The organism is Elusimicrobiaceae bacterium, assembly GCA_017528825.1.
GTDB lineage: Bacteria > Elusimicrobiota > Elusimicrobia > Elusimicrobiales > Elusimicrobiaceae > Avelusimicrobium.
This window is the reverse complement of the sequence record JAFXOI010000005.1, coordinates 56,311-110,516: the sequence shown is the minus strand read 5'-3', so window position 1 is coordinate 110,516 and position 54,206 is coordinate 56,311. Positions and strand designations below refer to the sequence as shown.

The following is a 54,206-nucleotide window of genomic DNA, read 5'->3' as shown; positions in this document are numbered from 1 at the left end:
TATGAATAATGCAGATTTAACCTTTGCTTTAGTAACACCTAATAATACGGCCGACCCCAATGTCATCCGGGTTACGAATAGTAAGTTGCCTAATGTACGACTGGCTAGTTATTTAGATGATAACCCGAAATTTGCCGGGCAACTGCATTGTGAAGCATTAAAAAATGATGAAAGGGCAAACCGTTTATGCGGCAAGCTCTTAATGGGGCAAGAATTAACGGAGCAAGACGGATATGTCGGCTATTTATTAGACCAAGAGATTACCAAAGATATTTGCGGAAATGCCTCACGTTCGTGGTCCAGCAGTAAAACAAAATGCTATAAAGACACAGCTACTCGTTGTAGTGAGTTAGGAATGGGTGTTATAACGGGATTAAGCGATCAGTGTGGATATAACGGTGGAAAACATACTATTGGTGCCGAAGGAATGTGTTATGCCCTTAATGCAAACAGTGGTTGTGCCAATTCTACCATTAGCGAGGGAGGGGTTTGTAAAACCGAAGGAGGACATTATTCTTGTCCTAATCTTTATGTAGAAAAAGGAGGAATGTGTATTGCTAAAGGTGGATTTGGCTGTCCACAAAGTACTTTTAACGGGGGTATTTGTGTTGGAAATGCAGATTATGCTTGTAGTAGCGGAACTTTTACCAATCATAGTATTTGTTATGCAAATAACGCGAACTCGTTTTGTGACATAAATCACGCGCAGTTTAAATCTAGTTATGATGATACATCTTGCTGTTGCGGGGCTTATTGCGGAAATGCGCCCGTCTGTCCCGCCGGCAAATGTGCAGAGGCGTTAGAGAAAATCAACGCGAGCGGATATTTGTAATTATTTCTCAAATAATTTTTCAAAGAAACTTTTTTTGCCACCGGTTTCTTTGGCCAACTCTTCGAGCAGTTCTTTTTGGCGGGCAGTCGGTTTTTTAGGAACTTCTATTTTTACCGCAATGAGTAAATCACCAAAGCCTTTCTTGCCCAGTTTTGGCATACCGCACCCTTGCATTTTTAATACTTCCCCAAATTGGGTACCTTTGGGAATAGTGACTTCTATTTCTTTGCCTTCAATGGTAGGTACTTTGATACTGCCTCCCAAAACGGCTTGCGGATAAGTAATCGTTGCACTTAAAAGTAAATTGTCACCTTCACGCTCAAAGATTTTATGATTTTTTACATGCATTTCTACATATAAGTCACCATAACCGCCGCCATTTTGGCCGATATCTCCGCCATTGGTAACGCGTAAGGTGACCCCGCTGCGCACACCAGACGGAATTTTAACGGTAATTTTCTCTTTGACCCGCTCTTCACCGGTACCGCGACATTTTTTGCAGGGTTTTTCCACTACTTGGCCCTTGCCACCGCAGTCCGGACAGGTTTGGCGCATACTAAAAAATCCTTGTTGGTACACTACGCTGCCCGTTCCGTTGCAAGAACGACAGGTTTTGACTTGGCTCCCTTCTTCTGCGCCGGTTCCGCCGCAGGCACTACAGCGGTCCAACCGTGTATACGAAACTTCTTTCTCTAAACCGCTATAGGCTTGTTCTAAAGTCAAATCCACATCTACTTTCAAATCTTCCCCACGGCGCACCCGCGGTTTACCGCCGCGCGCCCCAAAACCGCCCCCAAAAATATCTCCAAAAACAGAGCCGAAAATATCTCCTACATCAGCAAAGCCGGAGGCATTAAATCCGCCAAAACCGCCCGCTCCGTTTAAGCCGTCATGTCCGTATTGGTCGTACACCTGTTTTTTCTGCGGGTCCGACAAGACAGAAAAAGCCTCATTTACTTTCTTAAATTGTTCTTCCGCATTTTTATCGCCGGGATTACGATCGGGGTGACATTTCATCGCGGCCCGACGAAAAGCCGATTTGATTTCCGTTTCCGTGGCCGTGCGAGAAATGCCTAATATTTCATAATAATCTTCTTTCATGGATAATCCTACACTCTCAATTTCTTATATTTTATTAAATTTCCTACTTAGCATGCTGAGGCTTTATTGACGGGCTTTTTTGATATGAGTGTTGACCAGTTCCTTAAAAATACGTCCGCGTTCTTCGTAACTCTTAAATTGATCAAAGGAAGCGCAAGCCGGCGAAAGCAACACGATGTCCCCTTTTTCAGCGGTTTGAAACAAATAATCCACTACTGTTTTCAAATCGCCCCCTCGAACAATAGGTACATCTGTTTTTAGTTCCTGCTCTATTTTGTCCATACTCTCGCCGATTGTCAAAATACCTTTGCAATGGTCATGTACATACGGAGCTAACACGGAATAAGAGGCACCTTTGTCACGCCCTCCTAAAATCAGCCAAATGTTTTTGGTCTTTTCAAAGGATTTCAGTGCAATCACGGTAGAGTCTAAATTGGTAGCTTTGGAATCATTAATATAAATAACCCCGCGGTGGTAAGCAAAAGGCTCAATCCGATGTTCCATGGGCTCAAAACGATCAAAAGCCTTCTGAATCACATCGGGTCCTACGCCCACCGCCAACGCACATAAGGCGGCCGCCATCGCATTTTCCACATTATGAATTCCTTTTAACTTCGGCGGGCGCAACCGATAGCCCATGCTAAAAATTATTTCATCGCCGTCATAAAAAACATCTGTTTTCAGGGCATGATTGGGTTGCGCCGAAAACGCCCCTAACTGCGCTTTAATTTGGCGAGCCAAAGCGGCGCAAAACGGATCAGCACCGTTCAAAATGGCAATATCCGAACGACGTTGGTTGGAAAACAACCGTGCTTTGGCCTTCATATAATTAATCATACCGCCGTGATGATCTAAATGATCCGGCGTGATATTGAGTAAACACGCCACATTAGGGCGGAAAAAAGTGCTATCTTCCAGTTGATAACTCGACACTTCCAACACTAAAAAATCGCCTTTTTTGATTTCGTTGGAAACACTGGAAACCGGTTTGCCGATATTGCCCGTCACAAACACCTGCCGTTGCGGCTGTTTTTGAGCACAATACTCTTTCAAAATTTCCCCCAGCAAACTGGTGGTCGTAGTTTTTCCGTTCGTACCGCTAACCGCCAGCACCTCTATCCCCGCGGGCATAAAAGATAAAGCTACTTCTAATTCAGAAAACACCGGAATTTTGCGTTTTTTTGCCTCTTTTAGCACAGGACTTTTAGGAAAAATACCCGGACTTTTAACAATAAAACCGCACGTAAACACTTGGGAAGTATGTCCGCCGGTTTCCACGGATATATGGGCCGGAAAATCCGGAATATGGGTCGGTTGGTGTTCTTCGCTGATAAGCACCTTAAATCCATGGTCGGCCAGCAACTTTGCCACATACCGTCCGCTGCGGCCCAAGCCTAATACACACGCTTTTTTTCCTTTAAATTTTTCCGGTTTGAACATGTCGTTTCTCCAAAGCTTCTCGCACGGTTTGCTGATCTGAAAAAGGCAGTACGGTATGACCGATTTTCTGGGTTTGCTCATGCCCCTTGCCCGCAATAATGACAATATCATCTTTTTTGGCAGCGGCTATGGCTTGAAAGATAGCCGCTCGGCGGTCCGGTTCTATCACATAATTAGAAAAGCCTTCCATGCCTTTTTCAATATCTGCGAAAATTTGTTTAGGATCTTCCGTACGGGGATTATCGTTGGTTAAGAAAACATAATCACTATTGACGCATGCGGTATGCCCCATCAAAGGGCGTTTGGTGCGGTCTCTGTCGCCTCCACAACCGAAAACCGTTAAAATACGTCCCTTCTTAAAATGTTTGACCGTCTCAAAGGCGCGTTGCAAAGACTCATCCGTATATGCAAAATCTACAAATACAAAGAAATCTTGCCCCGCATCAATGCGCTCCATACGCCCCGGCACACCGGGCAAATTAGCCAGCCCCGCCAGCGCGGTCTGCTCCGGTACGCCATTGGCAACACCAATGCACAAAGCGGCTAAAGCATTGTACACATTATGGCGCCCTAATAAATTAATTTTTCCGGTCAGTCCTTTTACCTTAAAAGTAGTGCCGTGCAAACTTTCTACAATCTCTGTGGCCTGATAATCTGCCGGATTTTCCATTCCATACGTCAACACACGCACCCGACCGCGTAACATATCTACCAGTTGTCTGCCATAGGCATCATCGATATTGACAATAGCGGTTTTAGCAGGCTTGTGATTATCGGCAGAAAGCAATTCTTCGAATAATTTTTTCTTAGCGGAAAAATAGTTTTCAAAAGTGTGATGAAAATCTAAATGGTCCCGTTGCAAATTCGTAAAAACGGCTGTATCAAAGTGAATGTGCTTGACGCGTTGCTGTTCCAGAGAATGAGAAGACACTTCCATCACCAAGGCATCTGTTTTCTGTTGTTTCATTTGCCAAAGCAACGCAAAGAGCGGGAAAGCAAGCGGGGTCGTGTTAGGAGCATCCATCACAACATGGCCATTGATGCGGTAATTGACCGTACCTAATACGGATACTTTTTTACCGGCGTGTTCCAATACTGCTTCCGTCAAATAGGAAATACTTGTTTTTCCTTTCGTGCCGGTTATACCGATAACATTTAACTGATCGGAAGGCCGGCCATAAAATTCATAAGCAGCGTCGGCCATATCGGCATCTATTTGATCAGATAGATAAAACGGAACAGAAATTTTTTGGCTAAGCGGTTGCGCCGAAACAATTAAAGCCGCGCCCTTTTTAATAGCGTCTTCAATAAAAGCATTACCGTCATGATGCACGCCTTTGAGTGCCCAAAAAGCAAACCCCGGCTTTACATCAGCAGAGTTAAACGTGAGTCCGGTAAGCGTGATATTTTTTTCAGCGGCATAGGCCAAGACACGGGAAATCATGCATATATGATAGCAAATTGCCCCGGGGTAGCACAGTTGCTTTACGAGCGTAATTTTTCGGCCAAGGATGCCGCTAAGCGGACTAAATGCTGGCGGATTTGCGGTTGTTTCTTCTCTAAGAAAGGCAACAGCTCGTGCCGAATCCAATTGCGTGTATAGGCAGAATCTTGATTGGTTTGGTCCACCACAAAAGGGAGTTTGTTCTCTCTTAAATACTCTTCCACTTCGCCACGGGTAATGCAAAACAGCGGACGCACAATTTCTACCTGTTTACTTAAAGGACGGCGGACGGGAATGCCGCTCAAGCCTTCCGGTTTCGTACCGCGTAATAAATTGAGCAGTACCGTTTCGGCTTGATCATCGGCATGATGTCCTAAAGCCACTTTGCTGGCGCCGGTTTGCTTAGCCGCGGCGGCAAAGGCTTCATAACGGGCTTTGCGAGCCGCATGTTCGATACTTAAATCTTGTTTTTTAGCTAGAGCCCGCACGGCTTTCTTTTTGAGCAAAAACGGGATATCCCATTGCTTGCATAAACTGCGGCAGAAGCGCGCATCGGCATCGGCTTGTTTGCCGCGTAGTCCGTGATGTACATGTACGGCAACTACCTCAAAATGTTTTTTGCCGGCTAAATGATGCAAGAAATGTAACAAGCATACCGAATCCGGTCCGCCGGAAAATCCGACCAATACCGTTTCCCCCCGCTTAAAGAACGGGGTCGCAAAAGCCAGCATATTTTTCCAAGTTGAAGCTTCAAATGTTTTTTTTGCCATATAAAAAAGTATAATAAAAATAGCGGAAGGAACTCAAAATGAAAAAACGTATTTTAATTATTGAAGACGAAACAACTATCGTTCAATTATTGACGTTAGTGTTAGCCCGCGAAGGGTATGAGGTACACGCTTGCCAGAGCGGCCGCGATGCTATCGCAAAAATGAAACAGAACCGGCCCCAACTGGTCATGTTAGATGTGATGTTGCCAGGTATGGACGGACGCGCTGTGGCTTCTATCATGGAACAAGATGCGGATTTAGCCTCCATCCCGGTTATTGTGATGTCGGCTCTTGTAGAATCGGAACGTATGTTTAAGGCGTTCCCGCAAGTAAAAGCCTTCTTCACAAAACCGTTTGTGCTCAAAGACTTAATTATCAAGGTGAAAGAAACTTTGGGAGATTAGTTTTTCAAACCAAATAAACCCCCCGCGTAAAAGCGGGGGTTTTTTATGTTAGATTTGACTGGAAAGTTGCCACTGGGCATATTGAGCAAAAAACGCTTCTAAAACTTCTTGCAATACCCACTCGGGGTCAATCTCTCTGCCCAACATTTTTTTGACACTGGTAGCCGTGTCTTTTAAGGCCGGCGTTAAAGGATTGTTTACATTAATACCTACGCCTACCAGCAACCATTGTGTACGATGTGCTTGCGTAGAAGATTCAATTAAAATGCCGCAAATCTTTTTCCATTTTTTTGTGTTGGCTTCCCACACCAGTACATCGTTAGGATGTTTGATTTTAGTTTTGAAACCAAACATTTTTTGCAAGGTCTCACAAACGGCCTGCGCTGCGCGCACACTTAATGTGCCGGTGTGACACACTTCTTTTTGCGGACGTAACAAAAGCGTAAAATAGACCCCGCCGCGCTTAGCATTCCATGCGCGCTCGTACTGGCCGCGGCCATGGGTTTGTTCATAGGCCAGCACCAACGTGCGGTCTTGTGCACCTTGTTCGGCCAACTCGCGCGCCAAGTTTTGCGTACTGTCCAAAACTTCTACGCTGACTAATTGGTTTACGGTGCCTAATGCCAAATCGATTTCTTGCATAGTTATATTTTACCAATTAAGCCTTTTCTGCCGCAAAAATCCTCTCGCGGTCTTTTTCTCATTTTACGTCATTTTGCGATATCGTTGCGGGATATAGTTGCCGTGCAGCCGTGCGCGGGATTGCAAAACGCTATTATGATTTTTCAAATTCATAATTAATTTGCGGGATATAGTTGCCCACCAGGCGTGGCAGGGCCACGTCCAGGGCAAGAGACCGCAAAGTAATGGGAATTTGGAAAATTGTATATCCTAAAAAGCAAGACGGAACAAATTGTTAATTTGTTCCGTCTGCGTAAAACGTCAGTAGCATCGGCCGTTAAAGCCGTTCACTTAATACTGCACTTTGTCTTCTTTTTTCGTCCATTCTTCAAACGGCTCTTCCGCGTCATCTAGTTGCACGCACACGGTGGGAATATGGCGTTTTTCATTGGGTAGCACAATTTCTTTATAAATAAACTCATCATCAAAGCCATGCTTGGCCGCCGTATAGCGATCTGCCGCAAAAAACAAAGCTTTTGGACGCGCCCAATAAATGGCTCCCAAACACATCGGGCAAGGCTCGCAGGACGAATAAATAATACAGTCTTTAATTTCAAAATGATTTAATTTTTCGCACGCTTTTCTAATAGCATCCACTTCGGCATGGCGTGTGGGGTCCTTACTGCTGAGCACCTGATTTTGCCCGCAGGCAATAATCTGTCCGTCCTTTACAATGACCGCACCAAACGGCCCACCGCGCCCCGTAGTCACGTTTTCACGCGCCAATTTGACGGCTTCCTGCAAAAATTTTTTATGCATTTGTTTTTCTTGTTCGTTCATAGTTAGCTCCAACGGGTTATCTTGTTCTTACATTATATTACAATTTTATTGTTGCAGTGCTATTTCGCTCATTTTCTATTATTTTCTCTTTGTACACAATAAACCGCTCGTTTCCGGCCGTCAAAAAAGTCTTTTTGCCGGTTGTAATTTGATAAGACACATTATCTTTTTGGCCACTATATCCTTTGTTGATCCATAACTGCTGATTGCGGTTTTGCAACCGCCCCCACTGAGTTTTCACGGATATATTCTGGATCGAAAATTCCTCTTCCGGCCACGTATTTTCAAAAGGAATTACCACCTGTCCCACCGGTAGCAAGGTTTGCAACTGCTCGATATTCTGTTTTTGTTTGTCATTGTTTTCACACAATAACCATGCATCTATTTTTCGTCCGCCCGATTTACGCACCGCGCGCGCTAATTTATCAGCCTTGATACCTGCACCGATTAATATCCTCGTTCCGTTAGAGGCACGAAACAGAATGGCATTATTGTTCCATTCATTAAGTAGCCATATCGTAGGCGGATTAAAAAATAATCCTTGCACGATAGGGGCCAGCACCGCCACCAAAAGCAAAGGTTTATAGACCCGCCGTATAAACTTTTTCTGTGGCAAATGAAATAGCAAAAACAAAACCGCATAGTAAGAAATAATCCAGCCTGTTTTCCAAGCTGCCGCAGGTACAGATGCCATCGGCCACGAAGCAAAAAATTGCACCAACCATTCAAAACTAGTTAACAGCCAGCCGACAATCGCATGCAAAATAAATCCTATATGCAGACAACAGAGTAAATAAAAGGCAAAACTTACCGCCATCAATAAAGAAGCAAGCGGCACGAGTATCATATTGGAAATAAGTCCTACGAAAGACACTTTATAAAATACATTGGTAAACACCGGTAATAAAACGAGTTGCGTACTCAAAGTAGCCAAGAAAATCTGTACAAAAAACTTTATCCAGCGCGGCCAACGGTAGGGCAACTCATAAATGTTTAGACAAACAATAATGGCCAATGTGGCCAAAAAGGACATTTGAAAACCCGTCTCAAAAATGGCCGCCGGATTGCATAATAAAATAACCAAACAAGATACGATAAGCCCTTGAAATACACCGCTATTACGATGTAATAAATAACCGATTACCGCACATAAAGTCATAAAGTAAGCTCGAGTAAGCGGGGCATCTGCTCCGGCTATTAATGTGTACAGACCCGCCACTATCAGGGCGCACAATACCGTCTTACGCCGGCCCAAGCCAAACAAAGAGCAAAATGCAAACACTACTAATGTCACAAAACCTACATTGCCACCGGAAGCAACTAATAAGTGGATCGCTCCGCTATCTTGAAAATCCGTGTAAAGTTGTTCGTCTATTTCGCCTTTTTCCCCCAACAAAACTCCGCCGGCAATGGCTGCTAAATCTCTGTCAAAATGTGCTTCAAATGTATGTAAAATATCACTTCTTACCGCAGACACTGCGCTAAAAAACCAACCCGGTTCTCGAAGTTTTTTGACGGAAGACACCTTCATCTCCGTAAAGACATGTTGGGTAGCTAAATAATGTCCCCAATCAAAATTGCCCAACAAATCGATCGAATAAGGTTTCTGTAATTTGCCGGTTAACAACACGGTTTCGTGCCATGCAGGAACGGCTGTCTCAAAGCGGGCATATACGCGTCCGCCGGCCTTTTTTCCATTTACGGAAGAAACTCGTATCACTACATTTTGACTTTTCTTTTTAACGGCAGGAAAACCAATAACTTCACCGCTTACAACAACCGGCTCGGAAGTGATGTGATGATAAATATCTCGTGCACCGGGATGCGGGGTATAAAAACAAAATAACCCCACAATATAGAAGAGAAGCAACAACAAAAGAGGTCTTTTGTAGTAGCTGGGATGCATACATTAAATCTTGGTACGGCCTTTTAAGGAATAACCAAGCGTCATTTCGTCCATATAGTCTATATCGCCGCCCAAAGGAACACCGTACCCAATTCGTGTAACCCGCTCCACCATGCCGCGCAACAAATCCGCCAAATACAAGGCAGTTGTTTCTCCTTCGGCATCCGGATCGGTCGCTAAAATTACTTCTTGGATGGGAGGATCGGCTTGTTCCACGCGGGCTAACAGTTCTTTGACTTTAATCTGTTCCGCACCGCGGCCTTCCATAGGGGAAATCGCCCCGTGCAATACGTGATAGACACCTTGAAATACGCCTGTTTTTTCAATGGATTGAATATCTTGCGGATCTTCCACAATACATACCGCCGTATGGTCACGGTCCGGGTCGGAACAGATCGGACAAATATCTGTTTCACTATAAGCATGACAAATACGGCACAATTTTACTCCCTGTTTCAAATCCGAAATAGCGGCGGCCAGTTCTTCCACTTCTCCTTGCGGGGCCCGCAACAAATACATAGAAAAACGCTCTGCCTGACGGGGTCCCACCCCGGGCAGACGACGTAATGCACGCACTAATCGGTCTAAACTTTGCATATTATGCCAATACTTCTCCGCCAATAATATCTAAAATATCCTTGAGTTCCTCGGGGGTTTTCTCATCGGAAATCGCTTCTACCTCTGCCGAAAAATCTGCCTTCACAAAAGGCTCTTCCGCAGTAATAGTATCGGCCGAAGCGGTTGGCGCGGCGGCCTGATTTGCCGCACGGGTTTGTTTTTTCGCAGTTGTGTCAGCCGCCGGAACGGTTTGCTCCGCCACCGTAATGCTGAAACGAATGTTTCGCCCGCTTAATTTATAGGCCATTTTTTCCAACTCCGGCAATTTGGTCGAAGCCGGCACTTTATAAAATTCTTTTCCTTTACCGAAGTGAATTGTCCATTGATCCGGGCCGAAATGAACCGAACAATTTGTCAATGCGTCATAAACAAACACACTAGGTTTGAACGCCTGCACCAAGTTTTCCCACAAAGAGCGGTCGTCGGTACAGTTAACCGGTGCTGCGACGCTTTGAGGAGCTGTTTTGACGGAAGTTGCTTTCCGATTTTCAGCCATAACTGTTTCTTTCTGAATAGGTTTATTTGCTACGGCCTGAACGCGAGGTTCGGTCGGTTTAGAAATCTGCGCAGATTTCGCAGCGGATTTAGTCGGCGTAGAAGACGGAGGCAAAGCGCTCCCCCCCTCACCGCGCTCCAAGGCTTCCAAACGGCGGATAAATCCTTCCACATCAAAGCAACTCTCCATCACCGTGAACAATCCTACCTCGGCACTGACCAGCGCATTATCGGAAAATTTTACTTCTTCGGCCAGCTTGTTAATTTTACGGGACAAACCCGCCAACAACCCCGGCGAAGCAATCGCTGTAATTTTCTCAGCACCTTCAAATGGAACGGCTCCTTGGTTTAAGGCAAAATAAAACAAATCACCCAATGCATTTTTGATATCTTTCAGAAATGAATTTGCATCAAATCCTTCCGCCTGTAAACTTTCAAAAACGCTATGCAAAGAGGCAGTATCTTTTTGCACCAAAGCCATCAGCGCCTGTGATAACAAATCTTGCGGAGTAAGCCCCAACATTTCTCCAACCAATTTTTCATCAATTTTACCGTCGGAATATGCAATTGCGCGGTCCAGTAGAGTCAGCCCATCACGCAAAGCACCGCCAGCATTTTTGGCTAGTAACCGCGCGGCTTTTTCCGTTAAGTCCAATCCTTCCGCTTCTGCTAAATCCATCAGATGATTGGAAATTTCTTCTGTCGTAATAGGGCGAAAACGAAAGGTCTGACAACGCGATACAATCGTGGCCGGAACTTTATGTTTCTCCGTAGTAGCTAAGATAAACACTACATGAGCGGGCGGTTCTTCAATGGTTTTAAGCAAGGCATTAAAAGAACTGTCTGAGAGCATGTGTACTTCGTCTAAGATAAATACTTTATAACGATCTCGGGACGCCGCCAAAGCCACCGTATCAATAATGGCTTCGCGCACTTTTTCTACTTGAGTATTAGAGGCCGCGTCTAGTTCTAAGACATCTAAATCGGCGCTTTGTGCAATTTCCCGGCATTGCGGACATTCACCACACGGTACTGCCGTAGGTTTATCTTGTCCGTGTCCGGTACAATTTAAGGCTTTTGCCAAAATACGTGCAGTCGTAGTTTTGCCGCAACCGCGCGGTCCGTAGAATAAGTAAGCATGACCGATACGGCCCAGCTTCAACGCATTTTGTAATGTTTTAGAAATACTTTCTTGGCCTACCATATCCTCAAATTTTTGAGGTCGATATTTATTGGCCAAACTAACATAAGGGGTATTTTCACTCATAGTTTCCCTCTCATAAATTGACGCGCCTGCCGTTGGCTACGCTTAAAATCTAAACTAAACACACCGGACCCTAAAAAAATTAATACACCTAAAGGCGCACACAATAACAAACACCATGCGGCAAACACCGCATTATAATCTCCGGCAAAAAATATGATAGCACAAACCACCGCCAAGGGCAACGCAAGGCACGCACAAGCGCGCGTATGCCAACCCAGCAGTAGAAAAAGTCCTATTATTAGTTCTGAGGCACACAATCCAAAAGATATCCATACCGCCAGCGGGATTGCAAAAGAAACCGTATTGACCAGAAACTCCCGCCAATACAATAAACTTCCAAGCGCCATATACATCAATGCCAATCCCGTAAAAAACCGGCACACAAACAAGGCTTTTGAAAAGGCTTTCTCATCGATTTTGCAGCGCAACTGCGGAGTAAATTCTTTTGAATTTGATTTCATATATTACTCACTAAAAAGTAGTACTGGCAGACATGGAAAAATAAGTTCTTCGATTTTGTTCCTTATTTTGTTCAAAAATTTCCACACCACCGCTAAATATACTTGGCCCCCAATGCAAGGCAAGCCCTCCCGCTACCGATACCGTATAATCGCTATGGTCCATGTACTTATACCGGGCATACACAACATAAGGGGTAATCCAATTGGAACGGTAGGTAATTCGCGCAGAAGCAACATCCCGCACAAATCCCTGCACGATAGCCGTCATGAACGGAATTTCGGTCCAATTTGAGGCAATGCCGGTTGGAGGCCTATGATTATATTTTATCACTTTGTCATAGCGTGCTTGAATGAAAAATTTACCCAGTTCGCTTCCTACTTCTGTTATTACTACCGGGGCCTGCGTACGAAAATGGCCTTGATAAGAGCGGCCGTCCGCATAAGCGGTAATGTCATACAACCGTTCTTCAAAACCTACCTGCAAGTATGGATTTTTCAACCAACCGCAGTGATAACACAAAAAAGTTTTCAGCTGGCCATGATATCCTTGCCCTTCAAAACCCATACGCCGAGGGATATAATATCCTCCCAACGAAGCAATCACATAATCCGACAGGGCATACTCCACATCTAAAGCCGCTTTTGCGGCTGCTCCGGTAACATCTTCTTCCTTGTCACTGGTGCGATAATATCCGCCGGAAGGGATCAGTGTAAAATCATTGTCCAAATCCCATACAAACTGCCCGCGCATAGCAGCATAACCACGTTCACCGTTTACACTTGAAAAACTAAGCTGCCCGTAGCATAACGCACACGGGCAGATCAGTAAAACTATGTGAAACAAGGCAGTTAAAAAACGCATTTATTTAGCTTTTTTCGCTTTTTTGTCTTCATCTTGTAAGAATTTGACGTAATTGCTGGCTTTGCGTTTTTTCCAAGCGCCTTTGTGATATCCGTATCCGATGATAAGCGGGATGAGCGTAGTGCATTCGCCATACACCATTTGCTCTAACGCGGTGGATACTTTACCCCAAGAAGAGGCTTCTTTTAAGGTAGAACCGGACAAGGCACCGTCACGCACATCGGCTACCGTGATTTGCACGGCGTATTTGTGCATCGGGATATCCGCTCCCAAAATTTCGGCCGCTACGACCGTATCTTGGGCGAAGTTTTTCGGCACGCCGCCGGACCACATCATGAGTCCGGTTTCTTTGGCTTTAATTTTGATTTTGGTAAGTTCCAAAAAGTCCTTGGCACTGTCGATGGATACATGGGCACCCGGATGTTGCGTCTGGTGGGCTACAAAACCAAATCCGGCAGAGCAATCGCTAAATGCCGGTACAAATACAGGCACGCCGTATTTGTAAGCATTATAGACGATAGAATCTTTGCCTTTTTTGTTCTTTTCCAACCATTTACCCATTTCCCAAATAAATTCGCGGGAAGAATAAGGGCGCGGCTCTAAATATTCGCAGATTTTGTGAATAGTTTCATCACATTCTTTGAGTTGGTCTTCATCAATATAGGTGTCGTAGATGCGGTCAATATGCAAATCGCGCAACAAATTATCGTCTTGGTTGTACGGAGTGCCGATATAATGTTTATAACCCAAGGCTTCAAAAAAGTCTTGGTCCACAATGTTGGCTCCATTAGAAACGATTGCATCTACCATGTGATTTTGGATCATATCTACCACTACTTTTTTCATACCGGCAGATACTAAAGATCCCGCAATACATAAAATGACAGAGCATTTTTTATCCGAGAGCATCATATTATAGATTTTGCTCGCGCGGGCCACTTCGCGGGAAGCGTAGGCCATATTCTCAAACGCTTCTACCATTGGCACCACATTGTATTTTTTCATATCAATGTGTTGAATGGTCTTTTTGAGAAAGTCTTTCTTTGTCAGTTTTGCCATTTTTTGTTACACCTCTGTTTGGGGATAGCGCTTTGCAAGCGCCTTTATTTTCCGATTTCTCGTTGTATAAATTATATGAAAATTTGACCAATTTTCCTAGTAAAATATACTAAAATAAATCAAAGAGATTTCAAATCCGTCTTAAAGGAGTTTTTATGTATCGCGAATTAGCCACAAATGATGCCGAAGTTTTTGCCGCAGTATCAGCGGAACTCACCCGCCAACGCCATAAATTAGAACTTATCGCTTCCGAAAATTTTACTTCCTTAGCCGTTATGCAGGCACAAGGATCTATCCTTACCAATAAATATGCGGAAGGATATCCCGCTAAACGCTATTACGGCGGATGTGAACATGTAGATGTAGTGGAAACACTGGCTATTGAACGAGCAAAAAAAATCTTTGGGGCAGAGCACGCTAACGTGCAACCGCACTCGGGCGCGCAAGCTAATATGGCTGTGTACATGGCGCTGTTACAACCCGGAGATACGGTGCTGGGATTAAATCTGTCGCACGGAGGCCATTTGACCCACGGACACCCGATGAATTTTTCCGGCAAACTCTACCATATCATTGCCATGAATGTGCGGCAAGATACCGAAGAAATTGATTATGAGGAAGCGGCCAAACTGGCACTGGAACATAAACCTAAACTGATTTTTGCCGGCGCCTCTAATTATTCGCGCGTATTTGATTGGAAACGCTTGCGTGAAATTGCAAACAGTTGCGGTGCCTATTTAGCGTGTGATGTGGCACATTATGCAGGCTTAATTGCCGCCGGAGAATATCCAAATCCTGTCCCGTATGCCGATGTAGTGACCACCACCACGCACAAAACTTTGCGCGGGCCGCGCGGCGGGCTGATTTTATGTAAAGAGAAGTTAGCCAAAGCTATTAATTCTTCTGTTTTCCCCGGTGTGCAAGGCGGGCCGCTGATGCATGTAATTGCGGCCAAGGCGGTTTGTTTCGGGGAAGCCTTAAAACCAGAGTTTAAAGTGTATCAACATCAAGTGGTACTCAATGCCAAAGCACTGGCTAAAGCCTTACAAGATAAAGGATATCGATTGGTGGCCGGCGGCACTGACAGCCATGTGATGTGCCTTGATTTGCGCTCGAAAGGTATTACCGGAAAAGTAGCGGAAGCGGCATTGGATAAAGCAGGTATTACCGCCAACAAAAATACTATTCCGTTTGATCCGGAAAAACCTTTTGTAACCAGCGGGCTACGTATCGGCACGCCTGCTATTACTACCCGCGGTATGAAGGAAGAGGATATGCTTAAAGTAGCCGATTTCATTGACCGCGCGATTACGCATTACGGCGATGATACTTATTTAGCGCAAGAAGCCAAAGAAGTGGAAAAATTCCTCGAAAAATTTCCGCTATATAAAGAATTAAATTAAAGACTACGAACAAAAAACCCTAGGTGAAAGCCTAGGGTTTTTTATGTGATATTGATTTATATTATTCCAACAACTCGCCATCTACAGCACTGCAAATTTTATAATTCCAATTGCGATACGTTTCCACTAAATTATTTTCAGGCACTTGAATAGACTTATTCTTTCGCGCCCGATACGAGGCTACATAATACCAGCTAACCCCTCGGTGAGTATCAGTGGTTTCTTTCGCATACACAAAATACCGTTTTCCGTTTTTGGAATCAAACGTACGCAATCCTAAGCGTTTGTTCAAAGTTTCTTCCGAACAGTTGGTTTGTTGTTTAATTAATCCAAACTCGGTTGCGGAGATTTCTGTATAGCCTCTGTCCTTTAAATTCTGTGCTTGTTGCGCTTCTCTTTTTAAGTCGGCCGCTGTAGCGGGAACTCGCTCATTGGGCATTAAAAACATTCTTTTTCCATTCAACGCTTGTTGATATACTTGCAAACCGCTTTCCGTTAAAGTGCTGTCTTCCAAGAAAATTTTATTTCCGCGCAAGTCACGCAAATCAAATACATCCTTTAAGGGCACGCCCGCTTTTTGGAAAACAACAATCGCATCCTGCGCAATTTGTTTTTGCATGGCGTTGTATCCGCTGATGGTTAATACTTCCCGCGCGAAACTGGTATCCTTAAACAAAACAGCTATGTAATCCGACGGCAAATTGGGATACTTCTCTTTCAAATAATTAATTCCGCCCCGCTGCTCTGCCGTATGTATTTTTTGAAACAAGACACGGTCATCGTCGGACAATTTTTCTTTATCAGGCAGTACGGCATAGCGTTGTTTCATGGCTTCAAGCATCTCTTCATCGTTAAAATAAATAGGCTCCAAAGCAATTAAACGCTTACGGGCAATTAGATTTAAGGGTTCTACCGCTAACGCAGTTTGATAAATGGAAGCGGCCTCTTTTTTATTCCCCAAATTCTCTGTAATCACTCCTTTACCTACCAGCGAATTTACATTCGCCCGGTTATAACTGAGCGACTGATTATAATAACGCAACGCGCTGGTATTATCTTGCTGTTTTAGGGAGATATCCCCTAACATAGAATAGGTATAAGAAAAATACGGCGAGGAACGCTGCATATTTTGCAAGGCTTGCGTAAAATAAGTTTTAGCCGTGCTTAACTGGTCTTGCGTTAAAGACAAACCTCCCAAACTTAGCAACGTATCTACGTTATGAGCATCCATACGCAAGCACCGTTCAAACGTGGCCTGGGCATGCGTATAGTCACGGGAAAGATATTCTCGTTTCCCTTCTTCTAAACAGATAGCTAATTTCGTTTGCGCCCACAACGGTTGCCCGATTAGCAGGCTACAAACTAAGAGTAGTTTTCCCCACTGCATATATACAGCACCCTATCTTTTCAAACTTAGATAATTTAATGGCTTTATCGAACACAAAACCTGTTTTTTCTATTTTAGCAAGATTTTTGCGATAAACAAAGCCCATCACACGGCATGGCAACATTTTTCGGGCAGGAAACGTGCGCATGATTTGTTCCGCTTGCGCGTAATAGGCGTATGACAACTTGGCTAATTCTGCCAGTACCGGAGCTAGTTGTTGTGGCTGAACAGACCGCAACATACTTTGCAAATCCACTCCGTGCCGTTGTAACATTTCTAACGGAATATATACCCGTCCTAAACCAGCATCCTCCCGTACATCCCGCACGATATTGGTCAGTTGCACCGCAAACCCCAGTGCCCGGGCCAGTTCGGCCGCCTTAGGCCCCTTTACATCTAAAATATCTAAGGTCGCTTGCCCGACAATGCCCGCCACCCGCCACAAGTACCACTCTAATTCCTTAAACGTGGCGTATGTTTTGGTTTGAACATCCGCTTCCATTCCTTCTATGAGCAACAGAAAACGATCTGCCGGCATATTAAATTCCCGGCTAATTTGTTGCAGTTCTTTTCCCAATTGCGTTTCCGGTGTAGCGGCAAATATGCGCTGGATTTCTTGCTTCCAAAAACAAAGTTGAGCACTTTTATCTTTTATTTCCGGCTCGTCGGCAATATCATCCATCAAACGACAAAAAGCATAATATACGGCCAAAGCCTCTCTGCGTTTTTTACTTAAAAATAAAAACGCCGGACCAAAGCTGGATTTTTTATAGGCCGTTTGAGTTGTCATTATTTTTTCTTTCCGTGTTTATAAATGTAAGACAAAGCGGCCCCGGTGGCGGTGGCATAGATAGAATGAGGCGGAATAATAAATTTAATCCGGTACAAACGTTCTACCTGTTTGAATAATACTTTCGCCGTCGGTACGGTGCTTAATGTGCCCGTCACTATCACATCTTGAATATGGTCGTTACGGCAGGCAAATACAGCCAGCATACCAATGGTCTGAAAAACCATATTGAGCACGCCGCATGCCAAATCTTCCGCACTCACCCCGTCCGCCATTTTGCCGAAATTGGAAGCGGTTACATCTGCCGATAACGTAGAAATATCACAGGCACTAATATCAGCCACATTCAAGTCCACTTTCTTCAAATTTCCCTTGCCGGCCAGTTCTACTACCGTGTCAAATGAACGAGCATTACACAACTTTCCGCCTAAACCCAGCACGGTACCGCCGCCTACGCCGGAACCGCCGATGTGACGGATTCCTTTTTTATCGGCACGCACAAAAGCCGTTCCCGTTCCCATGCTGATGACCAGTCCTTCTTGCTTTTTAGATAAAGCCAGTCCGCCCAAACCGATAGCTTGGAATTCATCCACGTGGCTGGCCGCAATCCCATAAATATCTTGTTTGAATAAAGAAGATCCTACGCCGGTCAGCACAATATGTTTAATCTGCGATAATTCCAGTTTATGTGTTGCAATAAATTTTCCCAACGCTCCGTAAGCCGAGGTCTGCGGGTCGGCCGCTTCCACTTGCAAACGCCCCACCAATTTGCCATCTTCGTAATAACCCACGATTTTGGTGGTAGAACCGCCCACATCTATTCCGATAATAATACTCATTTATTTTCCTCCAAACCGATCGCTTTTAAGAACGGCCCTATCTCTGCTTGGCGACCCAAAAAGTTCTGCACCAAATCCGTCTCATCCTCCGTGCCGCCCTTTTCCAAAATTTCGCGGCGGTATTTTAAGCCGATTTCCGGATTAAAAATACCCTGTTTTTGAAATTCACTGAAAAAATCTTCCGCAATTACTTCTGACCACAAATACCCATAATATCCGGCATCATATCCGCCCATAATATGTCCGAACGACGCCTGCGGATAGGTGTTTTTTGTTAAAGGCAAGCCGCGAATTTTCTTGGTCATTTTTATATAAGTTTGCGTGGTATCCAAAGTTTTCGGTGCGGTATGCAAGGTCATATCATACTGTGCAAAAAAGTTTTGCCGCAGATATGCTCCGCCCGCTCCGAAATTTTTCGCCGCAATCATTTTTTCAATCGTTTCATCCGGTAATGTTTCCCCGGTTTTATAATGCTTGCTGATTTTTTTAAGCACCTGCGGATTCCAAGCCCACCGCTCCAACATTTGGCTGGGCGCTTCTACAAAGTCCCAACTGACGCTGGTACCGGCTTGAGCACTATAACGCGCTTTAGTCAATGCATTATGCAACACATGTCCAAATTCGTGGAACAAGGTGGTCACTTCGCTGTGTTTGAGTAAAGAAGGCGTATCGGCGGAAGGTTTATTGACATTGGCCACAATTGCCACAAAGGGCACCTGCCAAGAACCGTCTTCTTTTTGCTGTCCTTCTACCAAATCAAAACAGGCTGCATGTTTATATTTCCCGTCACGCGGATATAAGTCCATATAGAAATAAGCCACCAAAGCACCATCGGATTTATTAATAATCTTAAATGCTTTTACGTCGGGATGCCATACCGGAATGGTAACCGGCTCAAAAGAAATGCCAAATAAATTACCAAACAAATCCAACATGCCGTTAATTACTACATCCGAGGGGAAATATTCTTTAATTTTTTCCGGATCTACATCCAAGTTTTCCTTTTTATATTTATTGCCCCAGTAACCGCTTTCATAAGGATAGAGGGTGCGGCTTTTACTTCCCTTCTTTTCATTTTTATAAGCGATTAAATTTTTATCTTCTTTTTTAGACATGGGTTTCAGTCGTTTTTCCAAATCCTGTAAGAAGTCAAACACACGGTCCGGATTTTTGGCCATACGGTTTTCCAATTTGAGTTGTGCGTGATTTTTATAGCCCAAAAGTTGTGCTATTTGCCGTCGCAACGTGAGGGTTTTTTCCAGTAATTGTACGTTTTCTTCTCCGCCGCGGCGATTGTATTTGAACTCTAAGGTTTTGCGTGCCTCATCACTATCGGAGTTGAGCATAAACGGTACATAGTCGGGGTAATCTAAAGTTACGCGGTATTTGCCTTCTTCGGTCTTTTGTAGTTTGGCTTTATAATCTTCGCCCAAACCTTGCAATTCTTCTTCGGTAACATCCAGATAATCTTTATATTCCTGTATATTCTTTTCAAACTGAATAATGTACTGGGCTTTTTCTTTATTTAATTTTTTAAATGTTTCCAAATCGGCGTCGTTTAGATTCATACCGCTGTTTTTGAAACCAATCATCATATCTTTTAGCAAACGGGCTTGATCGGGCTCTAATTGAGGATTGGTATCGGCATAAGCCTTAATCGCACGGTACACATCGCGGCGCGTGGCAATATCCACCATGTGTTGGCTCATTTCCATTTGCAGAGCCAGTGCCGCATCGCGGAAATTTTTATCGGTGGAAACATAAGACAAAAATCCGCTCATTCCCAAGGCATTTCCGTAGCGTTCAAAAGCGCGCTCATAACCCAGCACCGTATTTTCAAAGGTGCGTTTGTCATCCGGGATAGCCACCAAGGCATCCAAATCCTTTTCCAGTTGTGCACGGGCCGCTTTTTCTGTCGGAGCCAATTCTTCCGCTTTATAATTAAAATGTAACACGCCGTCTTTTGTGAACATACTCTGCATACTATACGCTCCCGCCGAAATGGCTAATAAACTCACTAATAAGATAATTTTTTTCATGATCCATCCTTGTTCCTTTATAACACGAAAAATAAGGTTATAAATTTTTAGTGTTGACAAAGGGTATATTTGTTATAATTTATATTATATTAATTCTTATTAACACGAGGAATTAAAAAATAACATGTACGAACCGTTTGTACCCAAAGAAATATTCCTAACTAAAGGAATCGGCCGTCACAAAGAAAAACTGGCGAGCTTTGAAGAAGCCTTGCGCGATGCCAAAATTGCGCCGTTTAACATTGTGCCGGTATCCAGCATTTTCCCCCCGGGATGCAAAATTATTCCCGTGTCCAAAGGCGTAAGCCAACTCAAAACCGGACAAATTTTGCATTGCGTCATTAGCCGCAACACCAGCAACGAATATCGCCGCTTAATCTCGGCTTCTGTGGGTGTGGCTATTCCTAAAGACGGCAAACATTATCATGGTTATTTGTCGGAACACCACAGCTTTGGTGAAACGGATAAACAAGCCGGTGACTATGCCGAAGACTTGGCGGCCATGATGTTATCCACCACCTTAGGTATTGACTTTGATAGCGATACCACGTGGGATCAAAAAGAAGAAATTTGGAAAATGAGCGGTAAAATCGTAAAGACCACCAACATTACCCAATCTGCCATTTGTGTAGACGGTATGTGGACCACGGTTATTGCCGCTGCCGTGTTTGTCAAATAAGTAGGCCACTTGTGAGCGACAACGTACAAACCGATAAGTTTATGGGGCTAGAGAGCAAAAAAAGCTCTCTGGCCCTTTGTAAATTCGCCGTCGTGCCGGTACCGTTTGAAAAAACAGTATGTTACGGTCATGGTACGGCCAAAGGCCCCGCGGCCGTGATTGAAGCCTCTACTCAAATTGAACTCTGGGACGAAGAAACACATACGGAAACTTGGGAAGAAGGCATTCATACGTGTCCGGCGGTAAATTGCAGCGGTAGCACCAATAAAGTTTTCAAAGAAATTGATAAAACCGTGCGCAACCTTATGCAATACAAACAATGCACTCCATTTTATATCGGCGGAGAACATACGGTTACACAAGCACTGGCTCAACCGTATATTGAAGCCTATAAAAATTTGAGCATTTTACATTTTGACGCCCATGCCGATTTGCGCGAAACTTTTGAAGGAACACCTAAAAGTCATGCCTGCGCTTTATATCCGGCTTCGCGCCAAGTGCCCGTGGTGCAAGTAGGCATTCGCAGTGTAGCCAGTGAAGAAAAACAATACTGCAATGCCGGCAAAGTAACTACTTTCTTTGCACACGAAAACCGCGACGTCAATAAACTCATTCCGCAAGTACTTAAAAAACTGACGGATACGGTTTATATCACTATTGACGTGGACGGATTTGATCCATCGGTCATTCCGGCTACCGGCACGCCGCAACCCGGCGGGTTTGGCTGGTATGAGGCACTAGACTTATTCCGCGCGGTCATCGCCAAAAAGAAAATCGTAGCGGTGGACGTGGTGGAAGCGTGTCAACGCAAAGCTGACCCGATTACAGAGTTCAATACCTCTAAGTTGATTTACCGCTTAATGGGTTATTTAACCGTAAAAGGGCAAAAAAAGAAATAAACCTTTAGGATACAACTAAAAACCCCGCTCATCGGAGCGGGGTTTTATTATTTCTAAGTTAAATTAGAAATAGAAGCGGCCGGTTAAAGCACCACCAAAGCCGGAGCGGTCAGAATAGACATCTCCACCTTTTTTCACTTTAGCGGCAATATTGTAGCGAGCTTCTAAACCCAAAGCAAATACTTGGGTAAAGCGATATTCGCCACCGGCTACGATATGCGGAAACACTTTGGTTTTGCTGTCATCGCCAAAATAGGCGCCTTTGGCATCTAGTTTCGTGCGCAAAATGGTGAAACCAGCGCCACCGTACCAACTAAAGTTTTTCACTCCATTATCACGTTTATAATACACTGTGAAAGGGAAGGAATAGGTTTCTTCTGTTACTTCTTCTTTCGCACCCGGAGCTTTTAATTCCAGTTTATTTTCGCCATACATATCCCACCCTACTTTGACGCCGATTTTATTGGCTTCATCATTAAGGTCAAATTCATACATGGCTTCCAAACCGAAATAGCCAGCGTTTTTGTCTAATTCCGTCTTAGTCACACCGGCAGGGGGATTATCATACACATCTTTCATGGCTTTCGGGTCGTTTTGACCGGCACCAAGTTTCAAGCCTACGCCCCAGTTATTGGCGAAGGCCGGAGCAACCATCAATACTGCTAGTACAGCAATAATTACTTTCTTCATTGAGTTCTCCTTTTCTAAGATTGACTACCCCTATATCTTAACATAAATCTAATCAAAAAAATCAATTGATTTTTTGCAAAAATAATTTTTGATTTTCCAAAAAAGGAGTACGCGCCGATCAACTTTGTTGGGGTGGCAAAGGCCCTACGTCTTTGCCGGTGGCGGCTTGCCAAGGAGTTTTTAGTCCTGCTTTGGCAAAACTGTCAAAACCCCATTTGTCCTTAAAAGAAAGTACTTTTTTATATTGGGCAATGGCTTGTTCGCGCTGGCCGAGCACATCGTACACTTGGCCCAAGCGGTACTCGTTCCACACGCCCCAGCGGCTGGGTGCTTGATTGGCACTGGCCTTGCGGCTTTGTTCAAAAGCATCCCGTGCTTTTTCCCATTCCCCTTTAGCCATATAAGAGGTACCGATAGCGGTGTAAGCACGCGGAATATAAATCTCTTTATAAAATTTATTGGAACCGATTAAACTTAAAAATTCTTGCCCGCCGGCCAATACTTCGTCATATTGTTCATTTTCAAACTGGCAAATCAGCACCACATAATGCATTAAGGGATTTGCCGGAAATTTGGCGTGGAGTTCTTGAATATATTGCAAAGATTTATCGGGCGCATAGTATTTATTGCCGCGCGTATTTTGTATTTCAATTAAAATAAGTTTGGCACTGTCTGAAGTGAAAGTGGCTTTTTCACGCGCGATATTAAGCTGACGCACACCCTCGTCTACATTTCCTTTTATCGCTACGATTTTGGCCAAAATTTTAATAACATTAGGCAGCGTACCTGCAAAATAATTGTAAATGCCCAGTCCAAAATACGCATCATAATACGTCGGGTCCAGCTTCATTGATTTTTCCAAATTAGAAATCGCTTTGCGGCCGGAAAAATAAGCCGTCACCCAACTGCGCGTACGCATGGAAAACATCGCCCGCAATCCATACAAGGCACCGATCCCCATATACCCGTTTGGGTCGTCGGGATTTTGTTTAATCCAACGTTTAATACCGGCAATAGAATCATCTAAAATTTTTTCAAATTTTTTCTGCTGTTCGCCGTCGCTTAACTCAAATTCATATTCGTAGCGCGCCCATGCCACCATGGCATTACCAAAATGCGCAAACGGATGATCCGGATATAAATCAAATACTTTTTGTATGTTTTCGTTAGCGGTGTCAAAGTCCAAGGTGTACACGCCGTTAATACCGGTCGTAGCATATTGCATTACATCCGGCGGCAGTTTAATTTCCGCTTGCAGAGGAGAAAAACCAGCCGCGGCAAAACAGACCGCGGCTATGAAACAAAATACTTTACGCATTATTTGGCCTCAATTTTATCTTTGCCAAAATACGGACGTAAAACTTCCGGAATAATTACAGAACCGTCGGCTTGTTGGAAGTTTTCCAAGATAGCCGCAAAGGTGCGACCTACGGCTACGCCGCTACCGTTTAAGGTATGCACATATTCCAGTTTTCCCTGCGCATTTTTATAGCGCATGCCCATGCGGCGGGCTTGGAAGTCCAAACAGTTGGAGCAGGAAGAAATTTCGCGGAAGCGGTTTTCGCTGGGCATCCATACTTCAATGTCATAGGTTTTGGCCGACGAAAAACCGATATCGCCCGAGCACAATTCCACTACGTGGAAAGGCAGGCCTAATTGGCGCAACACGTCTTGGGCATCTTCTACCATGATTTCCAACATCTTGTAAGAATCTTCCGGCTTAGAGAGCATCACTAACTCTACTTTATTAAATTGGTGATTGCGAATTAAACCGCGCGTATCTTTACCGTAGGTGCCGGATTCTTTGCGGAAGCACGGCGTCCATGCAGTCAGTTTAATAGGCAATTCACTCTCGGCAATTTGACGCGCACGATTCAAATTGGTCAGCGGAATTTCAGCCGTAGAAATTAAAAACTGTTTCGGTTCTCCGGTCAGTTCATACATATCTTCGCGGAATTTGGGCAATTGACCGGTACCGTACATAATATCTTCGTTGACAATAACCGGCGGTAAAATTTCGGTATAGCCTTTTTTGGCGTGCGTATCTAAAAAGAAAGAAATAATCGCGCGTTCCAAGCGGGCCCCGTCTCCTTTATATAAAGCAAAGCGACTGCCCGACAACGTAGCGGCGGCGGCAAAATCCAAAATGCCCAGTTTTTCGCCGACAGATTGATGATCTAACGGTTTGAAATCAAATTGCGGAAGCGGTATATCGCATTTTTTTACTTCCGGATTATCGGCATCGCTTTTGCCTACGGGGATACCTTCATGCGGCAAATTGGGAATGCTCAAAAGCAGTTCATCCATTTGATTTTTAAGCGGCTCCAAGGTGGCTTCTTGCTGAGCCATTTCTTCTTTTAGGCGAGCCACTTCTTTCATAGTAGCGGCGGCCGCTTCGTCGCCTTGTTCCTTTTTAATTTGACCGATTTGTTTGGAAAGACTGTTACGTTTGGCACGTAATTCTTCTACAGAAGCCAAAATCTTTTTATAGTTTTCATACACACCTAACACTTCATCTATCTGAGCCGTTAATTCCGGTTTGCGTAAAGACAAGCGGCGTTTTATTTCTTCGGGTGCGGCAACAATTTGTTTAATATCTAGCATGCAATTACCTCTTTTCTTCTAAATTTACCACGTAGGGTCGCGGGAAAAAATGGCGATATGGTTTTACGGTTTTAGCCGTATATTCCACCGCATACATTCCTAATAATCGGCTGCTTACCGGAGCTACGGCTGTTTGGCTTAATACCAATACTGCCGCCAGCAATAGGAAGCTGACCGTCCCTACTTTTACAACGAAAAAAAATCCTCTCAATAATAGAGCAGACAATATTCTCTGCTGACGGGTGACCGGTTGCATTTATTTTCCTCGTCGTTTGGAAAGCTCTTTGGTAAAACTTTTCACTAAACTGCGTGCAATACTGTCTGCGGCGTTTAAGGCACTGGAACTCTCTTGTGATAAAGATCCTATCCACACAATTTCGGCTGTTTCCACATCTATTAATTTGGCGATAACACCCACTTGAGCATTAATAGTATACTCACTGGGATGCACGTCCGTGCTTTGGCTATACGTGGTGCCTACCTGCTGAGCTATCGGCATTGGATGGCCGTCCGGTCCCGGCATAAAGGTTTGCGCATAAACCGGATGCGCCTCTGTTTTGTGTGTGGCTACCAGTGTCATCTCTTTGCGTGTGGGGGTGTAAGAAGTTACTTCCCCTACCAATAATAAATCTACCCCTAAAATTTCTCCTATTTTTTTAGTAGTGGCCGGAGATAAATAACCCGATACGGAAATATGATGTTCTTGTAACACGGCATCAAGTTGGGCGCGTTCCACCACCTTAAAACCCGATTCAATTAAATACTTGGCAAATAAATTTTCTACGCCCGATAAACTGCTGTACGGGCTGGTAAACCCCATCACGCCGATGCGGTCCACTTTATCGAAATCATAACTTTGGCTAATCACTGTTTTGGGAGTGCATCCCCACAACAATACTGCCATAAATAATAGCCACCATTTCTTCATACTCTTATTATATAATTTTTAACCCCTCCTCATTTACATAGCATTTTGCAAAAGCACATATTGTCAAAGACCTAGCAAAAAAATACAATATGAAGGAAGGGAATTTTTAAGCAGAGGAGAATTATGAAAAAATTATTGCTTTTAGCAGTTTTGTTCTGTGCCCCGGCATTATACGCCGCGCATGAACCTTACGGATGCTGCACCTACAAGGATACTCCTAAATACGGGTTGCGCACCAATATGTCCCGCGTAGAATTCTTCGGCGGGGTAGCTTGGCCGAATGTAGATTGGGAGGCCAACGGACAAAAATTAGAAATCGGCGATACGGGTTTTAGTGCCGGCATCGCTTTTGTACGCAACATTTTGCCGTGGCTTTCTTTGGGTTTAGATGGCAACTATGCCGGATTTTCCAAAGGAGATGATTTCAAAGTGGCCGGCGAAACATTCAATTATAACGCCGGAGTCGGAACGGCTATGTTTGTGGGACGCGCCTATTTATTTCCCGAAGCCATGACTCGCTTATACGGAACGGCTGGTATCGGCGGAGCGTATGCCTTTGCTCACGAGAAAAATGATACTACCGGCAAAAGCAAAAACTATGATAGCTTAGACATTGGCTGGATGTTTGGCGGCGGTGTAGAATTTGATTTGGACGAAACCGTCTTATTCGGTGCGGAAGCTCGCTATACGTGGGCAGGCCTTCGCAGCGATATGAAATCCCAATTTGGGCATAGTCATTATGACTACTGGACTGTGATGCTTAAACTGGGTATAAAATTCTAATCAGTTCTCATCACAAAAATCCCCAAGCATTTTAGTTGCTTGGGGATTTTTTATTTATCCTCAAATTTGTTATACTAAAATTGTAGTAAGACAATTTAATCTGTTTTTGGAACCGTATGCGGAATACGGAGCATTGCCATCAGGCAATTCAGAGCAAGTCCAAAAACAGCCGATATCAGGCGCAAGAGAAAGGGCCTTATAACCCCTTTTTCTTGTGCCAAATGTTTGCCATCCCTGTGGGTAACTATGGGGTGGCAAACTACGGCTGTTTATATTTGCGGCACTTGCTCTGACGCAATATAGACAGCCGTTTTTTTGCGGTCATTTCCGTTTCCCAAAGACAGAAAATAGGAGAACGATATGGAAAATGAAAAAGAATTGTTATTAAATGTTCTGTCATTCCCGAAGGTCGTAGTCGGGAATCTCAAACGCTTGGTTGTTGGCAAGGAGGAGGTCCCCAATTACAAATCTCAGGGAAGACATCATTTCATAAAGGCATTTACCCTTACTGAGTTACTGATTGTGGTTCTTATTATTGGCCTACTCACGGCTATTGCCATGCCCATGTATGAAAAAGCTTCGCGCAAGGCAGAATTTGTGCAAGTGCAAATGGATTTAAAATATCTCATGGATACCATAGATGCATATACTATGGAAAATGGGTACATACGTACCACTTCATTTGAAGGTGTTATTGATAGACCTGAGTGGTCTTGCAGTTACTCTACTAACGCTGGAGGCTATTATTACTGTAATAATAAATATGGAAATTATGGTATTATGACCGGATCTTATTATAGGATTGTTTGGGCTCCCTCTTCGTCTAAATTTGTGCTCAAAGGAAGAAATTTATATGTTTTTGCAAAATATATCGGACAACCGTGGAAATGGCAACAAGAGTCTCCCTATGGGGACGGAGCATCCGGATTTCCCGCGCAAACAGACACCACCCAAATGGTTTGTGATTGGTGGGTTAAAACAGGCGGCCGTCCAACGGATAGCAATATCGCGGCCCTGTGTTCTTAACGTTTGCAAACTCTTTTTGCAGTATCACAAAAATCCCCAAGCATTTTAGTTGCTTGGGGATTTTTATTTGGCTTACTTTTTATTTCTTTTCGTAAAAAGCGCGAATCGTATCACACACGCGCGCCACTTGGGCTTCCGTCAGTTCCGGGAACATCGGGATAGACAATACTTCTTTAGCGGCTTTTTCTGCATTGGGATAATCTTCCGTCTTAAAACCTAAATGTTTATAGGCCGGTTGTTTATACAAAGGCACCGGGTAGTACACCGCAGAGCCAATTCCGTTTTCTTTCAAGTACGCTTGCAGCGCGTCGCGGTTTTCCACACGTAAGGTATACACGTAGTAAGATTGAGAATATCCGGCAGGAGGTACCGGCGGTGTCACGACCGGCAATCCTTGCAACCCTTCTGCATACCAAGAAGCTACTTTTTGGCGAGCATCGGTCCATTCTTGTAAATGTTTCATTTTCACGCGCAAAATAGCGGCCTGAATTTCATCCATACGCAAGGTAGAACCTTCCAAATCATACTCGTACGCTTTGTCTTTGGCGCGGCCGCTGTGGCGCAGACTGCGGCAGCGGTCTGCAATTTCATCATCGTTGGTGGTAATGGCGCCGGCGTCTCCGCAAGCACCCAAATTTTTGCTGGGGTAAAAACTAAAAGCGCCCGCATCACCAATGCCGCCCACTTTTACTCCGTCCGCCGTAGCCAAATGCGCTTGGGCACAATCTTCAATTACTTTCAAATCGTGTTCGCGCGCTAAATTCATAATGGCAGCCATATCGGCCGGATAACCATATAAATGCACCGGCAAAATAGCTTTTGTCTTTTTAGTGATTTTGCGTTCAATGTCTTTCGGGTCAATGTTATAGGTACGCGGATCAATATCGGCAAATACAAATTTGGCCCCCGTTAAAGAAACGGAAGACGTAGTAGCAATAAACGTAAAAGGAGTGGTGATTACTTCATCTCCTTCCCCAATGCCGGCAGCCCCTAAAGCAATTTGGATTGCGCTGGCACCCGACGAGCAAGAAATACAATGTTTCACGCCGATCAGTTCCGCAAAATCTTTTTCAAATCCTTCTGTTTGGGGACCTAATAACCAACGCATTGAATTAAGCGCATCTAATGCGGCGGCATTGAGTTCGGATTTTAATGATTCGTGTTGTTTTTGTAAATTAAACAACGGTATATTATCTGGCATAAGCAGTGTTTATTTCTCCTTTATTTATAGAGGCTATATACCTCAGGCATTTCCAATACTTTTTGTGTTACTTTTTGAAATTCATGCCCGGTAATCGTAGCCATAATAGATACAGCAAAATGGTTGTCGTGTTTGGAAACTTCTTTTTTCAAAATGCGCACTTCTTGTTGTTCAATTTCTTGGCAGATTTTTTCTACTACGCTCCATTTAGGCGCGCAGGTCAAATAAATAGTATCGTAACGGCGCATCCGTTCTAGTATCCCAATCGTACGGCGCAAACCTAGTTGCATCAGCAGTACTACCGTGCAAGCCAACGAGGCCAACATAAATTGCCCAAATCCAATTGCCATCCCAATGGCCGCCACCAACCACACACCGGCCGCCGTGGTTAGCCCGGAAATTTTATTTCCTTCTCGCAAAATGGCACCCGCGCCCAAAAAACCTACGCCGGATACAATTTGTGCCGCAATACGTCCCGGGTCTCCGCCCAGGTCTCCACAATATAAAGACAAAATAGTAAATAAGGTCGCCCCCACGCAGATAATAGAATTGGTGGCGTATCCGGCGGGTTTATCATTATATTGGCGTTCCAGCCCCATGATACCGCCTAAAATCATGGCCAAAACAATTTTAAGAATAATGTTTTCCATAGGTCTTTTTTTATTATAGCAAAACAAGACCCCTGATGACAGGCAAATAAAAATTTGCTACTATGAAAAAGCAGTACCACTTTGCTTTGGCAAAGTACACAATTTGATTCTGTTTTTGGAATTACAGAGAAAGTCTGTAAATTGTTTTTGGGAAACCAAAAACTGATACCAGTCCAAAAGCAGTCGTTTTAGGCACAAGAGAAACGGACTAATTACCCGTTTGTCTTGTGCCGAGCGTTTGCCATACCTTCGGGTGTGGCAGACCACGGCTGTTAATTTTGGGTTAACTGGTATCAACTCAAAGGTAACGGCCGTTTTTCATGTCTGTTTTCCAAAAATAGAAAAGGAGAATGAATATGAAAGACAATAAAATAATTGTCCTGCTGAGTCGTCTCTGCTCAGCATCTCAACCTCTTAATAAGGCTGAGACCCTGAACAAAGACACTTTCAGGGTGACACGTCGTGTCGGTTTTACCCTTATAGAACTATTAGTCGTGGTACTCATTATCGGCATTTTATCCGCTGTTGCCCTACCGCAATATCAACGCGCCGTAGAAAAAGCACGTGCTATGCAAGCAATCTCTATCGTCAAAGCCATAGGAGACGCACAGGAAATATATTTTCTTGAAAATGGAGAATATTCTCCTAATTTAGATTTATTAAGCATAAAAATTCCGGGAGAAGATAAAAAAGGAGACAGCATTGGCTTTGGAACATTGATACGAAAAAATTATGATCAGTTTCAATTTGGTACTTTTGATGGAACCGGACAAAGAAAAGCAATTGCTTTAGCAAACAAATATGATGCTAAAGGAAATTGGAGATATTCTATTTATCGTTTTTCAAAAGATCCTACTTTATATTGTGACGAAGACGATCCTTTAAAACTTTGCAGTAAGTTGTTAAGCGATGGAAAACAAGTTGCCCTTAATGGTTATAATTATTACAAAGTAATCTTTTAGTTAAAAAGCCCCTGATTTCTCAGGGGCTTTTGTATATTACGTCGTAATTATAATAATTTTGTTTTTAAGCGGCTGGCTAAATTATCTAATTCTTCCAGCGAATGATATTGAATAATCAATACCCCTTTGGACATTCTTTTGCCATAGCGCACTTCTACTTTGGTGCCCAGTGCCGCTTGTAAGTCATTTTCAAACGAAGCCACTTCCGGCGGTTTAGGCAACTTTATATTGGCCGGTTGTAACAAAGCACGGGCGGCATCTTCGGCTTGGCGAACGGACATTTTGCTCTTTTTTAGTTTCGCAAATAAAATTTCCCGTTTCGTCGGGTCATTTAACATAAGCAAGGCCCGGCCATGCCCTTCGGTAATGGTGCCGTCTTGCAATGCTTCTTGCATATGTTCCGGCAATTCCAGTAAACGCAAAGCATTGGAAACGGCCCCTTTGGATTTACCGCAGTATTGGGCCAAATCCGTCTGGGAAATTTCGAATTGATGCATTAAATTGCGGTATCCCAGCGCCGTTTCGATAGGATTTAAATCTTCCCGCTGAATGTTTTCAATTAAGGCCAAAGCGCACATTTGCTGATCGCTAAGCGCTTTGTGGACAATCGCTTCTATATCTGTCAGTCCGGCTAATTGACAGGCACGGAAACGTCTCTCCCCTACCACAATTTCGTATTTATCCAGCCCGGCATCATATACCACTACGATAGGTTGTGTAAGGCCATGTTCTTTGATAGATTGCGCCAGTTCCTGCAACTTGTCCTCGTCAAATACACGGCGCGGCTGGTAACGGTTGGGAATAATTTTATTTAAATCAATTTTCTGTACGGCTACTCCGCTGTCTGTGACAGTGGTACTGCCGGAATTGGGATTTAACACTTCTTCCGTTTGTTTAAGCAAAGCATCTAAACCTTTTCCTAAAGCTTGTCTGGTCATAAAAATCAGCCTCCGAAATCGTAATTATAGGCTCCCGCCATATTCATAGAAAATCCTTCAAAATCAGATACCTTCACACCGCGCCGCGCCATAAATTCAATAGCTAGCTGTATATAGGCATTAGCACCGCGGCAGGTAGGATCATAATCAAAAATAGATTGCCCAAAACTGGGCGCTTCCGCTAAACGGATATTACGCGGAATGGGAGTTTTGTACACTTTTTCTCCAAAAAAACGGCTTACCTCTTCAAATACCTGTTTGGACAAATTCATACGAGAATCATACATCGTGAGTACGCCGCCGTCCAATTTCAAATTATTATTTAAAAACTGACGGATTTTGGAAATAGTGCTCATAAAATGGGCCAACCCTTCCATGGCATAATATTCACATTGTACCGGAGTGATAACACTATCGGCCGCCATCAGGGCATTGAGCGTCAAAAGTCCTAAAGAGGGAGGACAGTCAATAATAATATATTGATACATCTTGCGGAGCGGGGCTAGCGCTTCTTTGAGCATATTCTCACGGCCGCGAATATTTACCAACTCCACCTCTGCCCCTGCTAAATTTTTGCAAGTGGGGATTACATCGAGCATATCGTTAGAGGTTTGTTTGACTACTTCCTCAAAAGAGGCATTTTTAGTTAATAGATGATAAACGGATTTCTCTCCGTTTTCGACTACTACTCCTAAACCGGAACCGGCATTTCCCTGCGGGTCAAAATCTACCAACAGTACCTCTTGGTTTAAGTATGCCAAGGCATACGCCAAATTAATAGCTGTAGTAGTTTTTCCTACTCCACCTTTCTGATTGGCAATCGCAATAATTTCTCCCATAGTTCCTCCTTGATATATATTAAAACATAAATCAAAAGAAAATGCAACCCTTTTTAATAGTTTCCACGTGAAAACAAAAACAGGTCTCTACTTATGAGACCTGTTTATTGCTGTGGATAATTTATCCACAAGTTATATTCTATCTATACAATTATTAATGGATAAGACGAATTCGTTTAAGCGGCCAGTGGATAAACCAAGCCGTTCCTTTGATATTTTCACGCGGTACGGGGCCCCAAAAACGGGAGTCACAGGAGTCGTCTCGGTTATCTCCCATAGCGAAATACTGTCCTTCCGGAATAACAACCGGACCGAAATTATCTCTTAAAGAGATACCCAACTCATGCTCCAGTTTCCGGCTCTCCCACAATTGCTGATAAACCTCTTGGGGAATTTGAAAGAGGTTTTTATCAGAAGAATCCCCTACACTTACTACCGGTTCCAAACGATTTGTTATCCGAAAAACCTCATATCCATGGAGAGGCTCTTTTTGGTCATTGATATATAAGCCCCCTTTCTTTATCTCTACTTTATCTCCGGGCATAGCTACTATCCGTTTTACATAGTCTCTGCCATATTGCGGGCCTCCGCAGTTAATTTGATCTTTTGTTGCGGCCGGGAATAAAAAGACAATAATATCCCCTTTTTGAATAGGCTTGAATTGTCCAAAGCGAATTTGGGTAAGGGGAATGCGAAACCCATAGACCGCTTTATTTACAAACAGATGATCCCCTATTTGTAAGGTATTATACATAGAGGCGGACGGGATTTTGAAGGCTTGTATAAAAAAGAACATTACAATGGAAGCCACAAATCCGGCAAAATAGACCGTATTGGCCCAGTCCATATTAGCTTTGATTATTTTATCTCTTCGTTCCGCTTGTCCTTTAAGTGCATAAAAAAATCCATATACACCGATTCCGAAAATCGCTACCCAAGTCAATATTTTTTTGATAGAAATGCCTGTATTTAACAGTACCGGATTTGTGTTGTCGACGATGAAGCTAATTATATAATAGGCACAACCTAAAATTAACCACAAAAAAATTCCGTTCCAACAGGCAAAATATTTTTTATTATCTAATTTATTTTTCCGGAAAAGTCTCTTACTAATCAAAGAAAAAAGGTACATTATACAGGCAGCTATAAATAATTTTTGTTCCATAATTTCTCCAAGTTTTCACGTGAAAACTATTTTACCTCTTTATATAATTTCAAATATATTTTTTCAGGTTGAGGGTATTTTTTTATCGTACGCGTACGAGAATTTTCACCCATTTTTTGGCGCAGGGCCTTGTTTTCAATAAGTTCCGCCATCAGCGCGCTTAATAAAACCGGGTCTTTCCCATTAAACACAAATCCGGTTTCCCCATGAATTACCGCTTGCGGCATATCTCCCGCCTTGCTGACAATCGCCGGCAATCCGCACAAGGATGCTTCCAACAGGGCAAGCGGCAAACTCTCTACTAAAGAGGGCAACACAAACACATCCGCGGCCCATAAAAACGGTTTTACATCCTTGGTGTCGCCAGCCCACAAAACGGGCTCATTTAAGCCCTTTTTTGCCAAAAACGCCTCTAAAACAGGTTTTTCGGGCCCATCCCCTACCAGCACAAGGCGCGTTTGTGGATTTTTGGCATGCACCGCGGCAAAACTTTGCAATAATAATTGATGATTTTTTTCTTTTGACAGCCGCGCTACGCAACAAAAAACAACCTCTTGGTCTGAAAATCCGTACGCGTTTCTGTATTTTTCTCTTTCCGCGGGATTGGGGGCAAAAACAGTCGGATCTATCCCGTTTGAAATCAAACGCACCTGCCCCGACGGATATTTTTGTTTATTAATTAAATACTGCTCTGTACTGTAAGATTCGGCGGTGCTAATGGTATCTTCCGTCTTAAGTCCTCTGTCAATTAATCTTTTCCAAAAAGATAATTTGGCCGGATTATAATGCGCAGATGTGATCAAAATAAAAGGAGTTTTCCGACGGGCCAAGCGGCACAGTTGTATCGCGCGATATAAAAATGCATGCACAATATCCGGGCGGAACTGCTCTATTTCTTTGAGTAGTCTGGCCAAAGCACCGGTCGTTTGTATCGGACGGAATTTGCCCTGCAAATCTAACGATACGACGGAAAAACCCGCTTGCTTTAATTGTGTAGCCAGCACGCCTAACGGTTTTAAGGAAACAATTTTTACTTCGTGGCCTTCTTGTTTTGCCGCCAAAGCCAGACGGTATAAAGCCGTTTCCGCTCCGCCGCGGTCCGTCGTAGTGCATACATATAAAATCTTCATGAAACTATTATAGCAAAGTTGCTTGTTTCTCCGTATAATCGTCTGGTAAAAATATAAAAATTTATTATAATAAGAGATATATAGGTGAATCTTATGAAGAATAAAAAAGCCTTTACTCTTATTGAATTATTAGTAGTGGTGCTGATTATCGGCGTTTTATCTGCTATTGCGTTGCCGCAGTATGAAAAAGCCGTAGAAAAAGCACGTATGGCTGAGGCTTTTATACTACTGCGTGCCATTCGGGATGCACAAATACGTTATTATTTGGCTAACGGAGAATATGCTTCCTTTGCAAATATGGACGCACTGGATATAACCATTCCTCATAGCAGTACAGCAAACTATAGTGGACAGGCACGTTTGGTAACTAAAGATTTTGCTTATACTTGTCATGGAACTGGCGCCGACGAAATTGCAGTAGCACAACGTATGCCTATAGCCCAACGTTATTATCTGTCTATAGAGAGCACGGATTTAGAAAAAATAATTTGTGTTTCTTACGAACAAGCCAGTGATATACAGAAAAATTTATGCGCACGGGTAAATGCTTCCGGCACCTTGTAAAATACATCAATTAAAGAAATAGGGTGGAATGTTTTTTCCACCCTATTTTTATTTGTAAATTTTTTCTTATTCTGCCGGTTTGAATTGGTCCTTGCCGACGCCACAGACGGGGCACACCCAATCGGCGGGGATATCTTCCCACTTGGTACCGGCGGCAATGCCGTGGTCCGGATCGCCTACTGCCGGGTCATATACATAACCACATATTTCGCACACATATTTCATAAAACAACCTCCCAATAGATTTTAAAATCTTTTTTACTTCTGCGAATATAGAAATGCTGTTAAAAAATTAAATTTTCGTGGATAAAAACCGGACTTGTCCGAGCGGTCCAAGCGAGTTGTCCGGTTATCCGGAAATTTAATTTTTTCTTTCGTTATTCGCTAGCCTTTTTGCCTACTTTTTCTGCAATGAGAAAAAGTAGGGAATTTAACTATGCGTTGCCCCTTTGGGCGTTTTACCTTTAATCACCGTATGATAATACTCATAGGTCAACGGCTCGTCGCTGCGCGGATGCATACAACCGCCGTCTTTGACCTCTCCAATAAACAGCGTGTGCGTCCCCTCATCTATTACCTGATCCACCGCCACTTCTAAGAAACTCAGCGTATGATCAAGCACAATCGGCGTTCCCAAAGAACCCCTTTTGATAGAGAGGCCGGCCATTTTATCGAAGGTACGTCCGGTGCGAAAACCAAACCGCCCGATAAAAGGTAAATCTGTTTTTTGCTCCAACGGCATCGCCGCAAAAACACGGCTCTGCAAAATCAAATCATGTGTTAAACTGCCTTTATTGACGGAAATGGCCACGCGTGCCGGCTCGGCCGTTACTTGAAAGGCCGTATTGACGATTAGTCCATTGTCTTTACCTTGCCAATGGGTAGTCACAATATATAAACCGTACGTAATAAAAGACAATCCGTCTGCTAAAGAAGTTTTCGCCATATTATTTTAATTTTTCTGTTAATTTTTGACTGACTGTTTTGCCCAGTTCCGTGCAGGCTTTCAAAATTTCTTCCGTCGGGGCAAATTTAGAAGTGACCACCGGAGCCACTTGTTCTATCTGGGCCGATTTCAGCCACTCTGCCAACGCATTTACCGGAGCCGGATTCCATCCGTAAGAACCAAAAGCTCCGCCGATTAAATGTTTTTTCTTAAGACCTTTTGCATAGCATAATACGTCTGCCATAGCCGGAAAAATTTCCGAGTTTAGAACCGGAGCCCCTATTAATAACGCACTGCTGTCTAATAATTCTTTCATCACTTCGCTGCGGTGACAGGCGTGCATAGACATTACTTTTACTTCCGTGCCGCCTTGGCGCAGTCCGTCAGCCACGTACGCGGCCATTTTTTCTGTACTGCCCCACATGGTGTCATAAACGACCACGGCCTTATTGGTAGGGGCTTGGGTCGCCCATTTGGCATATAAATCAATAATTTTGGCCGGATTTTTACGCCAAATAAATCCATGGTCCGGTGCAATCATCTTCGGAGATAAATTCAATTTTTTTACTGTGTCTAAGAAACGCAACACGATATCGGAATAAGGCAGTACGATATTGGCATAGTATTTTTCTGCTTCATAGAGCCACGTGTGTTCATCATTCTCGTCGTCAAATAATTTGCTGGTAGCTAAATGCATACCAAATACATCGTTGGTGAACAGTACGTTTTCCTTTTCCAAATAAGAAAACATACTATCGGGCCAGTGCAGCATACGTGCTTCCACAAAAGAAATCGTGTCGCCGCCGACATCTATTTTATCGCCGGTTTTTACCGCTTTTATTTCAAAAGAGGGGTGTAATTGCGCTTGTAAATTTTTCACGCCCATGTCGGAAGCATAAATCACCTGTGGCGCTACGGCAGCCACCGTTTGAGGCAAAGCGCCCGAGTGATCCATCTCCGCGTGATTTGAAATAATAATTTCAATTTTTTTCGGATCTATTACACTGGAAATACGTGCCATCATTTCCGGAAAAAATTCTTTTTTAACTGTATCAATCAAGGTAGGCTTTTCGCTTAAAATCAAAAAAGCATTGTACGTCGTACCGCGCGTCGTGGAATAACCATGAAAATCCCGAATATTCCAATCAATAGCTCCTACCCAATATACTTTGTCAGAAATTTTAACGGCTTGCATATTTTCTCCCGGTACTTAATTTTTGGCCTCCCATAGGCCATGTATATTACAATATTCTCTGGCGGTAACTTGTTGCGCATCCGTCTTAAAAACAGCTTCCGGCGCGTCGCCCGGTTTTAAGTATTTGCGTTGTACTTTACCGCATTTTTCACAAATCAGTTCAATAAATTCTATCCAATGCACGTCTATCATCGGGTGGGCTACGCTACCCACTTTTACTTTATAACCGCCTTCAATTTTTTCAATGACCGGCACATGTTTTTCAGCCGCGCCGTCCGTAGTGCCTGCTGCCTGATGTTGCATGGGCTGACCACAGCAAATTAATGCTCCGGCACCTTCGTGTACTACCTCTATCATTTGTCCGCAAACTTTGCATTTATAAATATCATGTAATTTAGCCATATTAGACCCCTTTTTGACAGATTTAGCTTATTATACCTTTTTCTTATTATAAATGAGCCTATAATCTTTGCTCAATCCTTAAAATTAATTAGAAAGCACACCTGTGGATAACTCCGTTTTTATATTTTAATGCTTAAAATTCCTTAAAATAAACATTTTTCATAAAATTACATAGGATACTGGCTATTTTTTTAGAAAATTAAAATTGACCGCAATTTTTCAGCATTAAAAGCAAATCAAACGTTTTTAAGGTTGACTATCTCTTTTAGAATTGATATGATACTTATATCCTTATTTATGGTGGAATATTGCTGTGGATATACTTGCTTCTAGCGAAAAACTCGCCCCTATTTTCAAAGAATTAGAAACAATTTTAGGAAAAGATACCTATGATATGTGGTTGCGGCCAGCTGTTTTTCAGCTGAACGATAACATACTTACTATACAAATTCCAAATCAATTTTGGCAAAAAACAATTCAATCCCGTTACGAACATATCATTCAAGATGCTTTCTTGAAACATCAAGGATTGGCTATTACCGTTTCATACGTAATCCAAGAAATTAAAGACCCTGTGCAGTCTGTGTTAGACGCCGCAACGACGATAGACACGCCTGCGCCGGCTCCTGTTATTAAGAAAAATCCTTTTCCGTCCCGCTTAAACGAAGCTTTCCGGTTTGATAATTTTATTGAATCTCCTTCAAACCGTTTTGCGTACAAAATTGCACAAGCGGTGGCTAACCAGGTAGGAGATCGCTCTCATAATCCTTTATTTATTTATTCAACTCCGGGACTTGGAAAAACCCACTTATTGCATGCTATCGGAAACCAAATTTGTCAAAATAATCCCAATGCCAAGGTATTATATATGGCAGCCGAAGAATTTGTGGCAGAATATGTAGAAGCTATTCCGACTCAATCTATGGAAGCTTTCCGTCGGAAATACCGTTCACTGGACTGTCTGCTAATGGATGATATTCAATTTGTAGCCGGAAAATCAGACAAAGTAAGCGTACAAGAATTTTTCTATACCTTTAATGCTTTATTTGAAAGCGGAAAACAAATCGTGTTAGCTTCGGATCGTACGCCACAACAATTAGATTTAGACGAACGTTTATCTTCTCGTTTATTATCGGGTCCTTCTTGTGAAATTAAAAAACCGTATTTAGAAACCCGTATTGCTATTTTACGTCAAAAAAGAGATACTATTCATTTTGATATTGGCGATGATGTAATTGCTTTTATTGCCGAAGGCATTCAAACTAATATTCGGGAACTGGAAGGTGCTTTTTATAAATTAGTTTCTTACTGCAGTACCCATAATGTAATTCCTACCATTGCGATTGCACGCGAACTACTGGCCGATATTTTAATTCAAGAAGAAAAACGTATGGCCATTAACGTAGAAACCATTAAAAAAATAGTGGGAAAACATTTCAAAATAAGTATAGATGATTTTGAATCTAAACGAAAAACACAATCTGTTGCATGGCCGCGCCAAATAGCGATGTTCTTATGTACAGAACTGACGGATATGTCTCTACCGGAAATAGGACGAGAATTTAAGAGAGATCATAGTACCGTCGTACATGCACGAGATTTGGTAAAAGAGAAAATTCAAAATGATCCGTTTTTTGCCGCTGAAATCAATCAAATGATCAGCGATATGAAATCTGTGGATAATCATTAAAAAAAGAGGATGATTTTTTTATAACTTTCACAAAACTGTGTATAAACAAAGTAAATGTTTATAGTGTGAATAAAAAAGAATAAGTATAAACAATCATTCCTTAAAATTTGTATTGGGCAGTACACAAAATTAACAGAATTAACAGGACATATAATAAATAGGATAATCTATGAAAATAAATATAACTAAAGAAACGCTGTTAGAAGGTATTCAAGTTATTTCTTCGGGCACCTCTTCCCGTACTACGCTGCCTATCTTGCATAATTTTTTAATGGAAACACAGGGATCTAAAGTAAAATTAGTTCGTACAGATATGGAAATGGCTACTGTTCACTATATTACGGCTGAAGTGGAAGAAGAAGGTAGTTTAACTGTACCGATGAAAGAATTCTCCGATATTATTAAAAATCTACCGGACGGAAAAGAAATTAATTTATATACCGGGGAAAATAATAAATTTCATATTAAATCAGGTAAAAGTAAATTTTGGGTGATTGGTACCCCTAAATCCGAATATCCCGCTATTCCGGAAATTGAGAAAACAGGCAGTTTAGTATTAAGCCCTTTATCTTTACAAACGATGGTAGATAAAACGGCCTTTTCTGCTTCGACTCAAGAAACCCGCTATATTTTAAATGGTTTATTATGGAATAATACCAAAGAACAATTTGAAATTGTAGCTACAGACGGAGGCCGTTTAGCAGTTGCTTCTCATCCGGCTTTACCCGACAGCGGCGAATTTAAAATTATTATTCCAACTAAAATCTTAAATGAAGTAGTACGTTTTATTTCCTTAGCTAAGCCGGATAAAGATACCCAAATTAAAGTAAATGTGGCTTCTAACCAAGTTAGTTTTGAAATCAAAGAAACCACTTTTATTTCTCGATTAATTGAAGGAAATTTTCCGAACTACAAACAAGTAATTCCTACCAAGAAAAATATTTCTTTTGAAGTTTTTACCAAAGAATTATTGGCATCTACCCGTCGGGCTGCTTTGTGCTCTGGAGAATTTGGCAGTACTGTAAAATTTCATATGGAAGAGAATAGTATGACTATTTCTTCTACTTCTCAGAATATGGAATTTACAGACGAATTACCTATTAACTATACACAAGAGCCGTTCGACTGCGCTTTTAATCCTCAATACATTATTGATGTACTGAAAAATGTGGGAACCGAAAAAGTATCTTTTTCTTTCATTAATTCTTCTCAGCCGGTACTGATTGAACCTGTAGAAAAGGCTGACTTAAAATATGTAATTATGCCGGTGAGAATTTAAGTGAAATTTGGATCTAAACCGCGTGAAATTTGGAAAAAGCCTGCGGAATTAAACGGAAAATTTAATCGGTTAAATAATCAATTAAACCGTTTAATGGTGTTAGATCATGTATGGAATAAATTAATAGGAACAAAACAACGTTTTTGGAAACTAAAAGCTGTTAAAGGAAATGTACTATATGTTGCGGTACAATTAGCCGTTGCTAAAAATGAATTAACAGTAAAAAAAGAAACATTAATCAACGAACTAAATAAATATTTTGATAAACCGTGGATTAAAAAAATAGAAATTGTCAGTGATTTAGGAGACACGCATGAGTGAAGAAGAAAAGAAAAATTATGATTCCTCTAAAATTCAAGTTTTAGAAGGATTAGAAGCTGTCCGTAAACGTCCTGCTATGTATATCGGTTCAACCGGACTGCCGGGCTTGCATCACTTAGTATATGAGGTAGTAGATAACTCTGTAGACGAAATTTTGGCCGGCGGTGCTACCACCATTAAAGTCGTTATCAAAGACAATATGACTTGTTCTGTAGAAGACGACGGACGTGGTATTCCGGTAGATTTAATGACGGGCGCAAAAGATCCTAAATTACGCAAGAAAAGTGCTTTGGAAGTAGTAATGACCGTATTACATGCCGGTGGTAAATTTGACAGCGGTGCTTATAAAGTGTCCGGCGGTTTGCATGGGGTGGGTGTATCTTGTGTGAACGCTTTGTCTGAAAGCACGGAAGTACAAGTTAAAAAGAATGGAAAAATTTATCGTCAACAATATAAACGCGGTAAAGCCGTAACAGACGTGGAAGAAATAGGTACAACCAATGAACACGGTACTAAAGTTACCTTTACAGCCGATAAAGAAATTTTTGGGGATGTGTCTTTTGTATATGAAACCATTGCCAATCGCTTGCGCGAACTGGCTTTTTTAAATGCCGGTGTGAAAATTTTATTTACCGACGAACGCGGTGAAGAAGCTAAAAGCGTTACCTTCCATTTTGAAGGCGGTATTTCCCAGTTTGCTAAATACTTAAATACCAATAAAACGGTCATCAATCCCGAACCGATTTATTTGAGCAAAACCGTCGGAGATAATTATATTTCTTTCGCTATTCAATACAACGAAGGATATAGTGAAAACGTGTTCTCCTTTGTTAATAACATTAACACTATTGAAGGCGGTACACACCTCTCCGGTTTCCGCTCTTCTTTAACCCGTTTGATTAACGAATATATCAAAAATAATAATTTAGCTAAACAACACAAAGATTTATCCGTTAGCGGGGATGATATTAAAGAAGGGTTGGCTGCGGTATTATCTGTTAAAATTCCGCATCCGCAATTTGAAGGGCAGACCAAAACCAAGTTGGGTAACTCCGAAATTGAAGGTATTGTCCGCTCGATGGTAACGGAGACGTTATCTACTTTCTTTGAAGAAAACCCCAAAACCGCGCGCGCCATTTGTGAAAAATGTATGAATGCGGCTCAAGCGCGTGAAGCGGCCCGTAAAGCGCGTGATTTAACTCGGCGCAAAGGGGCTTTTGAAGGCGGCGGACTGCCCGGTAAACTAGCCGATTGCCAAGAGCGCGACAGCAGCAAATGCGAAATTTTCCTCGTAGAAGGAGACTCTGCCGGTGGTTCTGCTAAACAAGGGCGTGACCGTGTATTTCAGGCGATTTTGCCGTTGCGCGGCAAAATTTTGAACGTAGAAAAAGCCCCGCTGGTGAAAATTTTGTCCAGCGATACCGTGCGTGATTTAATTGCAGCCGTTGGTACGGGCGTAGGCGAAGGCGAAGGCGGTTTTGATATTTCTAAACTGCGCTACCACAAAATTATTTTGATGGCTGATGCTGACGTGGACGGACAACATATTTCCACGCTGCTCTTAACCTTCTTCTACCGCCAATTGCGTCCGCTGATTGAACAAGGTCACGTTTATTTGGCACAACCTCCTCTCTATAAAGTGAAAAAAGGAAAAGTAGAGCAGTATTTGCAGACCGAAGAACAAATGCAACAATGGTTGATGAAAGAAGGTCTTTCTACCGTAACCGTTACCGGAAAAGACGGCGTAAAATTAGAAGGTAAAAAATTGGCCGATATGCTCAAGGTATTGCGTGATATCGAGGAAGTGTTGGCTATGTTAGAAGTCAAAAATATTACGCTCAAAGATTTCCAAGCCTTTTTGGCGGAAGGCCGTGTGCCGGTATATCGCATTCCGCTCACCAGCGGTGGATTTAAGTATTTCTTTGATGAATCCGAATACCGTGCTTATGCCGAAGAATATGTCTTAGAAAAGAAAGAAGAACTGATGGCAGATGGGGTGGATGCGGAATCCTTAGATGAAGAGGCCCTGCAGCCCGAACACCAAAGTTTGTTTGAGTTTGGTAAATTACTGGCCTGTGAAAAGAAATTAGAAAACTTCGGCTTTACCTTTGCTCAATATCCGAAAGTGGAAAATGAAAAGGAACGTGTACATCCCTTATTTACCGTCAATAGTGGCAAGACAGACGTGCTCGTATTTAGTTTGGCCGAATTGTTAAAAGCAGTCAAAGATGCGGCTGCCAGCGGTGCCTCTATTCAGCGCTATAAAGGTCTGGGGGAAATGAACCCAGAACAATTGTGGGAAACCACCATGGACCCGGCCAAACGCAAATTGATCCAAGTCAAGATTAATGACGTAACCGATACGGAACATGCGTTTACGATGCTAATGGGGGACAAAGTAGAACCCCGCCGCGATTTTATTCAATCGCACGCCTTAGAGGTAAAGAATTTGGACATTTAGTCCCACGATTTAACAGGAGTTTATAAACCATGAGTGAAGAACTAACTGGAACGGTACAAGAACCGCAACAAAATAATGTGGATTTATTTGGCAACATCCAACAACGTGATATTGCCCATGAAATGCGTTCGTATTATATTGACTACGCGATGAGCGTAATCGTCGGGCGTGCTCTACCCGACGTACGCGACGGCTTAAAACCGGTACACCGCCGTGTATTATATTCCATGAACGAAATGGGTTTGAAATACAATAAACCCTATAAGAAATCAGCCCGTGTGGTAGGGGATGTGCTCGGTAAATATCACCCGCACGGCGATACCGCTGTATATGACACATTAGTACGTTTGGCGCAAGATTTTTCCATCCGCCAGCCGTTAGTGGACGGACAGGGAAACTTCGGTTCTATTGACGGAGATTCTGCCGCCGCCATGCGTTATACCGAATGCCGCTTGGCCAAAGTATCCGATGAGCTGCTTAACGATTTAGACAAAGATACCGTCAAAATGATTCCTAACTATGACGGCTCTTTGATGGAACCGTCCGTACTACCGGCCAAATTCCCGGCCCTTTTGGTCAACGGTTCATCCGGTATTGCCGTAGGTATGGCGACCAACATTCCGACCCACAATTTAGGGGAAGTGTGCGACGGTATTATCGCTTATATTAAAAACCCGGCCATTACCGTAAAAGAAATGATGAAAATCATCAAAGGGCCCGATTTCCCGACGGGTGCTATCATCCGCGGAACGCGCGGTATTTATGAGTATTTTGAAACCGGACACGGTAGTGTAAAAGTGCAAGCCAAGACGGAGATTGAAGAAAGAAAAGGCGGACGCGAAGCCATTATCGTTACCGAAATTCCGTACATGGTCAATAAGACCTCACTCATTGAAACCATTGTCGGTTTAGTGCGCGATAAAAAGATTACCGATATTGCCGATATTCGCGACGAGTCGGATCGCCGCGGTATGCGCTTGGTGATTGAAATTAAACGCGACGGCAATGCTCAAGTGGTGCTCAACCACCTCTATAAACATACCCAGTTGCAAACCTCTTTCCCGGTCAATATGCTGGCCATTGTGGACGGCCGCCCGCGCGTGTTGTCTATCAAAGACGTCATGAAATGCTATGTCAAACACCGCCAAGAAGTGGTTACCAACCGCACGAAATTTGATTTGAATAAAGCGGTGCGCCGCGAGCATATTTTGTCCGGGTTGCTTATTGCCATTGCCAATATGGATGAAGTAGTTACCATTATCCGCAACAGCGCTGATGTACCGACGGCCAAAGTGGCATTGATGAATAAATTTACCTTGTCGGAAGTACAAGCCCAAGCCATTTTGGATATGCGCTTACACCAACTGACACAGTTGTCCAGCGCGGCCATTGAGCAAGAGCAAAAAGAACTTTTGAAACTCATTGCCGAATTGCAAGGTATTTTGGCTGACCCGCAAAAAATCTTGGACATTATCGTCAACGAACTGGCCGAACTCAAGAAAAACTATGGAGATCCGCGCCGCACCGAAATCGGACCGGATATGACGGACTTCTCTATGGAAGATTTCATTGAGAAGGAAGATGTCGTTATTACCATTTCCAATGACGGCTATGCCAAACGCATTCCGCTCTCTACCTACAAGAGCCAAAACCGCGGCGGAAAAGGAATTATTGGCAGCAAAACAAAAGAAGAAGACTTTATGGAACATTTGTTCATTATGTCTTCTCACGCTACCGTATTAATGTTCACTAACCGCGGCCGCGTGTTTGCGTTGCGCGCCTTTGAAATTCCCGAAGGCAACCGCATGTCCAAAGGTAAAGCCTTGGTCAATTTATTGCAACTCAACGGAGAAGAAAAAGTAACCTCTGCCTTACCGATTGAAGATTTCAATCCCAAGAAACACGAAGGCGAAACGGCCTTTTTGACCATGTGCACCCGCATGGGCAGTATTAAACGTGTGGAACTGGGTGAATTTGCCAATATCCGCCGCAGCGGTATTATTGCCATCGGACTGGAAGAAGGCGACGTGCTAATTAGCGTGCAAATGACATTTGGTAAGAGTGATATTGCCATTGCTACCAAGCACGGTAAATCCATCCGCTTTGATGAAAATGAAGTGCGCTCCATGGGCCGCCCGGCCAAGGGTGTGCGTGCCATTTCGCTGGCCAAAGGCGACGAAGTGGTGGGTATGGAACAAGCCCCGACGGACGGTGAACAACCCGATGTATTGTCGGTTTGTGAAAACGGCTACGGAAAACGCACCGCGTTTAGCGAATATAAACGTCAACACCGTGGTGGTATGGGTGTGATTACCATTAAGACCAGCGAACGCAACGGTGCGGTCGTCGGTATTAAACTGGTAGACGAGAGCAAAGACTTAATGGTGGTAACGGAAAAAGGCATGACCATCCGCACCCGCTGTGAAGAAATTCGCTCCGTAGGACGCAATGCACAAGGCGTACGTTTGGTACGTTTAGAGGAAGGCGATAAGATTGCCCGTATTGCTCCGGTAATTAAAGACGAGGAAGAAACTCCGGCAGAAGCCTAACAGAGTTTTCATATTCGTACTCCGCGCCGGTGCTGAGAAATCAGTACCGGCGTTCGTTATATAACCCATAAAAATTTCTTTACAAACCCGTCTTAAAAGTGGTATAACTTACCTAGGGAGATTTTCATGCGAACCAATCCACACATCTTAGAAATCAACACACGCGCTTGGTTGAGTCGTTTGGCGGCCAAACACGGGCGGACATTTTTGTTGCATGAAATTCCCGATGAGTATTGGCAATTGTTTAAGGACCGCGGTTTTGATGCTGTGTGGTTGATGGGCGTGTGGAAACAAAGCCCTAAAGCTACCGAAATCGCCCGTCAGAACGCGGATATCCAAGCGCAAATTCGCGCGGTAAAACCGGATTTTTCCGTAGATCACATTATGGCTTCTCCGTACGCTGTATATGCTTATGAACCGGCGGAAGATTTAGGCGGAGAAGATAGTTTAAAACAATTGCGCGCAAAACTAAATGCCATGGGTATTTCGTTGCTGCTTGATTTTGTGCATAATCATACGGCGATAGATTGCCCGATGGTAACCGAAGCACCCGATTTGTATATCAATACCGGCACGCACGAGCCGAACAATCACAAAGATTGGTTTTTCCAAAATCAAAACGGAGTGTGGATTGCCCACGGGCGCGACCCCTATTTTGCTCCGTGGACAGATACGGCCCAACTCAATTATTTTAATCCCGAAACGAAAAAAGTAATGTTGCAAAATCTGTTGCACGTAGCCAGCTTGTGCGATGGGGTCCGTTGCGATATGGCCATGCTCGGGCTTAATAAAGTACATCGGGATACATGGTGGGAATTTATCGGCGGGAATTTGCCCAAAGAAGAATTTTGGTCCTGCGCGTTGGAAGCGGTGCATCAACAATATCCGGATTTTACATTTATCGCCGAAGTATATTGGGGACTGGAGTGGGAAATACAGCAATTGGGTTTTGATTATACGTACGATAAAGTGCTCTATGACCGCTTACGCTTTTCTAATCCGGAAGATATTAAAGGCCATTTGCGCGCCGAACATTTATTTCAGATGCGTTCGATCCGCTTTACCACTAACCACGACGAAGAAGAATGTATACAGGCCTTCGGCCGGGAAAAATCTTTGGCGGCCAGCACCTTGATTGCCACCTTGCCCGGTGCACGTATGATCTATTTGTTTCAGCTGATGGGGCGCACCCGCCGCTTACCCATTCAATATGTGCAGGATGATTTTGCGGAAGATATTTCGATTCGCAATTACTATGACAAATTGCTCAAAATTGCCAATCAACCTACTTTCCACGGCGGGCAATGGGCTTTGTTTGATGTAATGCCTGTTTCCGAAGAAGATGAAACAAACCGCAACATTTTGAGCTGGACTTGGAAACAAATGAATACGGTATCTATGGTACTGATTAATTACAGTGATCGACCTGCCAAAGGAAGAGTGAAATTTAAAATTAATCCCGCGGCCGGCAATGTACGTGAGGAATTTTCCGAGACGGAGATAGCCTACTCACCGGAAATGGGTCAACAGGGATTTGAAATAGAACTCAAACCCTTTGAAAGCAAAATTTTTACCTATCAGATGTAAATAATTCTATTCTCCAAAAAACGCAAGGCATTTTTGTCTTGCGTTTTTTTATGGTATCCTGTCTTATTATTGCGAGGCGTCCTTTTCTTATGGAGGAAAAGAAAACGCTTGCCAATTATTTTTTAGTATCATTTAAGAAAATTATCACAGGAAGATGTATGAAAAAAGCATTTACGCTCATTGAATTGTTAGTAGTTGTGTTAATTATCGGCATTTTGTCTGCGATTGCCTTGCCGCAGTATGAAAAGGCAGTCATGCGCAGTCGGTTTGCAACATTGAAAGCAGCTACAGACGCCTTGTATCAGGCAGAAAAAATATATTTTATGGCCAATGGAACCTATACCAACGATATGACGGCTTTAGACATGCTTCCCAGCGGTTGCACTCTAAATCAGAGTAAGAATCAGTGTTCCTATCCATGGGGATATTGCCGAGCAGAGATTGGTACGAGTTATGGTCGTGTACATTGTGAAAATACGCAAACGTTACAGAATGGATATGTACATTACTTTGTGGGAAGTTTTCCGGAGACAGTCTGTTGGGCTTTTACGGAGAATTCAACGGACAAATATAATCAATTGTGCAAAACGGAAGGGGTGTATATAGGAAATGGGACGTGTACAAAAGATTTCTGTCGGATGTATAGGATGTAAAGACTTATAGAAAATATATCATCTTCGATCCTATAATTGCGTATTATTAATTTTTCTCCCCTAAAACATCCCCTGCATTTTTGGCGGATTTTTTTTATAATATAAGTATCCCCTGTTGCGAGAGGAGATTTGTCATGCGTATGGGGCCGTTTAACGCACAAGATACTGTTGCCATTACTACCCTTGGTTTAGAATTTGCCACTGCGGTGGCACTAGGCACAGCGGGCGGCTTTTGGGCCGATAAACATTGGCAGACTACTCCGTGGGGGATTTTAGCAGGAGTGCTACTGGGCTTTGCGCTGGGGATGTATATCGTCATCAAAGAAGCGCGCCGCCTAGCCACACAAGACAAACGGAAAGGATCTTAATACATGGAAGTATCTCAAACGATTGCGCATCATATTTTGGACCACGATTTTGGGGTCATGTTAGGTACGATTCATCTACCTTTGACGGCGCATACTGTTACCATGTTTTGCATTAGTATCATCCTTTTGCTAACGGGATGGTTGTTGTCCCGCCAGGGGAAGAGCGTGTTTGCCCGCCTAATGCGTACCGCTGGGGAAGAGTATGTGGGTTTTATGCGCGACGGTATTGTCATCCCCGGTATGGGCGTGGAAGGGAAAACCTTTTTGTCTTACTTTTGCACACTTTTCCTGTTTATTTTATTTTCTAATTTAGCCGGCTTAATTCCGGAAGTCAAAACCATTACTTCTAACATTTCGGTAACGGGAGGACTGGCCCTTTGTTCCGGCGCGTTAATTGTATATTGCGGTATTAAATTTCACGGGCCGGTCGGTTTTATTAAAACCTTTGTCCCCGGCGGGACACCGTGGTGGCTCGTGCCGCTTATTTTCCCGCTGGAAGTAATCAGCTTACTCATTCGTGTTTGCGTGTTGGCTATTCGTTTGTTTGCCAATATGCTTTCGGGGCATATGGTGTTGCTTAGCTTATTGTTAATCGTTTTTATCATCGGACAAATGAGCAAAATAGCCGGCGTCGGCTCGGCCATCCCTGCGATGGGCCTTGAGATTTTTATGACGTTTTTGGAATTGTTGGTAGCATTTTTACAGGCGTATGTATTTACGCTACTGACGTCAATTTATGTTGGACTTGTGATTCATTCGCATTAATTTACGCGGGAAACCGCAAAAGGAGAGAAACGTATGGAACTTACTGCATTGAAATTTATCGCGGCCGGTATCGGAGCCGGACTAACGGTAATCGGAGCCGGATTGGGACTGGGTAAAATCGGTACTGCGGCCTTGGAAGGAACGGCCCGTCAACCGGAAGCCGGTAACAGCATCCGCACGACCATGATTATTATCGCCGCTTTGTTGGAAGGGGCCGCGATGTTGGGTCTGGTCATTTGTTTATTAACCATGGTCATGTAATTGCCCAATAGGCAGGGGATATGGATCAATTATTAAATCCAGATTTTGGGGTTTTGGCGCTAACAGTTGTCAATTTTTTGCTACTGGTGTGGTTATTGCATAAGCTGGCATGGAAAGGCCTGATAGCGGCTTTGGATCGCCGTGAAAAGCAAATTGCGGATAATCAAACGGCGGCGGCTCAGGCACGTGCGGAAGCTGAGCAACTCAAACAAGCCCTAGATGAAAAGTTGCAACATATTTCGCAGCAAGCCGCTCAAAAAATCCAAGAAGCGGTGGCCATCGGCAACACTCAAAAAGAGCAATTATTGGCGCAAACGCAAGAACAAGCGGCGCATTTATTAGCTCAGGCAAAAGAACAGATAGAAGCGGAAAAGGAAAAAGCGTTGAAAGAGGCGCGTACCCAGATTGCCCGCACGGCATTACTGGCAGCGCAACGTTTGACGCAACAACAACTCAATGCTTCTGCTTCGGAGCAACTGGTGGAGCAAGTATTAAACGATATTAGCTCCCGCGTATAAAGATATGAAAAGTACAGACCGCATTTTAGCTCGTCGTTATGCCCGCGCATTGGATGCACTAAGTCCTGATGCAGAACAGGCGGCTTTCGTGTGTAAAAATTTGGCACAAGCCGCTGCGCTACTGGAGCGTGCTGCCGGTTATATGCAGGATCCGTCGGTTCCATTGAAACAGAAAAAAGAATTTGTTTCAGAGGTAGTAACGGAGCGGATAGCGGCGCAGTTTATTGAGACGTTGCTGGAGGCGAAGCGATATTATTTATTAGCGGCCTGTGTGTCGCAAACCCAGCAACTATTAGACGAGCGCATGGGTGTAATGCGGGCCCATGTGGAAACAGCCTTTGAACTAAGCAAAGCCCAACAAGAGCGGGTGGAACAGACGTTAGGAAAATTCACCGGCAAAACAATTCAAGGCCAATTTGCCGTCAAACCGGAACTTTTAGGTGGTTTGCGGGTGCGTATGGGAGATACGTTGTTAGACGGTTCTGTACAGGGACGTTTTGAAAAATTGCAAGAAGAATTAACCAGATAATTACGGTGCGATTATGGCGATAAGACCGGAAGAAATAACCAATATTATTGAAGAAAAAATAAAAAATTTTGATACACGGGCAGATCTGAGTGAAGTAGGTACTGTCATTCAGGTGGGTGACGGTATTGCGCGTGTGTACGGGCTCAAAGAGGTGAAAGCATCTGAGCTGGTGGATTTTGGCCACGGCATTAAAGGCATGGCCATGAACCTGGAATATGATAACGTCGGCTGCGTATTAATGGGGCCGGACGATCAGGTACAAGAGGGTGCTACCGTGAAACGCACCGGGGAAGTTATCAGCATCCCGGTAGGCGAACAAATCATCGGACGGGTAGTAGATCCGTTAGGGCGTCCGTTAGACGGTAAAGGAGAAATCCCGTCAGAAAAAAATATGCCGCTGGATATTGTTGCTCCGGGTATCGTAGAGCGCCAACCGGTAAAACAACCTTTGCAAACCGGCTTGAAGGCGGTAGATGCCTTGGTGCCTATTGGTAAAGGACAGCGCGAACTAATCATCGGAGACCGTCAAACCGGTAAAACAGCTATTGCTATTGATGCTATTATCAACCAAAAGAATTTGCCAAAAGAGCAACGTTGTTTATGTATTTACGTTGCTGTCGGACAGAAAAACAGTACCGTTGCACAAGTGGTGAAAACCTTGCAAGATTTCGGAGCGATGGAATATACCACCGTGGTAGCTGCTACGGCGGCAGATCCGGCTTCTCTCTTATACATTGCTCCCTATGCCGGATGTGCAATCGGGGAATATTTTATGTGGAAAGGCAAAGATGTGCTGATTGTGTATGATGATTTGTCTAAACATGCACAGGCGTATCGTCAAATGTCTTTGCTGCTGCGCCGTCCTCCCGGCCGCGAAGCATACCCCGGAGACGTCTTTTATTTGCATTCCCGCCTGTTAGAACGTGCGTGCAAATTATCGCAAGAAAACGGCGGCGGCTCCTTGACGGCACTGCCTATTATTGAAACGCAGGCCAATGACGTTTCTGCCTATATTCCGACTAACGTAATTTCTATTACGGACGGACAAATTTATTTGGAAAGCAGTTTGTTTTTAAGCGGTACCAAACCGGCTATTAATGTGGGGTTATCTGTTTCCCGCGTGGGCGGTTCGGCTCAACGCAAAACCATGCGCAAAGTGGCAGGTACATTGCGCGTAGATATGTCACAATATCAAGAGCTGGCCGGGTTTGCGCAGTTTGGTTCTGAACTAGACAAAGAATCCCAACGCCAAATCGAACGCGGCAAACGCATGAGCGAACTGCTAAAGCAAGACCAATATCAACCCATGCGTCTAAGTCAGCAAATCTTGGTATTGTATGCAGGCGTGCACGGATATACCGATAGTGTGGCAGTTGAAAATGTCCGTGCATATGAAAAACAACTGTTAGCATGGGCAGACGCACAACAGAAAGAGCTCATGGACGCACTGGATACAGCAAGCGAATTGACCGATGATTTAACGGTTCAAATAGATGATGCGTTGACAAAGTTCCAAGAAATTTTCAAAGGCAATAAATAGGAGATATTTATGGATAAGAAAAAATATTTAGTAACCGGCGGTGCTGGCTTTATCGGCAGTAATATTGCCAAAACTTTGGAGGCACAAGGCCACGAAGTAACCGTAGTGGACGATTTTAAGCACAATGGCCATTTCAAAAATTTAATTGGTTTTAAGGGCGATGTGTACGGAATTAATTTGTTTGAAGAATTGCCGGAGCCGGATTATTATGACGGTATTTTCCACGAGGCAGCTATTACCGATACTACCGTGATGGACCAACTCGAAATGATGCGCCAGAATGTAGAGGCATTTCGCAATATTTTGAATTATGCGGCTGAAAATGAAATCCGCAAAGTAGTTTATGCTTCCTCTGCCGCCACCTATGGTAACGGAGCGGTGCCGATGAAAGAAACGCAACCGACCCATCCGGAAAATGTGTATGGTTTTTCGAAAGTCATTGATGATAATTTGGCACGCAAATTTTCGCAAGACCACCAAGATATGAAGATCATCGGTTTGCGTTATTTTAATGTGTTTGGCCCGGGGGAATATTACAAGGGCAAAATGGCCAGCATGGTGTATCAGTTGTATAAACAAATGAAAGAAGGCAAACGCCCGCGCGTGTTTAAAAACGGCGAACAAATGCGTGATTTTGTGTACGTAAAAGATATTGTCAAAGCCAATTTATGCGCCATGAAAAACGGCAAAGAAACTTGTGTACTCAATGCTGCCACGGGGATTGCCCGCAGTTATAATGACATTATTAATTGCTTAAATCATGAACTGGGTACGAATTTGGAACCGGAATATATCGATAATCCGTATCCGTTCTTCCAAAACAAAACAGAAGCCGATATGAGTCTTGCCAAAGAGAAAACAGGCTATACGCCCGACTTTACTCTAGAAGCAGCCATCGCAGATTATGTGGCTATTTTGGAAGGTAAAAAAGAAAATTAAGGATTGTTATGGAATCGTTGCGCGATATACGCCAAAATATCAAGGCCATTCGCTCTACCCAGCAAATCATGCAAACCATGAAGATGATTTCCAGCGCGCGCATTCGTAAAGCGCAACAAGCGATGGAACAGGCTCGTCCGTTTGCTAAAAAAATGCTGGAGATGGTGGGGGATTTGAAACAAGAAGTACTGGCGTTACCGGAGCAGGAAGACGTGAAAGAGAGTTGGGCTTCTCGTTTGTTAGTCAACAAAACCGCAGATCCCAACAGATTGGGCTTAATCGTTATTACCGGTGACAAAGGACTGGCAGGTTCTTTTAACGCGGTGATTTTACGCGCGGCGGTTGCCTTCTTAAAAGAACATCAAGAACAAGATGTTTTTGTGTTTTGTATCGGTAAAAAAGGCAAAGATTTTATCAGTCGTTTCCGACGGGAAAATATCCATATTGTCTATAGTAGCGTAGGGATTTTTCCAAAGGTTACTTATGCCCATGCGGAGTTATTGGGAGAGGCTGTTTTGAAAGAGTATTTTGAACAGAATTTGTCTTCCGTAACTTTGCTGTACAATG

55 protein-coding genes (1 of these 55 running past the window's edge) are annotated in these 54,206 nt (G+C 43.4%); 24 read left to right on the top strand and 31 right to left on the bottom strand.

Annotation, left to right across the window (positions count from 1 at the left end; genetic code table 11):
* A partial coding sequence (locus tag IKN49_02415; GenBank protein ID MBR3631904.1) for a hypothetical protein occupies positions 1-832 on the top strand: 832 nt, incomplete at its 5' end.
* Here IKN49_02415 and dnaJ read toward each other — a convergent pair.
* From dnaJ to tilS, 4 genes are all read right to left on the bottom strand, one after another.
* A complete protein-coding gene (gene dnaJ / locus IKN49_02410) occupies positions 833-1,933 on the bottom strand; it encodes a molecular chaperone DnaJ (protein MBR3631903.1) in 1,101 nt (366 codons plus the stop codon). It lies immediately after the preceding gene.
* 63 nt (positions 1,934-1,996) lie between these two features.
* A complete protein-coding gene (gene murD / locus IKN49_02405) occupies positions 1,997-3,373 on the bottom strand; it encodes a UDP-N-acetylmuramoyl-L-alanine--D-glutamate ligase (GenBank protein ID MBR3631902.1) in 1,377 nt (458 codons plus the stop codon).
* Entirely contained in the window at positions 3,351-4,817 is a 1,467-nt protein-coding gene (locus IKN49_02400) for a UDP-N-acetylmuramoyl-L-alanyl-D-glutamate--2,6-diaminopimelate ligase (protein ID MBR3631901.1), read from the bottom strand. Before IKN49_02400 ends, murD begins: the two co-directional genes overlap by 23 nt.
* A 41-nt stretch (positions 4,818-4,858) precedes the next feature.
* The gene (gene tilS / locus IKN49_02395) at positions 4,859-5,587 is read right to left on the bottom strand and encodes a tRNA lysidine(34) synthetase TilS (GenBank protein MBR3631900.1); all 729 of its coding nucleotides are present in this window, start codon (positions 5,585-5,587) and stop codon (positions 4,859-4,861) included.
* A gap of 38 nt (positions 5,588-5,625) precedes the next feature.
* On the opposite strand from tilS, the gene IKN49_02390 reads away from it, so the two are divergent.
* Positions 5,626-5,991, top strand: a complete 366-nt coding sequence (locus IKN49_02390; protein MBR3631899.1) for a response regulator — start codon at positions 5,626-5,628, stop codon at positions 5,989-5,991.
* Positions 5,992-6,039: 48 nt separating this feature from the next.
* Here IKN49_02390 and IKN49_02385 read toward each other — a convergent pair whose 3' ends face one another.
* The 8 genes from IKN49_02385 to IKN49_02350 form a co-directional block, all read right to left on the bottom strand.
* A complete protein-coding gene (locus IKN49_02385; GenBank protein MBR3631898.1) occupies positions 6,040-6,633 on the bottom strand; it encodes a biotin--[acetyl-CoA-carboxylase] ligase in 594 nt (197 codons plus the stop codon).
* A gap of 330 nt (positions 6,634-6,963) precedes the next feature.
* A complete protein-coding gene (locus IKN49_02380; GenBank protein ID MBR3631897.1) occupies positions 6,964-7,431 on the bottom strand; it encodes a nucleoside deaminase in 468 nt (155 codons plus the stop codon).
* 58 nt (positions 7,432-7,489) lie between these two features.
* Positions 7,490-9,304, bottom strand: coding sequence for a ComEC/Rec2 family competence protein (locus IKN49_02375; GenBank protein MBR3631896.1), 1,815 nt, complete (start codon positions 9,302-9,304; stop codon positions 7,490-7,492).
* Positions 9,305-9,361: 57 nt separating this feature from the next.
* The gene (gene recR, locus IKN49_02370) at positions 9,362-9,955 is read right to left on the bottom strand and encodes a recombination protein RecR (GenBank protein ID MBR3631895.1); all 594 of its coding nucleotides are present in this window, start codon (positions 9,953-9,955) and stop codon (positions 9,362-9,364) included.
* A gap of 1 nt (position 9,956) precedes the next feature.
* A complete protein-coding gene (gene dnaX, locus IKN49_02365; protein MBR3631894.1) occupies positions 9,957-11,738 on the bottom strand; it encodes a DNA polymerase III subunit gamma/tau in 1,782 nt (593 codons plus the stop codon).
* Positions 11,735-12,199 carry a hypothetical protein gene (locus tag IKN49_02360; protein MBR3631893.1) on the bottom strand — a complete coding sequence of 155 codons (465 nt, stop codon included), beginning with the start codon at positions 12,197-12,199 and terminating at the stop codon, positions 11,735-11,737. The genes dnaX and IKN49_02360 overlap by 4 nt, the downstream gene beginning before the upstream one ends.
* A 10-nt stretch (positions 12,200-12,209) precedes the next feature.
* On the bottom strand, positions 12,210-13,061 hold the full coding sequence (locus IKN49_02355) for a hypothetical protein (GenBank protein MBR3631892.1): 852 nt from the start codon (positions 13,059-13,061) through the stop codon (positions 12,210-12,212).
* Complete coding sequence (locus tag IKN49_02350; protein ID MBR3631891.1) at positions 13,062-14,120, bottom strand: deoxyhypusine synthase; 1,059 nt, start codon at positions 14,118-14,120, stop codon at positions 13,062-13,064.
* 155 nt (positions 14,121-14,275) lie between these two features.
* Here IKN49_02350 and IKN49_02345 point away from each other — a divergent pair, with 155 nt between their 5' ends.
* Positions 14,276-15,523: a serine hydroxymethyltransferase gene (locus tag IKN49_02345; protein MBR3631890.1), complete on the top strand. Its 1,248-nt coding sequence runs from the start codon at positions 14,276-14,278 to the stop codon at positions 15,521-15,523.
* Between the two features lie 61 nt (positions 15,524-15,584).
* Here IKN49_02345 and IKN49_02340 read toward each other — a convergent pair whose 3' ends face one another.
* From IKN49_02340 to IKN49_02325, 4 genes are read right to left on the bottom strand one after another with little or no spacing between them, the layout of a single operon-like run.
* A complete protein-coding gene (locus tag IKN49_02340) occupies positions 15,585-16,910 on the bottom strand; it encodes a hypothetical protein (GenBank protein MBR3631889.1) in 1,326 nt (441 codons plus the stop codon).
* On the bottom strand, positions 16,879-17,700 hold the full coding sequence (locus tag IKN49_02335; GenBank protein ID MBR3631888.1) for a squalene/phytoene synthase family protein: 822 nt from the start codon (positions 17,698-17,700) through the stop codon (positions 16,879-16,881). The genes IKN49_02340 and IKN49_02335 overlap by 32 nt, the downstream gene beginning before the upstream one ends.
* The gene (locus tag IKN49_02330; GenBank protein ID MBR3631887.1) at positions 17,700-18,539 is read right to left on the bottom strand and encodes a hypothetical protein; all 840 of its coding nucleotides are present in this window, start codon (positions 18,537-18,539) and stop codon (positions 17,700-17,702) included. Before IKN49_02330 ends, IKN49_02335 begins: the two co-directional genes overlap by 1 nt.
* The gene (locus IKN49_02325; GenBank protein ID MBR3631886.1) at positions 18,536-20,578 is read right to left on the bottom strand and encodes a Zn-dependent oligopeptidase; all 2,043 of its coding nucleotides are present in this window, start codon (positions 20,576-20,578) and stop codon (positions 18,536-18,538) included. The genes IKN49_02330 and IKN49_02325 overlap by 4 nt, the downstream gene beginning before the upstream one ends.
* A gap of 124 nt (positions 20,579-20,702) precedes the next feature.
* Between IKN49_02325 and IKN49_02320 the strand changes: the two genes are divergently transcribed.
* Both IKN49_02320 and speB read left to right on the top strand, forming a co-directional pair.
* Positions 20,703-21,257 (top strand): arginine decarboxylase, pyruvoyl-dependent, encoded by a 555-nt coding sequence (locus tag IKN49_02320; GenBank protein MBR3631885.1) that lies wholly within the window; start codon positions 20,703-20,705, stop codon positions 21,255-21,257.
* 11 nt (positions 21,258-21,268) lie between these two features.
* Positions 21,269-22,156, top strand: coding sequence for an agmatinase (speB, locus tag IKN49_02315; protein ID MBR3631884.1), 888 nt, complete (start codon positions 21,269-21,271; stop codon positions 22,154-22,156).
* Positions 22,157-22,219: 63 nt separating this feature from the next.
* Here the strand turns inward: speB and IKN49_02310 are convergent, their stop codons facing one another.
* The 5 genes from IKN49_02310 to IKN49_02290 form a co-directional block, all read right to left on the bottom strand.
* Positions 22,220-22,846, bottom strand: a complete 627-nt coding sequence (locus IKN49_02310) for a porin family protein (GenBank protein ID MBR3631883.1) — start codon at positions 22,844-22,846, stop codon at positions 22,220-22,222.
* A gap of 118 nt (positions 22,847-22,964) precedes the next feature.
* On the bottom strand, positions 22,965-24,164 hold the full coding sequence (locus tag IKN49_02305) for a tetratricopeptide repeat protein (GenBank protein ID MBR3631882.1): 1,200 nt from the start codon (positions 24,162-24,164) through the stop codon (positions 22,965-22,967).
* Positions 24,164-25,450, bottom strand: coding sequence for a serine--tRNA ligase (serS, locus tag IKN49_02300; GenBank protein ID MBR3631881.1), 1,287 nt, complete (start codon positions 25,448-25,450; stop codon positions 24,164-24,166). The genes IKN49_02305 and serS overlap by 1 nt, the downstream gene beginning before the upstream one ends.
* A 4-nt stretch (positions 25,451-25,454) precedes the next feature.
* A complete protein-coding gene (locus IKN49_02295; protein ID MBR3631880.1) occupies positions 25,455-25,706 on the bottom strand; it encodes a hypothetical protein in 252 nt (83 codons plus the stop codon).
* Positions 25,707-26,378, bottom strand: a complete 672-nt coding sequence (locus tag IKN49_02290) for a hypothetical protein (protein MBR3631879.1) — start codon at positions 26,376-26,378, stop codon at positions 25,707-25,709. It lies immediately after the preceding gene.
* Between the two features lie 123 nt (positions 26,379-26,501).
* Here IKN49_02290 and IKN49_02285 point away from each other — a divergent pair, with 123 nt between their 5' ends.
* Positions 26,502-27,161: an outer membrane beta-barrel protein gene (locus IKN49_02285; GenBank protein ID MBR3631878.1), complete on the top strand. Its 660-nt coding sequence runs from the start codon at positions 26,502-26,504 to the stop codon at positions 27,159-27,161.
* A gap of 360 nt (positions 27,162-27,521) precedes the next feature.
* On the top strand, positions 27,522-28,187 hold the full coding sequence (locus IKN49_02280) for a prepilin-type N-terminal cleavage/methylation domain-containing protein (GenBank protein MBR3631877.1): 666 nt from the start codon (positions 27,522-27,524) through the stop codon (positions 28,185-28,187).
* 79 nt (positions 28,188-28,266) lie between these two features.
* Here the strand turns inward: IKN49_02280 and IKN49_02275 are convergent, their stop codons facing one another.
* Entirely contained in the window at positions 28,267-29,388 is a 1,122-nt protein-coding gene (locus IKN49_02275; GenBank protein MBR3631876.1) for a DegT/DnrJ/EryC1/StrS family aminotransferase, read from the bottom strand.
* A 20-nt stretch (positions 29,389-29,408) separates the two neighbouring features.
* Positions 29,409-30,038, bottom strand: coding sequence for an MgtC/SapB family protein (locus IKN49_02270; protein MBR3631875.1), 630 nt, complete (start codon positions 30,036-30,038; stop codon positions 29,409-29,411).
* A gap of 452 nt (positions 30,039-30,490) precedes the next feature.
* Between IKN49_02270 and IKN49_02265 the strand changes: the two genes are divergently transcribed.
* On the top strand, positions 30,491-31,000 hold the full coding sequence (locus IKN49_02265; protein MBR3631874.1) for a prepilin-type N-terminal cleavage/methylation domain-containing protein: 510 nt from the start codon (positions 30,491-30,493) through the stop codon (positions 30,998-31,000).
* Between the two features lie 47 nt (positions 31,001-31,047).
* Here IKN49_02265 and IKN49_02260 read toward each other — a convergent pair whose 3' ends face one another.
* The 4 genes from IKN49_02260 to IKN49_02245 form a co-directional block, all read right to left on the bottom strand.
* Positions 31,048-31,938 (bottom strand): ParB/RepB/Spo0J family partition protein, encoded by an 891-nt coding sequence (locus IKN49_02260; protein ID MBR3631873.1) that lies wholly within the window; start codon positions 31,936-31,938, stop codon positions 31,048-31,050.
* Between the two features lie 5 nt (positions 31,939-31,943).
* A complete protein-coding gene (locus tag IKN49_02255) occupies positions 31,944-32,777 on the bottom strand; it encodes a ParA family protein (protein ID MBR3631872.1) in 834 nt (277 codons plus the stop codon).
* Positions 32,778-32,931: 154 nt separating this feature from the next.
* Positions 32,932-33,819, bottom strand: a complete 888-nt coding sequence (gene lepB, locus IKN49_02250; protein MBR3631871.1) for a signal peptidase I — start codon at positions 33,817-33,819, stop codon at positions 32,932-32,934.
* Positions 33,820-33,968: 149 nt separating this feature from the next.
* The gene (locus IKN49_02245; protein MBR3631870.1) at positions 33,969-35,072 is read right to left on the bottom strand and encodes a glycosyltransferase; all 1,104 of its coding nucleotides are present in this window, start codon (positions 35,070-35,072) and stop codon (positions 33,969-33,971) included.
* 93 nt (positions 35,073-35,165) lie between these two features.
* On the opposite strand from IKN49_02245, the gene IKN49_02240 reads away from it, so the two are divergent.
* On the top strand, positions 35,166-35,636 hold the full coding sequence (locus IKN49_02240; protein ID MBR3631869.1) for a prepilin-type N-terminal cleavage/methylation domain-containing protein: 471 nt from the start codon (positions 35,166-35,168) through the stop codon (positions 35,634-35,636).
* 66 nt (positions 35,637-35,702) lie between these two features.
* Here IKN49_02240 and IKN49_02235 read toward each other — a convergent pair whose 3' ends face one another.
* The 4 genes from IKN49_02235 to IKN49_02220 form a co-directional block, all read right to left on the bottom strand.
* A complete protein-coding gene (locus IKN49_02235; protein MBR3631868.1) occupies positions 35,703-35,861 on the bottom strand; it encodes a rubredoxin in 159 nt (52 codons plus the stop codon).
* A 205-nt stretch (positions 35,862-36,066) separates the two neighbouring features.
* Positions 36,067-36,582: a flavin reductase gene (locus IKN49_02230; GenBank protein MBR3631867.1), complete on the bottom strand. Its 516-nt coding sequence runs from the start codon at positions 36,580-36,582 to the stop codon at positions 36,067-36,069.
* A gap of 1 nt (position 36,583) precedes the next feature.
* A complete protein-coding gene (locus IKN49_02225) occupies positions 36,584-37,777 on the bottom strand; it encodes an FprA family A-type flavoprotein (protein ID MBR3631866.1) in 1,194 nt (397 codons plus the stop codon).
* A 15-nt stretch (positions 37,778-37,792) separates the two neighbouring features.
* On the bottom strand, positions 37,793-38,179 hold the full coding sequence (locus IKN49_02220; GenBank protein ID MBR3631865.1) for a desulfoferrodoxin: 387 nt from the start codon (positions 38,177-38,179) through the stop codon (positions 37,793-37,795).
* A 313-nt stretch (positions 38,180-38,492) separates the two neighbouring features.
* Here IKN49_02220 and dnaA point away from each other — a divergent pair, with 313 nt between their 5' ends.
* From dnaA to atpG, 15 genes are all read left to right on the top strand, one after another.
* Complete coding sequence (dnaA, locus tag IKN49_02215) at positions 38,493-39,869, top strand: chromosomal replication initiator protein DnaA (GenBank protein MBR3631864.1); 1,377 nt, start codon at positions 38,493-38,495, stop codon at positions 39,867-39,869.
* 169 nt (positions 39,870-40,038) lie between these two features.
* Positions 40,039-41,148, top strand: coding sequence for a DNA polymerase III subunit beta (gene dnaN / locus IKN49_02210; GenBank protein MBR3631863.1), 1,110 nt, complete (start codon positions 40,039-40,041; stop codon positions 41,146-41,148).
* Entirely contained in the window at positions 41,149-41,469 is a 321-nt protein-coding gene (locus IKN49_02205; protein MBR3631862.1) for a DUF721 domain-containing protein, read from the top strand.
* Positions 41,462-43,930: a DNA topoisomerase (ATP-hydrolyzing) subunit B gene (gyrB, locus tag IKN49_02200; GenBank protein ID MBR3631861.1), complete on the top strand. Its 2,469-nt coding sequence runs from the start codon at positions 41,462-41,464 to the stop codon at positions 43,928-43,930. The genes IKN49_02205 and gyrB overlap by 8 nt, the downstream gene beginning before the upstream one ends.
* A gap of 29 nt (positions 43,931-43,959) precedes the next feature.
* The gene (gene gyrA, locus IKN49_02195) at positions 43,960-46,479 is read left to right on the top strand and encodes a DNA gyrase subunit A (GenBank protein ID MBR3631860.1); all 2,520 of its coding nucleotides are present in this window, start codon (positions 43,960-43,962) and stop codon (positions 46,477-46,479) included.
* A gap of 126 nt (positions 46,480-46,605) precedes the next feature.
* A complete protein-coding gene (locus IKN49_02190; GenBank protein MBR3631859.1) occupies positions 46,606-48,066 on the top strand; it encodes a hypothetical protein in 1,461 nt (486 codons plus the stop codon).
* A 158-nt stretch (positions 48,067-48,224) separates the two neighbouring features.
* Complete coding sequence (locus tag IKN49_02185) at positions 48,225-48,719, top strand: prepilin-type N-terminal cleavage/methylation domain-containing protein (GenBank protein ID MBR3631858.1); 495 nt, start codon at positions 48,225-48,227, stop codon at positions 48,717-48,719.
* 134 nt (positions 48,720-48,853) lie between these two features.
* Positions 48,854-49,087, top strand: a complete 234-nt coding sequence (locus IKN49_02180) for an AtpZ/AtpI family protein (protein ID MBR3631857.1) — start codon at positions 48,854-48,856, stop codon at positions 49,085-49,087.
* 3 nt (positions 49,088-49,090) lie between these two features.
* A complete protein-coding gene (atpB, locus tag IKN49_02175) occupies positions 49,091-49,852 on the top strand; it encodes a F0F1 ATP synthase subunit A (protein MBR3631856.1) in 762 nt (253 codons plus the stop codon).
* Positions 49,853-49,885: 33 nt separating this feature from the next.
* Entirely contained in the window at positions 49,886-50,113 is a 228-nt protein-coding gene (gene atpE, locus IKN49_02170; protein MBR3631855.1) for an ATP synthase F0 subunit C, read from the top strand.
* A gap of 20 nt (positions 50,114-50,133) precedes the next feature.
* The gene (gene atpF / locus IKN49_02165; protein MBR3631854.1) at positions 50,134-50,631 is read left to right on the top strand and encodes a F0F1 ATP synthase subunit B; all 498 of its coding nucleotides are present in this window, start codon (positions 50,134-50,136) and stop codon (positions 50,629-50,631) included.
* Positions 50,632-50,635: 4 nt separating this feature from the next.
* Positions 50,636-51,160, top strand: coding sequence for an ATP synthase F1 subunit delta (gene atpH / locus IKN49_02160; protein ID MBR3631853.1), 525 nt, complete (start codon positions 50,636-50,638; stop codon positions 51,158-51,160).
* A gap of 13 nt (positions 51,161-51,173) precedes the next feature.
* Positions 51,174-52,700, top strand: coding sequence for a F0F1 ATP synthase subunit alpha (atpA, locus tag IKN49_02155; GenBank protein MBR3631852.1), 1,527 nt, complete (start codon positions 51,174-51,176; stop codon positions 52,698-52,700).
* A gap of 9 nt (positions 52,701-52,709) precedes the next feature.
* Positions 52,710-53,639, top strand: coding sequence for an ADP-glyceromanno-heptose 6-epimerase (gene rfaD / locus IKN49_02150; GenBank protein MBR3631851.1), 930 nt, complete (start codon positions 52,710-52,712; stop codon positions 53,637-53,639).
* 8 nt (positions 53,640-53,647) lie between these two features.
* Positions 53,648-54,206, top strand: the 5' portion of a protein-coding gene (atpG, locus tag IKN49_02145; GenBank protein MBR3631850.1) for an ATP synthase F1 subunit gamma. Its footprint extends 350 nt past the window's final position; only the first 559 of its 909 coding nucleotides appear in the window; its start codon is at positions 53,648-53,650; its stop codon lies off the right edge, out of view.

Coding starts and splice junctions, on each gene's coding strand:
- dnaJ (MBR3631903.1), bottom strand. CDS start 1,933: ATGAAAGAAGATTATTATGAAATATTAGGCATTTCTCGCACGGCCACG.
- murD (MBR3631902.1), bottom strand. CDS start 3,373: ATGTTCAAACCGGAAAAATTTAAAGGAAAAAAAGCGTGTGTATTAGGC.
- IKN49_02400 (MBR3631901.1), bottom strand. CDS start 4,817: ATGATTTCCCGTGTCTTGGCCTATGCCGCTGAAAAAAATATCACGCTT.
- tilS (MBR3631900.1), bottom strand. CDS start 5,587: ATGGCAAAAAAAACATTTGAAGCTTCAACTTGGAAAAATATGCTGGCT.
- IKN49_02390 (MBR3631899.1), top strand. CDS start 5,626: ATGAAAAAACGTATTTTAATTATTGAAGACGAAACAACTATCGTTCAA.
- IKN49_02385 (MBR3631898.1), bottom strand. CDS start 6,633: ATGCAAGAAATCGATTTGGCATTAGGCACCGTAAACCAATTAGTCAGC.
- IKN49_02380 (MBR3631897.1), bottom strand. CDS start 7,431: ATGCATAAAAAATTTTTGCAGGAAGCCGTCAAATTGGCGCGTGAAAAC.
- recR (MBR3631895.1), bottom strand. CDS start 9,955: ATGCAAAGTTTAGACCGATTAGTGCGTGCATTACGTCGTCTGCCCGGG.
- dnaX (MBR3631894.1), bottom strand. CDS start 11,738: ATGAGTGAAAATACCCCTTATGTTAGTTTGGCCAATAAATATCGACCT.
- IKN49_02360 (MBR3631893.1), bottom strand. CDS start 12,199: ATGAAATCAAATTCAAAAGAATTTACTCCGCAGTTGCGCTGCAAAATC.
- IKN49_02355 (MBR3631892.1), bottom strand. CDS start 13,061: ATGCGTTTTTTAACTGCCTTGTTTCACATAGTTTTACTGATCTGCCCG.
- IKN49_02350 (MBR3631891.1), bottom strand. CDS start 14,120: ATGGCAAAACTGACAAAGAAAGACTTTCTCAAAAAGACCATTCAACAC.
- IKN49_02345 (MBR3631890.1), top strand. CDS start 14,276: ATGTATCGCGAATTAGCCACAAATGATGCCGAAGTTTTTGCCGCAGTA.
- IKN49_02340 (MBR3631889.1), bottom strand. CDS start 16,910: ATGCAGTGGGGAAAACTACTCTTAGTTTGTAGCCTGCTAATCGGGCAA.
- IKN49_02335 (MBR3631888.1), bottom strand. CDS start 17,700: ATGACAACTCAAACGGCCTATAAAAAATCCAGCTTTGGTCCGGCGTTT.
- IKN49_02330 (MBR3631887.1), bottom strand. CDS start 18,539: ATGAGTATTATTATCGGAATAGATGTGGGCGGTTCTACCACCAAAATC.
- IKN49_02325 (MBR3631886.1), bottom strand. CDS start 20,578: ATGAAAAAAATTATCTTATTAGTGAGTTTATTAGCCATTTCGGCGGGA.
- IKN49_02320 (MBR3631885.1), top strand. CDS start 20,703: ATGTACGAACCGTTTGTACCCAAAGAAATATTCCTAACTAAAGGAATC.
- IKN49_02310 (MBR3631883.1), bottom strand. CDS start 22,846: ATGAAGAAAGTAATTATTGCTGTACTAGCAGTATTGATGGTTGCTCCG.
- IKN49_02305 (MBR3631882.1), bottom strand. CDS start 24,164: ATGCGTAAAGTATTTTGTTTCATAGCCGCGGTCTGTTTTGCCGCGGCT.
- serS (MBR3631881.1), bottom strand. CDS start 25,450: ATGCTAGATATTAAACAAATTGTTGCCGCACCCGAAGAAATAAAACGC.
- IKN49_02295 (MBR3631880.1), bottom strand. CDS start 25,706: ATGCAACCGGTCACCCGTCAGCAGAGAATATTGTCTGCTCTATTATTG.
- IKN49_02290 (MBR3631879.1), bottom strand. CDS start 26,378: ATGAAGAAATGGTGGCTATTATTTATGGCAGTATTGTTGTGGGGATGC.
- IKN49_02285 (MBR3631878.1), top strand. CDS start 26,502: ATGAAAAAATTATTGCTTTTAGCAGTTTTGTTCTGTGCCCCGGCATTA.
- IKN49_02280 (MBR3631877.1), top strand. CDS start 27,522: ATGGAAAATGAAAAAGAATTGTTATTAAATGTTCTGTCATTCCCGAAG.
- IKN49_02275 (MBR3631876.1), bottom strand. CDS start 29,388: ATGCCAGATAATATACCGTTGTTTAATTTACAAAAACAACACGAATCA.
- IKN49_02270 (MBR3631875.1), bottom strand. CDS start 30,038: ATGGAAAACATTATTCTTAAAATTGTTTTGGCCATGATTTTAGGCGGT.
- IKN49_02260 (MBR3631873.1), bottom strand. CDS start 31,938: ATGACCAGACAAGCTTTAGGAAAAGGTTTAGATGCTTTGCTTAAACAA.
- IKN49_02255 (MBR3631872.1), bottom strand. CDS start 32,777: ATGGGAGAAATTATTGCGATTGCCAATCAGAAAGGTGGAGTAGGAAAA.
- IKN49_02245 (MBR3631870.1), bottom strand. CDS start 35,072: ATGAAGATTTTATATGTATGCACTACGACGGACCGCGGCGGAGCGGAA.
- IKN49_02240 (MBR3631869.1), top strand. CDS start 35,166: ATGAAGAATAAAAAAGCCTTTACTCTTATTGAATTATTAGTAGTGGTG.
- IKN49_02235 (MBR3631868.1), bottom strand. CDS start 35,861: ATGAAATATGTGTGCGAAATATGTGGTTATGTATATGACCCGGCAGTA.
- IKN49_02230 (MBR3631867.1), bottom strand. CDS start 36,582: ATGGCGAAAACTTCTTTAGCAGACGGATTGTCTTTTATTACGTACGGT.
- IKN49_02225 (MBR3631866.1), bottom strand. CDS start 37,777: ATGCAAGCCGTTAAAATTTCTGACAAAGTATATTGGGTAGGAGCTATT.
- IKN49_02220 (MBR3631865.1), bottom strand. CDS start 38,179: ATGGCTAAATTACATGATATTTATAAATGCAAAGTTTGCGGACAAATG.
- dnaN (MBR3631863.1), top strand. CDS start 40,039: ATGAAAATAAATATAACTAAAGAAACGCTGTTAGAAGGTATTCAAGTT.
- gyrB (MBR3631861.1), top strand. CDS start 41,462: ATGAGTGAAGAAGAAAAGAAAAATTATGATTCCTCTAAAATTCAAGTT.
- gyrA (MBR3631860.1), top strand. CDS start 43,960: ATGAGTGAAGAACTAACTGGAACGGTACAAGAACCGCAACAAAATAAT.
- IKN49_02190 (MBR3631859.1), top strand. CDS start 46,606: ATGCGAACCAATCCACACATCTTAGAAATCAACACACGCGCTTGGTTG.
- IKN49_02185 (MBR3631858.1), top strand. CDS start 48,225: ATGAAAAAAGCATTTACGCTCATTGAATTGTTAGTAGTTGTGTTAATT.
- IKN49_02180 (MBR3631857.1), top strand. CDS start 48,854: ATGCGTATGGGGCCGTTTAACGCACAAGATACTGTTGCCATTACTACC.
- atpB (MBR3631856.1), top strand. CDS start 49,091: ATGGAAGTATCTCAAACGATTGCGCATCATATTTTGGACCACGATTTT.
- atpE (MBR3631855.1), top strand. CDS start 49,886: ATGGAACTTACTGCATTGAAATTTATCGCGGCCGGTATCGGAGCCGGA.
- atpF (MBR3631854.1), top strand. CDS start 50,134: ATGGATCAATTATTAAATCCAGATTTTGGGGTTTTGGCGCTAACAGTT.
- atpH (MBR3631853.1), top strand. CDS start 50,636: ATGAAAAGTACAGACCGCATTTTAGCTCGTCGTTATGCCCGCGCATTG.
- atpA (MBR3631852.1), top strand. CDS start 51,174: ATGGCGATAAGACCGGAAGAAATAACCAATATTATTGAAGAAAAAATA.
- rfaD (MBR3631851.1), top strand. CDS start 52,710: ATGGATAAGAAAAAATATTTAGTAACCGGCGGTGCTGGCTTTATCGGC.